This window comes from Paenibacillus sp. J22TS3 (genome assembly GCF_018403205.1).
Classification (GTDB): domain Bacteria; phylum Bacillota; class Bacilli; order Paenibacillales; family Paenibacillaceae; genus Fontibacillus; species Fontibacillus tuaregi.
Genome location: NZ_BOSF01000003.1, coordinates 57,672 through 115,342, shown reverse-complemented (window position 1 = coordinate 115,342; position 57,671 = coordinate 57,672). Strand labels below are relative to the sequence as shown.

The window sequence follows — 57,671 nt, the reverse complement described above, 5'->3', positions numbered from 1 at the left end:
TCCGCTGACGGCAGGCACATCAGCTGATATCTCCGTAACAGCCCAACTGAAGAGCGGAGGCTCAGTCAAGGTACCAGCAAGTGCGCTGAAATGGGAGTTTGTCGGTTTTAGCGGCAGTGTGAAGGACGGTACGCTGACAGTACAATCCGTAAAGTCTGGCGCACAAGTAGGTTATGCGATAGCCAGATATGACGGCTTCAGCACGGTGATTGTGCTCAGCCAGGGCGGTCAGACAACCTGGGAGAGCTTCGAAAATGTATCGTATCCGATAAGCTTCACCAGACTCCCGGCAGAGGCCAAAGGCAAGGCTCAAGTGGTGCAGGGATCAAGTGACCATGCTGGCTCCAAGGTGCTTCAGCTCGACTACGATCTCACAGGAGGCACAGGCAACAAATATGCGTATGCACAGCTCAATGGAACAACCGGTAAGAGTGTTCCGGCCAATCCAACCTCGATGTCTATCGATGTCATGGGGGATTCCAGTCTGAACTGGGCGCGCGCCGAGTTTGATGTGAACGGCAAATCGGTTTATGTGGATCTGGCCCGCCAGGTGGACTGGACAGGCTGGAAGACACTGAACATTGATTTGGCATCACAAGGTCTCGGTTCCTCGGCAAAGCTGAAACGGCTGTATGTGGTGAATTTGGCCGAGGGGCAGGATGAGCGCTCGCTGACAGGCAGCGTGGCATTTGACAATATCCGGTTCTCCGTACCAAATCTTGCGGGCTCCGCCAATGTGAAGAGCAATACCGTGCTGATGACGGTTGGACAGAAGACCCTTACGGCAGGTGGCACGAAGAAGACGGTAGATGTGGCTCCAATTATTAAAGGGGACACCACTTATGTGCCGATTCGTTATGTGATGGATTATTTTGGCGGACAGGCAAATTGGGATGGGGCCAATCAGCGGATTACCGTGCTGCGCGGGGGAACTTTGATTGATTTAACCGTAGGAAGCAAAGACATCGTGCTAAATGGTAAAAGAAAACAGGTTGCCGTTTCGCCAATCATAGTTAATAATAGGACCTTAGTACCACTACGTTTGGTGTCTGAACAGCTTGGAATATCGGTAAAATGGGAACAGAAAACGAAGTCGATTACCCTCCAGTCGTGATATGATAGTTCTGATATATACACGGTAGAAAGAAATGGAGAATTGCCCAAGTGGATTTTCAAGCCGACGCGATCGACCGCGTGATAAAGAACGCTATCAACGTAATGGAAGACAGCAAGCATCAGATGTTTGAAATTCTTGACTCAGCCCGTCAGGAGCTGAAGACCCTTAATAATGAAGTGCAGTTGATTATGAAAGAGACTGCCGAGACTGTGGAGAAGGTCGATCAGCTCGAACTGAATTATCGCCGCTCACGAATCCGGCTGACTGAAGTCAGCCGGGATTTTGTGCGGTACAAGGAAGAGGATATCAAGCAGGCGTACGAGGTGGCTACTCAGCTCCAACTGGATTTAATGATTTACCGCGAGAAAGAGATGTATTTAAAGGCCCGCCGTGATGAACTCCAGAAAAGGGCAAGGAATGTGGAGAAGTCAGTAGAGCGAGCTGAGACCATCGGCAGTCAAATGGGCGTGGTACTGGAATATCTGTCCGGAGAGCTCGGACAGGTGACCCGGATTCTTGAATCCGCGAAGAACCGCCAAATCATCGGCTTGAAGATCATTTTGGCACAGGAAGAAGAACGAAAACGGATTTCCAGGGAGATTCACGATGGTCCTGCCCAGCTTCTGGCCAATCTAGTTCTTAGGACGGAAATTGTGGAAAGGATGCTTGTGAAGCAGGAATTCAAGATGGTCCAGGACGAAATAGTAGACTTGAAAGGTCAGGTCAGGGCAAGTCTGGAAGAGATGCGAAAAGTGATTTTCAATCTTCGTCCCATGGCACTGGATGATCTCGGACTGATTCCAACTCTCCGTAAATATGTTCATGATTATGAGGAAAAATCGAAAATACGTGCAACTTTCGATACAAGAGGGAAAGAGCAGCGACTGTCCTCTGCCATGGAGGCAGCTATTTTCCGCTTGGTGCAGGAAGCCCTCACCAATGCGGCAAAGCATGCTTACCCTACGTTTGTTGGGGTTGAAATCACCTACCAGGCTCAGATGATCAAAATTGTGGTGCAAGATAATGGTCTTGGATTCAGGGTGGAGTCACTGGAGCAGAAGACCAAGGAGCATTCCCACTTCGGGCTGATCGGGATGCGCGAGCGTGTCGAGCTGCTGGAAGGAAGAATGGAGATTGAATCCGCCGAGAATCAGGGTACCAAAATCATTATTCATATCCCGACTAACGTAGAGAAGAGAAAGGAGCAATAGGATGGAAAACCTTATTTATACCAACAAACGACCAATTAAAGTTCTCTTGGCTGATGACCACCAACTGTTTCGGGAGGGTCTCAAGCGGATTTTAAATATGGAGGAAGACATTGAAGTTGTAGCTGAATGCAGTGACGGTACCCAGGTGCTGGACTGCTGTCAGCGTTTTAATCCGGAAATCGTGCTTATGGATATTAATATGCCTCAGCTTAACGGAGTGGACGCTACGGAGAAGCTCCGCAGTTCGCTTCCGGATATCAAGGTTATTATTCTATCCATTCATGACGATGAGAGCTATGTGTTCGAGACACTCCGTAAAGGGGCGACCGGTTATCTGCTTAAGGACATGGAGGCGGAATCGCTGATCAATGCAATCCGTTCCGTAGCGGAAGGCCATGCCTTCATTCATCCGAAGGTGACAGGAAAGCTGATTCATCAGCTGCGCCGCATGGAGTATTTGAACGAAACAGGAGCTATTGCTGAGGACGGCGCAATTCGTGAAGCCGGTGTGAAGTTTGTGGCCGGAGATGATAATCCGCTGACCCGCCGTGAGGCTGAGGTGCTTAGACTGATGGCTGAGGGCCGCAGCAACAAGATGATTGGTGAGCATCTGTTCATTAGTGAGAAGACGGTGAAGAACCACGTCAGCAGTATTTTGCAGAAGATGGAAGTAGATGACCGGACGCAGGCTGTAATTAACGCCATTAAATTTGGATGGGTCACGCTCTAATACATAGAGACACCTTAGAATGGCAGAAGATTGTAATGATGTTGAATAAATATACGTCATCTTGAGTCCCATCATTGGTGGTTTTAAGAGGGCGGGGGTAGAAGCCGGATTGTCCGAGCTTTGGGCATCTGCAACGCTTCTCTTGGAACCGACTGCCTTATAGCGGCATATATTGTCGCTATAAGGAGGTGAGTGAGGATGGTTCATGTATGGATCCTGTTATGTTATGGTCTTGCTGCGATGCTAGTCCATCTCATGCACAGACTGTATATCCGCAGACAAGCCGATAAGCCGCGGCGGGAGCATTATATTCTGGTTACCCGCAATCATGGCCAGCAGATGGAATGGTACCTGCGTGCACTTTCCTGGTATACCCGCATACGGGGAAAAGATTGCCGAATTACCGTGTTCGATGAAGATTCTGAAGACGATACCCTGGCAATTACGCACCGCATTCACAAATCCGGGGAACTGGAGCTTTCCGTGATTAAGCTATCCGGTGCAGTCCAAGAAGATGAACTATGGCGGCAGGCGGGGAAGGCAGAGGGAGAAACAGCGCTGATCATTGACCTCCGCTTGCCTATGGAGGCGGCCAAAATTCCATATGTGCATGTTTAAACGTTTACAAATGGGCAGGATGAGAAGCATCCGTTCTGCTGCTGGTTTAGAAGTTCTCAATAGTCACTCAGACAATCGAATAGAGGGTATAACCATGTGAAGCACACTCATTAGGCCGCGGCCGGGAGTGTGCTTTTTGCTGTTTTTGGCGGGGTAGCGGGAGGACAAAGTAAACGCAAGAAGGGGAGTGATCTTATGAACCCTTATGGGCGGGCGATCGGGGCTAATGGGATTATAAAAAGATCAGTAGGTGTACAGGCGAACTATATCTTAATGAAATCCACCTACTGTTCTGTGAGCTAATTGGATGGTTAACAGGAATTAAGGAACCAGATATCAGTATCTTGAGTGTCTTAGTTATGGCGGTAGGGGGCGGGTTTACCTGGGAGAAGCAGAAGTTAGAAGGCCAATGAGATTTTAGAGGGGGAAGAGATATGAAGGCAGATCTATATGCTGTGCGGAGAAAAGAACAATGGGCGAGTGTGGTGACCGTTGATCTTGGCACTGACCTGGTTTGGTGGGCCCAGCAGACCGGAGCGGAGGCGGACAGGCTTGTGCTGCTTGGAGCAGACATTCCGCTTGGTCGGGCGATTCATGTGCGTGATGAAGCCCAGTTGAATTCACGGATGGATAGCTTTGAGCTGACAGATTGGTTTGCTTGGCTTGATAGGTTGTGCGCACGTTTGTGGGGGCGGAAGTCAAATGAAGGAGATCAGAAGAGGGCAGGAGGGAAGAAGCAGGAGATAGAGCAAAGACAACAGCTGAAGCGGGGGCAGATGGGGGAGTTAAGGGGACGGCAGGGGGAGGGGCGAGCGCTATTTCGTCCACAATGGCTCTGGATACGGGAACAAGGGTACAGTCCGTATGTGGCTGAGCTCTTGGCTTCCCGTGGCCAGGAAGGAGCTGAGCTGCGTGTGCTCGTGGAAGCTGCCGCGGAATTGACGCGGCTGCTTCAGGGCCGCTCGCTGCTTCTGCCTGAGCTGAAGCAGCTGCTCGAGAGCCGCCTGCCGGAGCTTGCAGGCGGCTGGGCCTCTGCCGCCCAGCTCGCACAGCTGCTGGGCGGCGTGGTGTTCACGGCCGGCGTTGCCCCGGCCGTACTGGGGCGCCCGCTGCGCCGTGCGTTGCCTCCGCGCTGCCGCCGCTGCGGAAGCGCTGTGCTGGCGAAGGCGCCATGCGCCTCGTGCGGCAGGCAGGACTGCGCTTATTGCGAGGCCTGCCTAACACTCGGGCGCAGCCGCGAATGCGCGCTGCTGGTGCGCGGCGCGCCGGTGCTGGCCGCGGCGAAGCACGAGGCCGAAGCGGCAGCCCCCACCGGGGACCGGCTGGACCGGTGGGGGCTGAGCCCGGCGCAGCGCGGGGCGGCTGAAGCCGCGCTGCAGTTCCTCGCCAGCCAGCCAAGCGGTGGCGGCGGGAAGAAATGGCGATGGCCCAATATAAGGCCATCGCAGCCCTTCGGCGCCGCGCCAGCAGATGGCGCCAGGCAGGCGGGGAAGCGGCGGCCGGATGAAGGGCCGCCTCATCTTGCGGCAGACGGCTTTGCAGGTGCCGATGGTCGGACAGGAAAGCAGCCGGCAGGCGAAGCGCTGTCTCATCTTCCCGCTTCCGGCTTTGCAGGTGCTAGCGGCCGGACGAGGGAGTGGCAGCCAGCCGGGGCACCGTCTCAACCTCCGCTTGCTGATCTTCCAGGTGCTGCCCAGCGGATGGGAAAGCGGGGCCCAACTGGCGGGCCGCCGCGGTTCCTGCTTTGGGCGGTGACCGGTGCAGGCAAAACGGAGATGATTTTCCCGCTGCTTGAGCATGTGCTGCAGCGCGGAGGCCGTGCTCTGGTGGCTACGCCAAGACGTGACGTTGTTCTTGAGCTTGCGCCGCGGATTGCGAAAGTCTTTCCGGATAACCCGCCAGTCGTGCTCTATGGTGGAAGCAGCCAACGGTGGGAAAATGCTAGGCTGGTGCTTGCCACTACGCATCAACTGCTTAGATATCATCAAGCCTTTGACCTGGTCATTATTGATGAACTGGATGCATTTCCGTACCACAATGATCCAATGCTAGCCTATGCGGCAGAGAACTGCTGCCGGCTGGATGGGCGGTTCATCCTGCTCTCGGCTACGCCACCGAAGCAGCTTCAGCGGGCGGCCACTTCAGGCAGAATGCCTCATGCGAAGGTACCTGCACGGTTTCATGGACATCCACTCCCTGTGCCTAAGAGAATTGTTATGGAGCCAGTGGAACGCTGCTTGGCTAGACGACGCCTGCCGCTTTCGCTGCTGAAGGAGCTGAAAGGTTCAGTTGAACGAGGGGCTCAAATCTTCGTCTTTGTCTCACGAATAAGACACATTGAGCCGCTGGTCCGTCTGGTTCGCTCTCTGCTCGGCAGCAAAGTCCCGGTTCAAGGAACGTCCTCACAGGATGAGGGAAGATCGGAGAAAGTGCTGAGTTTCCGATCCGGTGAGATCCGGGTGTTGATTACCACCACGATTCTCGAACGCGGGGTAACCGTACCGCGGAGTGATGTGTACATATTAGATGCGGACAGCGGACTCTTCGATGAAGCTTCCCTTGTCCAGATGGCGGGCAGGGCCGGAAGATCCAAGGATGATCCGGCCGGGAAGGTGCTCTTCGCCTCCAGGGAGTGGACGGCCTCCCAGCGGGGAGCCATCCGCCAGATTCGCGGGATGAACCGTCTTGCCAGCCGGAGCGGATATCTTTGTTCTCAAGGAAAGGTGGGGGAGAGATGAGCTGGAATCGTCTGCAATCGGCAATCCTTGGCCTTCTCACTCCATCGGCAGCAGGCTGTCTTGCCTGCGGGAAAATGATGCGCAGCAGAGACCGGCATAACCCTGAGTTATGCCAGGACTGTGCTTTGGCAATTCCCTGGATTTTGCAGCCACGCTGCCTCTTGTGCGGACGGTCCATCGGATGCCCTGACTGCACCCGTCCGGGTGCATCGCGGCACTCTTTCGTTCTGAACCGCAGTGCGGTAGTTTACGATGCGAGGATGAGGGAGTGGCTCGCGATGTATAAATATCGCGGCCATGAGGGCTACGCCCCTCTGCTGGCCCGGATGATGGGCCGGGCCTACCTGACGATGGCGTCGGAATTATCGGCTCCAGGCCCAATTCCAGCTTCTGGCGCCTTAGTTCACGCAGCGCAGCTGCCTTGGCCGCCAGAAGCTGCGCGAGGCCGGGTGCCTTGGCAGGCCGACGCCGTAACCTATGTGCCGCTCAGCAGCCAAAGGCTCGCCGAACGCGGCTTCAACCAGGCGGAGCTGCTCGCAGCCGGAGCAGCCCGGGCGGCGGGGGTTCCGCTCATCGAACTGCTCGAGCGGTCCCGGAATACCGAGAAGCAGAGCTTGAAAGGTCGTGAACAGAGGCTGCTCAGCATGCGGGGAGTGTTCCGGGCCGTGCCGGGAGCGGAGGAGATGGTTCGGGAGATTTTTGACCGGAGCAGAAATGGGAAGAAACGGAGGGACAGGTTAGGCAGGGTAGATGGGATGCATGGGCATGGGTTGCATGGGATATATAGTGAGCAGAGGAAGGATGAATTGGACAATGTGAGGGGCACAGGGAATGAAGGTATGAAGGGCATAGGTTTTTCGAATAACACGAATGCCTTGATAAACATGAACGATGGGAGCAATGATCACAACGTCACTAACAAGGTTAACATGTACAGCCCAATCAGTAGGACTAACGCGAACAACATAAACTTCACCAGCAGCAACACCAGCAATACCAATAGCACCACCACCAACAGCAACAGCAACAGCAACAGCAACAGCAACAGCAACAGCAACACCAACACCAACACCAACACCAACAACACCAACATTGTTAGTACCAGCAATACAGATGGGAATAGACTAGAGCCAACCCAGCCCTTCCGCCTCCTGCTCGTGGACGACATATACACAACCGGCAGCACTGCCGAGCACTGTACACAGGAACTGCTGCGGATATGTGCGGCGGCTGGAGTTCCGGCAGAGGTATACAGCTTGACTTGGGCGAGATCTTAAGTAGATTAGGAGAGATGGACAGGATACCTATCAGCAGGCTCCTTAAATATTGACTGTCTGGAAGAAAAAACTCTATCTTTTTATAACATTTATTGTTAAATCATTACGCTTTTCCACCGATATATTAACAAGAAGATCAGTCTGGATCACACAGAGCAGATAACGAGTTTGCTTAATTGAATAGGGATAGACGCCAGTGGTATTATAAGGTAATCTTAGAATAGCTAAGTGACTTAGCTTCCTTGCATATTCCGTGGTTTTATTTGGAATTTGTTCCTGATCCACAATTTAAGTACAATGAAATGAAAGAGGAGATTCCCTATGAATCTTGATAACTGTCCTCGCTGTGGCAAGCTGTATGCCAAAAATTTTAAAAATATGTGCTCCGCCTGTATAAAAGATATTGAGCTGGAATACGACCGCTGCTTTAAATATCTCCGTGAGAATAAAGGGGCTACGATCCATGAGCTTTCCGAGGCTACAGAGGTATCCGTAAAGCAGATTACCAAGTTTATTAAAGAAGGCCGAATTTCGGTGGCAAATAACCCTAACATGATGTACCCATGCGAGGTTTGTGGAATTTTGATCCGTGATGGTAATATGTGTGATGGCTGTCGGACCCGATTAACTCGTGATCTTACAGCGGCTTCCCGGGAAGAACGGCAGGCCGGAGGTCCAGAGTCGGGTGGGAATAATGCCGCCTATCACACCCTCGACCGTCTTCGCAAGGACTAAATTCACATGTTTTTGTACGTCTGGAACTATAACGTTGTTCTAACTGGTCATTTGGGAGATTGTGGATTTTGTTAAAGTTCATCCCGTGGAACTATAAATAATGTTTCAAATGGTGCCGATAAACTTAGTAGAGATTATCGGCATTTTATTATTTTTGAGAAAGAAGGTGTAGGTTATGAAGATAAATGATACCGGAAGAATCGGGTCAATAAATTCGTATCAACGCCAACTAGAGAATCAGCGTCAGCTGACTGACAAGAAGATGAAACGTAAAGATGAAGTATCTATATCGAACGCCGCACAGGAGCTATTGCAGGCCCAGGCGAACGAGAAGGCCGCCGATCCGGCGCGTGTTCAGCGCCTTAAGGAATTGAAGGAACAGGTATCCTCAGGAACATATCAGGTGGATGCGGGCAAGCTTGCCGATAAACTCGCACCTTACTTCAAGTCCTTTGGCGATAACGGATTATAATGTGCGGACGACCAGGTCCATTTACGTATAGGGGGATAACATGGCAGTACAAGCACTAATTGAATCACTGGAGCGGCTTGATGAAGCCCATGTGGATATGCTGGATTGGGCCGGGAAGAAACGGACCGCCATTATGAAGAACAATGTGGACGAACTGATCGGGATTTTGAATCAGGAGTCCCGGATTATGAAACGGATCGAGCAGCTAGAGCAGGAGCGGGTGACCGCATGTTACGAATTTTTGCATGAACGGGGTGTAAAGTCTCAGCTAAATTTGACCATGACGGAGCTGTCTCGGCTTGTCTTTGATCCGGAAGAGAAGCAGTCGCTGCTTCATATGCAGAAGAAACTTTCCAATACGCTGCACCAGCTTAAGGAACTGAATGATTTGAATCAAAAGTTAATAGAGCAGTCGCTTACTTTTCTCGATTATTCACTTGACCTTCTGGTGGGTGAACCTGAGCAGGCAGCGACATACCAGCATCCTGCTGATAAAAACGGCGGCCGAGGCCGTCCAGGACTTTTCGATACACGCGCCTAAGGCTCATTTGAGGAGGAAGTAAGTTATGACATCAACATTCCATTCGATAGAAACGGCCAAACGAAGCTTATTTACGCAGACTGCGGCTTTAAATACGACAGGGCATAACATTTCCAATGCGAATACGGAAGGTTATTCGCGTCAGACGGTGAAGATGAAGCCTTCGCTTTCTATAGAAGCTTATGGACTTAACCGGTCCAATGCTCCAGGGCAGTTGGGAACCGGGGTAGAGTATCAGGCAATTGAACGGATTCGCCAGGGTTTCTTGGATAGCCAATACCGTGGCGAGAATAATGCTTATGGAACTTGGAATATCAAGGCGGATACGCTTGATAAGCTTGAAGGGATTTTTAATGAACCTTCGGATACTGGAATCAGTAAGGTGCTTAACAACTTCTGGAGCTCATGGTCCAATCTAAGTAAAGATCCGGAAAGTGCTTCGGCCCGTAAAGTTGTTAAAGAAAATGCGGCTGCTTTAACGGACGCTATGAATTATATGAGTGGGCAGCTCTCTAAATTAAGTCAGGATTTAACCACCAATGTTGGGGTTAAGGCAAGTGAGGTTCAGAACTACCTGACCTCGATTGCGAACCTAAATGAATCTATTACTCGTATTGAAGGCCTTGGAGATCAAGCCAATGATTTGCGGGACCAACGGGATCTCCTGACGGACAAATTGTCCAAGATCATCAATATTAACGTTCAGGAAACGGATCAAGGTTACACAGTCTCCATGGGTGGGCAGATCCTTGTAGAGGGTAACCAGGTTCAAGTGGACGTGGATGGCTCCGGTCCTGATGACAAGGGCGCCTTCCTGGAAGCAGCCTATGCATCAGGGAATCTTTCGGGCGGCGAAGTATTCGGGATGATTGCTTCGCGTGAGAATTATGTTAAGGACTATCAGCGGCAGCTGGATAACTTGGCTAACACTCTGGCCAATGGAGATATTCAGATTACGCTTCCAAAGGGAACCATTCTTCCTGATGGCGTTACTGTAGCTGGAGTGACTGGCCGTAACGTAACCCAGGATACCGTAGTGACAGTAAAAGGTCTGAATGGTCTGCACCAACTTGGTTATACAATGGATGGCACAACTAATGGAGGCCTGCCTTTCTTCGAGGCAAAAGGCGGCGGCAATATCACAGCAGCAAATATCAGCCTTAATGCCAAGATCGCTGCTGATGAGAACTTGCTTGCAACTTCTATGCGGACAGAGGGCACGGGAACAAGTGAAGCAGTTATTAAAGGGAACAACACCTTGGCACTGCTAATGGCTAATCTTAAAATGACAAATTTCACCTCCGTAGATGGTTCCCGCACAACAACGATTGATGGTTTCTATAACGCTGCTGTTGGTCAGCTTGGGGTTCAGTCCCAGGAAGCACAGCGCCAGACTCAGAACTCGGACATTCTGGTTCAGCAGGTAGAGAGCCAGCGGCAATCGGTAAGTGGAGTTTCCCTCGATGAGGAAATGTCCAATTTGATTAAATTCCAGCATGCCTACAGTGCAGCATCCCGGTTTATGACCACGTTTGACCAATTGCTTGATAAACTCATTAACTCTACCGGTGTGGTTGGCCGATAATTTTAAGATGTAAAGGAGGTTAAGTCCAGTGTTAAGAATCACTTCGAATATGATGAACTCCCAGTTAATGCTCAACTTAAACCGTAATGCTCAGGCTATGAACAACACGCAGAACCAGCTTGCAACAGGCCGGAAGTTGAACAAACCCTCAGATGACCCGGTTGGCATTACGTACTCTCTGCGCTATAGAGGGGAGCTTGCATCCAATGAGCAGTACACGAAGAATGTGGACAGTGCCTTGTCTTGGCTGGATTACAATGACACCGTTTTGGGCCAGACTGGGGATGTTATTCAGAAGCTGCGTGAGTTAACGGTTCAGGCAGCTACTGGAACGAACCCGCAATCTGCTTTAGACAGTATTAATAAAGAGGTCGGCCAGTTAAAAGAGCAGCTGATTGATATAGCAAATAGTACGCTGAACGGGAAATATATTTTTAATGGTGAGGCCTACAACCGCAAGCCATATGATTTTCCTAAAAATCCTGATGGCACATCGGACACTTCCAGTTTGGGCACATTAACTACGGATACTGGATTAATAAATTATTCCGTAGGAGACAGTGTGCAGCTGCCTATTAACATCACAGGTACAGCTGTATTTGGCACAGGGACGGATTCCAGTAATATTTTCAATATTATGGACAACTTGTCTGCGGCTTTGGCTTCAGGGAATATCTCGGGTATATCTGCACAGCTTGGGAAGATTGACAGCCGGATGGAGACGGTTCTAACCGCCCGAGCAGAACTCGGTGCAAAGACCAACCGGATTGAATTAATGCAGGATAGATTAAGTGATCTAAATACAAATTTGACGGATCTTCAATCTAAGACTGAGGATGCCGATTATGCTGAATTGATTATGAAATCGAAAATTCAGGAGAACATTTATAATGCTTCTCTGTCTGCAGGCTCGAAGATTATTCAGCCAACGTTAGTGGACTTTCTAAGATAGGATTGGAGGTTTGATTGATGCAGATCCTGCAGATTCGTCAGACCCCCGGACTAATTGGCATAGACGCGGATCCAGGCACTTACTCCATCAGCCAGCCGAAGGCTGATCTTAGAATCCAGACACGGCAGGGAGAATGGGAGATACACCAGTATCAACCTAAGCTTTTTGTAGACCAATCGAGAGCCCAGGCGGCCTATAATGGCGGTAACTTTTTGGAAATGAATCAGCGTATTTATTCGGGTATTCAGCAGCTTTACCTGCAGGGGATAGCTAACCGTGTGGAGCAGGGGAACCGTATGGCTGAGTTCTTCAAGCCAGGCAATACGATAGCCGATGTATACGGACAGGATTGGAAGCCGGCTAGTTTCCCCGAATTCCGGGGGCCAGCTTCTATGGATAATGTGGATGTAAGGATCGAAACAACACCGCCTTCGATTGAGTATCACAAGGGTGGAGTGGACATCCAGGTTGAGGTTCACAAGCCAGAGATTGAATATACGCGAGGGAAGCTGGACATCTATATGCAGCAGTATCCGTCTGTGCAGTATATTCCCCCGGAAATTGATAGGGCAGTATAAAATAAGTTAAGGTTATGGATGAGTTGGTTTTACGTCTATAACCTTTTTTTTATAGATAGTCGGTTGAATTAGCTTTAAGGAGGAGTAATGGTGATTATTCAAACAGCCACATGGGGCGAAACTGAAGTTAATGAGAATGAAATCTATCGATTCGAGAAGGGGATTCCAGGATTTGAGGATAATAGGTCCTTTGTTCTGTTGGATCAAGGGGATCATCCATTCTATTATATGCAGTCTACAGAGGATCAGGAGCTGGCATTTGTTGTTGTTGATCCTTTCTTGTTCTACTCTGATTATGAGTTTGAGCTATCTGAGAGTGAGAAGGAAGAGTTGGGTATCGAATCCTTAGTTGAAGTGTGGTGTGTCCTAACGCTAAATAAGCAGGCTGAGCTATCTACGATTAACCTGTTAGCTCCAATTGTGCTTAATCCGGAACAACATACAGGTAAGCAGGTAGTACTGCACCAAACCAGTTATCAGACCAAGCACCCTTTACGCCCTGCTGGAATAAGTAAATCCAATGCTCAAAAGGAAGGTGAGTGACATGCTGGTCCTTTCCCGCAAAAAGGGTGAGTCGATTGTGATCCAGGATAACATTGAGATCACTGTGCTGGGTGTTGAAGGAGATACCGTTCGGATAGGAATCTCTGCACCTAAGCAAGTAGATGTATTTAGAAAGGAAGTTTACTTGTCGATTAAGGAAGCGAATAGAGAGTCGGCGGGGAATATTCGACAAGATCTTAGCGTATTGAAAAGCCTCATCAAAGATACTCAAAACTAGTTAAAAATAATCATTAAAATTTTTAAAAAATAGCAGATTAGCTATTAAAAGATTTGTCATTGTGACGATATATATAGTACAAGCTATTTTGAAGGGCGGCCGACCTTTGACAATAGCCTAATAAAAAATAACCACATGGACGTGGGACATTTAATTTCAGGGAGGAAATAAAATCATGATTATCAATCACAATATTGCGGCAATGAATACTCACCGTCAACTGGCTGTGAACACAGGAAATACTAACAAATCCATCGAGAAGCTGTCTTCTGGTCTTCGCATCAACCGTGCTGGTGATGACGCAGCTGGTCTGGCAATCTCCGAGAAAATGCGTGGTCAAATCCGCGGTTTGGATATGGCTTCCAAAAACGCTCAAGATGGTATTTCTTTGATTCAAACAGCTGAGGGTGCATTGAACGAAACGCACAGCATTCTGCAACGTATGCGTGAGTTGGCTGTTCAATCCGCGAATGATACTAACACAACTACTGACCGCGGAGCTCTTCAAAAAGAAGTGGATGAACTCGCTAAAGAAATCACTAGAATTTCTACTGACACTGAGTTCAACACTAAGAAATTGCTTAATGGTACGGCTTCTGGCGTGACTTTCCAAATTGGTGCAAACATGGGACAAAACATTTCCTTGTCTATTGGATCTATGGACGCTACTACTTTGGCGGTTAATGGTACTACTTCAAGTGGTATTGATATCTCCAGCCAAACAGCTGCTGACGCGGCAATTTCTGTAATTAACGCTGCGATTGAGACGGTATCCGGTGAACGTGCTAAATTGGGTGCTAACCAAAACCGTCTTGAACACACAATCAACAACCTGAACACTTCTTCCGAGAACCTGTCTGCAGCTGAATCCCGCATTCGTGACGTAGATATGGCGAAAGAAATGATGAACCAAACTAAGAACAACATCCTTGCTCAAGCTGCTCAAGCTATGTTGGCTCAAGCGAACCAACAACCACAAGGCGTTCTTCAATTGCTTCGTTAATTTTAACCTAGTAAAAAAAGGAATCCTCATTTTAGAGGATTCCTTTTTTTACTAGGTAGAGAATGTTGTTTTAACCCTATATCTTCTAATACCAAGGTAGAGAAATGCCGATATTAATATTAGCTATTAATTAATTTAGTTGAACTTTTTAAAAGGAAGAGGGCTCATGATGAGAAAAACAATTTCTTTGTGCATGATTGTTAAAAATGAAGAAAAGGTTTTAGATAGATGCCTGACTAGTGTTAAGAACAAAGTAGATGAGATTATTGTTGTTGATACTGGGTCAACTGACTCGACTGTAGAAATTGCTAAAAGGTATACCTCAAAAGTTTTTTCATTTAAATGGATCGATGATTTTGCGGCCGCACGTAACTACTCGTTAGAGCAGGCCACCTCTGATTATATCCTGGTATTAGATGCAGATGAGTATTTAGATTCTGAGGCCGATGTACATTCAGCTTTTGAGACAAGTGAAGATTACTATTTGGTGAAAATCAGAAATCAACTTTCTTATGGATGGGCCCATACACATACAGCAATTCGTTTATTTGCGAACAGAACAGACTTACGCTACAAGAACAAGCTTCATGAACACTTAAGTATTGCTAATGACACTGAGATTTCTTTTGGAAAGACAAATTTTACTATACTTCATACAGGTTATACAAATGAAATTGTTCAAGAAAAAGATAAACTTGCCAGAAATTTGGATATTATGTTACGGGAAGTTGAAGAGAACCCGGATGGTTACAACCTATTTAATACAGGAAATGTGTATTATTCGTTAAATGATTATAACAAGGCTATTCAGTATTATCAAAGATCATATCCTTTAAGCAAGGAACGGTCTTATTCTCCAGAATTACTTGCGAAGATGGCTACTTCTCTAGGATATTTGGGAAGATATGAAGATGGACTGAGAATATTGATTGATGCGGTACAATTATTCCCTAGCACAGTGGATTTACGTTTTGCTCAAGGGAAGATTTATTTAGAAGCGGGATATTTGAAGGACGCAGAACTATCCTTTAAGAAGTGCCTAGACATAGGAGATCAAGGGATTGCAGTCACTGAGGGAGCTGGCGGCTACGGTTCACATTATTATCTGGCAGAGCTATATCTGCAACAGGGTGAACTTGCAAGGAGCTATGAAAAAATAGTTGAGGTTATAAGTGCAAATAAAACTTTTTCTGCAGGTATAAATAAGTATTTTGAGATAACTATAAAGGGGAATATTCCATTTGAAGATGTTTTTCAAAACATTGAGCTGATTTACAACATTACCAATGTTGAGGAGCTTAAGTTGCTATTGGATTCAATGTACTCACAGAGGCATCCCTTACTGAATCGATACTTACTTAAGTATAACTTGCTGGTAGAAGACAATGTTAAAGCTGTTGCATTACAGTACGACAAAAAATATGAGGACGCTAAAGAAATATGGTGCGTAATTGGAGTTGGAAATGGCCATGCCACAGACGTTCTTCTCCTTTCCGTAATATTAAACGATATGGGACTATTTGAGTTAGCGACATCAGGACTTAACTTAAGTAACAGAGAACTAAAATTTTTACGTGGTCTTTTATTCGATAAATCTACAGGTAGATTTGACCTGACAACACAGTTAGAATTCATACTTCTTGAGGTTGTAACAAGGTTAATTACTCTTCAGGAATTTGAGTTATTTGAAAGAATATTGGTAGTGCTGGTCTCAGGAAAAGATATGATGTTTACATGTAAAGTAATAAAAGTAATGACTTCTTTTGGATTCTACGAAATTGCAATAGATTTATTAGCAAAGTGCTATGAACAACACCCTAACAATATAGATGTAATTGGTTTACTGGGAGATGCTTGTTTAAAGGCAGGCTATCAGCAAGATGTAGAAATTCTTTATTCAAGACTCCTAGAACTTAACTTAGAATATTCAACTTATGAAAGAAACTACAATTTATACTCTGAGCTTGAAGATATCCAAGGTATGAGGACAATAAAGAACGAGATTAAAAGACGGTTTCCTCTTTCAGAGTGGGCGAGTAATTAATCAACAAAATAAGGGCTTCATGGGGGAAAAGTTAAGATGAATAAGCTGGAATTGTTAAAAAAAGATTTTAAAGAGAAGTTGGGTATTTTGATCGAGAAAAAGTGCTTTCATGAAGCAACTGACTTGGTGGAAGAATACAGGAAGTTTGTTACGACAGATGATACTGAAGTTTATTCTATGCAGGCCGTTATTTCTCTAATGCAAAATAATTTATATGAGGCTTATAAGTATATACAAGATGGTCTTCGAATTAATCCCGGAAGCGGGGATCTCTTATATAATCTCGCTCAGGTTTATGAGCTTAGAGGAGATTATAAAAAAGCTAGTTATTATTACAATGAGGCTAAGGGAAATGTAGAGGATGAGGATATTAGTACCCATATTGATTTTATGATTAGTAATTTGGACAATCTAAAAACTTTAGATTCTTGTAGCAAGACAAATGATCAGCCGTTAATAAGTGTATTAATACCTACCTACAACATGAAGAATTATCTTAAAGAAGCTGTTGATAGTTTATTATTTCAGACCTATGAAAATATAGAGATAATTGTATCTGATGATTGCTCAACTGATGGTACTGACAAAATGATGTTAGATTACGCTAGCAATCCAAAAGTTAAGTACTATCGTAACGTTAAGAACATCGGTGCAAAAAGAAATGGCCGGAAATTGTTGTATGAGTATGCAACAGGGAAATATGTTTTAGGAGTCAATCACGATGATTATCTAATAAAAGCAAACTATATAAGTAAGGCTATAGAGTTCTTAGAGAAACACCCAAGTGTATCGTTAGTTTTTGCTAATTTGAAAGTTCTTAAGATGACTGATGGAACATTTACCTATACAAATTTAAACTTACCAGAGATTACTTCGGGGAAAGACTATTTTTTAGGATATGAAACCAGCGAACAATATCCTCATATTACTAGTGTGCTCACTTCAATATATAGGAGGGAGGATGCAATTAATTCTAAAATACTGCTGGAGGAGACGGAGTCTCAGGATCTATTCTTATATACTAAACTTATGCTTGTAGGAGACATTGGTTTTATATCAGATTGTGTTGGTGTTTATCGGTATCACGATCAAAGCTTAAGTTTCAATATGCCTTCAACAGATGATGGATCGACAATAAAGGAATTAGAGATATTGTCTGAGAGAGCAGTTGAAGAAGGTTTCGATCAATCCCAGATGAGTAATTGGCTGCATTTAAGAATTAGTAATTATGTTCTATGGAGGTTTTCAAGTTTATGGAACTCGAATAGAACAGAAGCTCTTAAAGTTCTTTTAAGAATTTCGGAAACTTATCCGGATGTCTTCTTACAAATTACTAATAGATTGGGGTGGATACGTTAATGAGTACATTGAAAGAAGAGGAATATATTAGTCCTATCTATGTAACAAAGCCTTACCTTCCAAATGAAGAAAAATATAAAGATTATATTTCAAAAATTTTCCGCTCCGGTCATCTGACTAATCATGGCCCCTTGGTCAGGGAATTAGAGGAGAGATTGGCTGAGTTTTTAGGGGTCAATAGACTGCTCCTTGTATCTAACGGCACTTTAGCTTTACAAGTGGCCTATAAGTTGTTGGGCTTAAGAGATGAAGTGATTACAACGCCGTTTTCCTTTATAGCAACGAGCAGTAGTTTAGCTTGGCAAGGGTTAACCCCTGTATTTGCAGACATTGATGAGCGCTCTTTTAATATTAATGCTAATGAAATAGAGGATAAGATCACTGAGCGTACTACTGGAATAGTCCCTGTTCATGTGTTTGGAAATGCATGTGAGATTGCGAAAATAGAAGAAATAGCCAAACGTTATAAACTTAAAGTAGTATACGATGCTGCACATGCCTTCGACGTAAAATATAAGGGTCAGAATATTTTAAACTATGGAGATATTTCTACATTAAGTTTCCATGCTACAAAAATTTTCCATTCAATAGAGGGTGGGGCCCTAATAATTAATGATGAAGAAACATATCGTAGGGCTAGAAGTACTATAGATTTTGGCATACAAGGACCAGATGTAATTCAGGGGATTGGAATAAATGCTAAAATGAACGAGTTTCAAGCCGCCATGGGACTGTGCGTTCTTGACGACATAAAAAAAATTATGAAAAATCGGAAAGACATTTATAAAAGGTATCATGAGGCTTTTGCTGGACAAGAGGAAATTCAAGTCCAGAGGATAAACCAGGATTGTTCGCAGAATTATAGTTATTTTCCAATTGTCCTAAGAAGTGAAGAGTGCTTAATTCGGGTAAAACAATCACTCGAGCAGAACAAGATATTTCCAAGAAGATACTTTCATCCCTCTCTAAATACTATAGATTATTTAAAAAGCCCATCTATGGATAAATCAGAGTCTCTATCTAAAAGGATTCTTTGCCTGCCAATGTATGATAGCTTCAATATCTTTGACCAGTTACGCGTAATACGTATAGTAAAAGAGGCGATATGATGAGATTAGGTATTATGCAACCCTATTTTTTTCCCTATATCGGTTATTTTCAATTAATAAATTATGTCGACCAGTGGGTTGTTTTTGATGATGCTCAATATATACGTCATGGATGGGTTAACCGAAATCGCATTTTGCATCCTTTGAAGGAATGGCAATATATCATTGTACCGTTATCCAAGCATAAACATACAGACCCAATAAAAGATATTAGTTTAAATCCAAATGTTAATTGGAAGCAAAAAATATTGGGTCAATTGACTGTATATAGGAAAGCTACGCAGTATAACGCCATAATAAAATTGATAAAAGAGATTTTTGAAATTGATGTTACTAGCTTAAGCTTATTAAATGTTCTAATTATGGAACGGATATGTCAGTATCTTGAAATACCATTCTCTTATATTATTTCTTCTCAAACTAATTTGAATTATACGGATATCAGTGATTCGGGTGACTGGGCATTAGAAATAAGTAAACAATTAGGGGCTACGGAATATGTTAATCCAATGCAAGGTGAGTTCTTGTTTGACAAGAATAAATTTGACCGGAATGACATAAAGCTATCTTTTTTAAAACCGAAATTTGAGTTGCTTCAGTATGACCAGGGAATAAACAATAGAGAACATGAGCCATCGTTATCTATCTTAGATGTGCTTATGTTCAATGACAGAGAAATAGTACGACAGATGTTAAAGTATTGTGAGGTTATTTAACAATGAAGGAGATTGGTGGTTTTTTTGGTTTGGAATTATCCCATTTTAATAAGGAGTATCACACAGGGGCACTTAGACTTAATAAGGCGAGAAGTGCTCTTAACTATCTTATCTTGCAAAAAAATGTAAAAAAAATCTATATTCCTTATTATATGTGTAGTTGTATACTTGAACCTATTTTAGATTTAGGGATAGAACATGAGTATTATAGACTTGATGAGGATATGCTTCCGAACTTTTCTAAAGAGGTTTATGATAACGAATTATTCTTATATATAAATTATTTTGGGCTTTGTGATCAAAATGTAACAACAGTTGTTAACAAGTTAAATAACGTTGTAGTTGATAATACTCAGTCATTTTATTCGAGGCCTTTAAATGGATGTGACACTATCTACTCGCCACGTAAATTTTTTGGTGTACCTGATGGTGGCTACCTGTATTCGACAGATAGTTATATGATTGAACTCGAACCAAGCTCATCGTATCAGCAATTTGAATTTTTATTAAAGCGAATTGATTATTCAGCTCAGGAGGCATATTCACAATTTCAGGAACAAGAAAGATGGCTTACTGGCCAAGGGATGAAGCAGATGTCCCGTTTAACAGAAACCATGTTAAAAAGCATAGATTATGATGGTGTTAGAGATATAAGACTCAGGAATTTTGATTTTTTACATGAGAATTTAAGCAAAATTAATGAATTAAAGATTGAGCGAAGTAGGGATTCAGTGCCGATGGTGTATCCACTTCTTATTGAAAATAATAGTATCAAAGAACAATTGATTAGTGAAAAAGTTTATATTCCAACATATTGGAAAGAAGTAATCGAGATCTCTGAGTACGATTGGTTTGAGAGAAGGCTTGTTGATAACTTGGTGTGTCTTCCCATAGATCAACGATGGGGTCTTGCCGATATGGAACAAATTTTAAGTGTATTAAAAAGAATTTTAGCTTAGGAAGGTAACTATGAAGAAAAAGGTATTAGTATTTCCGTGTGGTTCCCAAGCTGCAATAGAACTTAATTTTGCCTTGAGGTATGCGGTTCGTATTGAACTTTATGGGGCTTCGAGTGTGGAAGATCATGGAGCATACGTATATAAAAATTATATAGGTGGCCTCCCAAATATAAAAAGTAATGATTTTATTGATAATTTTAATGCAGTCCTTAAAAAATACGAAATCGATTTCATAATACCAACTCATGATACGGTGGCTCTTTTCTTAGTTGAAAATGAGTCCCAACTAGTATCGAAGGTAGTATCCTCATCGCTCGAGACAGTTAAAGTATGTCGTTTTAAATCCTTAACCTATCAAAGATTTTCTTCTGAAATTTTTGTTCCAAATATATATAAAACTGTCGAGAGCGTAGATCGATACCCGGTATTCTTAAAACCAGATGATGGACAGGGTGGGAAGGGAACACATGTTGCGAGTAGTGAAACTGAAGTTGAATTTTACTTGAAACGTTCTCCTAATCTTCTTATTTGTGAGTACCTTCCTGGTGAGGAAATAAGCATAGATTGCTTTACTAGTTTGAAAGGTGAATTGAAATTTGTTAATGCCCGTACCCGCGACAGAACGCTTGGAGGAATAAGTACTGAGTCGAGGATCATACCCCTAACGAGGGAGATAGAGTATGCAGCAGAAGTGATAAATGCACAATTAGAGTTTCGGGGATACTGGTTTTTTCAAATGAAGAAGGATTATCGTGGCAAATACAAATTACTGGAGATTTCAAGTCGTTTTGCAGGAACTTCCGTTCTTTCGTATGCCAGAGATGTAAATCTTCCTTTGGCCACTCTCCTTGAGTTTATGGGAATAGAAGTTGAAATTAATTCTAATAAATACAATGTTACTTTAGATAGATCTTTAATTAATCGTTATAGACTCGATATTGAATACATGAGAGTGTATGTTGACCTTGACGATACCTTAATAGTAAATGGAAAAGTCAACAAGATTATCCTAATGTATTTATATCAATGCATAAATGAAAATAAGGAAATCATATTAATAACCCGACATGAAAAAAATTTAGGAGAAACACTTTATAAATATAAAATTAGCGATAAGCTTTTTACTGAAATTGTGCATATTAATGCTTCTGATTTGAAATCAAGTTATATAAGAGAAGATATGCCAGCTATTTTTATAGATAACTCTTTTGCAGAGAGAATGGAAGTTAGGAAGAAACGAAATATTCCTTGTTTTGACGTGAACAATGTCGAGTGTCTAATAGATTGGAGGGATTGAATTTGTTAACAATAATAGATAAAAAAGATGAAATTAAAAGCTTGAAAAAAGAACTTATTGAAAGTTTACAGAATCCCGGTACTTCTATATATATTATGGGAAGAAATAATTACTCAACAATAGTTATAAAACAACTTATTGAAGAGGGAATTCAGATTAACGGTGTAATAGATGATACAAATAAGAGTGTCAGCAGCTTTATGGGTATTGATGTATGTCGAACTGACCAGGTCCCCAGGAATAGCACAGTAATATGTTGTGTAATAGAAGGGAGATTACACTCAGCTCTTAAACGATTGAAGTTAAGTGATATATCCGGGATATTAACTTATTTTGATCTGTATTTATTTGACGAGGAAAAATATCCTGCCCCCATTTTTTTTGGAGGAAATGTTATTGATATTGAGAATAACCAAGAAGAATATCATTGGTTAGCTAGTATTTTAGATGACCAGGTTTCATTGGATACTCTAGAAAGGCTAATAGATTTTCGCTTTAATTGTAATGTTGAAGCCATGAGTGGATTTACATACCGTGTGGATCAACAGTATTTTGATCAGATAGTCCTCAAAGATGAAGACGAGGTATTTGTTGATTGTGGGGGGTATGATGGTCAAACAACTCTTAAATTTATAAACGAGCATCCCGGATATAAGTCAGCCTATGTGCTCGAGCCTTCTCCAGAGCTTTATGAGAATATTAAGACTATCATGGCGCCTTATCCCCGGGTGAAAGTTCTTCCATACGCAGCATACCGTGAAGATTGTGAGTTGTTATTTGATTCAACTATGGACTCAGCTAGTTCTATATCTGTACAGGGGAATGTTAATGTAAGTGGGGCTAAATTAGATACTTTAATTGATGGCCCCATAACTTTTTTGAAGTTTGATGTAGAAGGGGCTGAACTTGACGCGTTAATTGGGAGTGAAAATATTATAAGAAGCTATAAACCCAAAATAGCAGTTTGTGTCTATCATGACCAGTCTCATTTCTGGAAAATTCCAAGGTTGATACTTAAATATTGTTCTGAGTATAAGGTTTCTCTTAGGCATTACACAGAGGGGACTTTTGAAACAGTAATGTATTTTTACTAATAATAACAAAAAGATATAACCGACAAAAATGATCAAATATCAATGTAAACAAACCTTAAACTATTATTCCTTTGAGTATTCAAACTTTGGGAATATTAACCGATAAACATAGTAAATATGCCATCGGAGGTTGTCAAATGAACTTACAGTTCTCTATTTCGACAAATACGGTGAGCGGCAATACTACAACTAACAATGTCAGTCAGCTAAGCGATAATGCTGCCACTAACCAGAGTCATCAACTGGTACAGGCTGTAAAGAACGGAAGCGACTTAAGTAAACTTGAGAAACAAGGCGTACCCATATCCGTAGGGGATGAGCAGCTCATCCGTGCTATAGACAAAGCGGTCAAAGCTCTCCAAGGGCCGTCGACAACTTTGGAAATGAGTGTTCATGAGAAGACCCATCAAGTTATGGTAAAGGTTCTGAACAAGGATACCGGTGAGTTAATCCGGGAGATCCCCCCGGAGAAGACTTTGGATTTGGTTGCAAAAATGATGGAGATCGCAGGTATTTTGGTAGATCAAAAGGTATAAGTAGGGAGGAAATTACATGGCAACAACACCAATGCGTATTAATGGATTTTCAGGTATGGATATAGATAGCTTGGTAAAAAACCTGATGACCGCCCGGCGTGCTCCACTGGATAAGCTAAATCAGCAGAAAACAATTCTGCAGTGGACAAGGGATAGCTATCGTGATCTTAACATCAAAATTGTCGATGCCAATAAGAAGCTTAGCGACTTCAATAGAGATTCTGCAATGAATACTAAAGCTTCAACAGTAACCGGAAATACAGCGGCAGTGAAAGCGCTAGCCACAGCAGATGCATCAAGTTCTTCGATGTCTGTAGAAGTAACCAAGTTGGCGACGAAATCGACATTGCAAACCGCTAATGGTGCCGGACTGACTACAACTGGTGCAACTCCGGCAACCGCAACACTAAATACAACCTTGGAGCAGCTTGCTACCGGGACTGCAGCAGATACCTATGAACTTAATATTAATGATAAGACAATTACCTTTTTGAAAAGTGATACAATCAAAACAGTTCAAGCAAGAATTAATTCTTCTGGTGCGAATGTAACAGCTTTATTTGACGAAGTTAGCGGGAAATTCTCAATCACAGCCAAAGACTATGGGGCAAGCAATGAGCTTAAATTTACTGGCGATGACAAGACGGTTAAATCAAGTACATTTTTAGATTTAATACACATTAACACAGGTGATACTGCTAATAACTTTCTAAAAGCTTCTAACGCAGAGGTTAAAGTAACCTCAGATGGAGCCACGAAGACTTTTACACCTAGTGAGAATAAGCTTACTGTTAATGGGGTAGCCCTAACCTTCATAGGTACTACTACCGCAGGTGGTCCCGCGGCTATAACAACTAAGGCAGATTCTACAACGGCTTTTAATACTATCAAATCCTTTGTGGATAATTACAATGATCTCATTAGTACATTTAGCACTAAACTGGATGAAGCGAAGTACCGAGATTTCCCTCCTTTAACAGACGAACAGCGCAGCAATATGAAAGAAAGCGAAATTACGGAATGGGAGAAGAAGGCCAAGAGCGGACTTCTTAAAAACGACACGATTCTCCAAGCCACAATTGCTTCTATGCGTGAAGTAATAACTAAGCACTTGGGCGATCTCAGCTCAGTAGGCATTACCACTGGATCGTATTCTGAGAATGGTAAACTGGTTATTAATGAGGATAAGCTAAAAGCGGCATTAGAGAATACACCAGATAAAGTGCTTAGTATTTTCCGGGGACCAAGTGGCTCCTTGGATTCGGGGATCTATAGTGAGCTGAGCAAGCAATACGATGACACATTAAATTTGTTTGTAGCTAAAGCAGGTACATCTAAATATAGTACGGATGCGAATGCAGTTTACAAACCTCAAAGCATTATGGGTGACCAGTTGAAGGATTACAATAACCGGATTAAAACGCTCCAAAATCGTTTGCAGGATATTGAGAGTCGGTACTACAAACAGTTTAGCGCGATGGAGACTGCCATGAGTAATCTTCAATCCCAATCGTCCAGTCTATTTGGAACTCAGTCTAAGTAATTGTAAAGGGTGAAGGCAAATGATCACATCTCCTTATGAAAAATACCGTCAGTCATCCGTCCAAACATCTACACCAGGCCAGCTGCTTCTAATGTTATTTGACGGGGCCATCCGGTTCGTTCGCTCTGGAATGGATGGATTGCAGAATCAGGATATTTCTAAGGCCAACCTTAACCTGGGAAAAGCTCAAACCATTATAAGCGAGTTAATCGTAACACTGGATCATTCCTATGAAGTATCTCAAGGGCTAGCTTCTCTTTACGAATACACGAATTACCTGCTGATTCAAGCCAATGTAAAGAAAAGCACTGAGCCCGCAGAAGAGGCACTTGGATATTTAACCGAGCTTAGAGAGACATTTGCTCAAGCCGTTAAAATGACTGTGGGCAGTCAAGAGCTGCAGCATGGATAATTTGATCACAGAGCTCAGAGGCTTGACGGAATCGATTGTGGCCCGGCTTCAGTTCACATCTTATGAGGAATTGGAAGACTTTGTTGCAGAGCGCCAGCGTATCATTGATGAACTGAACAGGTTAAAAGAGACAACCCCGTTTAATGTACTCGAGCGTGAGCAGCTGGAGGAAATTTTGCGGGCTGACGCCGTCATACTGATGCGAATGGAGACCCTGAGGAATGAGGCTTCAGATTGGCTTCAGCAGCGTGGGCAGGCTAAAGTGCAGCGGAATGCATATGAAGCAGCTTATACGCCAGATAGCATATTAATGGATCGCAGGGAATAAGCTAGAGCGTTTATTATATGAGTTGAACTAATGATTGTATTGCTTTCTTTGGTTCAACTTCAATAGCAAGTAGTCTAATCTAATTGTCCCACTCACGAGCCCCGCCCAGCGGTGCTCGTTTTTTGTCGAATCTTATGTGTGAAAATTTGATGAAATCAGACAAAATAATACATTTTATTTACAGAAAAACCTTTTCATTTCCAATTGACAACTCCAAAGCTTGGATGGTATATTCACAAATGTGAGCTGGTCTCACTTTCATTTGACGAAGAAGGGAATGTTAGTGCATGCAAGGTAAAGTTAAATGGTTTAACGCAGAGAAGGGTTACGGTTTCATCGAAACTGAAGACGGAGGCGACGTGTTCGTTCACTTCTCCGCTATCCAATCCGAAGGCTTCAAGACTCTTGAAGAAGGACAATCCGTTGAATTCGATATCGTCGAAGGCGCACGCGGACCTCAAGCCGCTAACGTAGTCAAGCTATAATCATCCCGGCTCAAGCCGACCTATATATCTGGTACGATGGTTAACAATTGAATTCGCTAGCAACAGACTCTGGAAATTTCCAGGGTCTTTTTTTGGCCTTCCCGAATGTTCCAAAGAATGTCACAAAGCCAGCATTTTTTGCCCAGTTAACATTTTAACTTGGGCTTTACATATGGTATAATGTAGAGGCAAAGGAGGAGTGCCCTATGAATTATAGTATTCGAGGACAACAGATTGAAGTGACTGACGCTTTGAATGATTATGTTGACAAGAAGCTCAGCCGGCTAGAGAAGTACTTTGATGCACCTCCCACCTCAGAAGGACATGTTACCTTAAATGTCATACGAGGATTGCACACGGTGGAAGTTACGATTCCACTAACCGGTGTTGTGCTCCGGGCCGAAGATAAGAGTGATGACATGTACGCATCGATTGATGCGGTGGTGGATAAGCTCGAACGCCAGATTCGCAAGCACAAGACCAAGATCAACCGCAAGTTTCGTCAGGAAGGCAGCTTGAAGACGCTGTTTGTTGAAGAGCCTGTCGACGGACCGCTGCTGGCTGATGAGGAAGAGAACGAGTTGTCTGATGACGATCTCGAAGTCGTCCGTACGAAGCGGTTTACGTTTAAGCCGATGGACGTCGAGGAGGCCATCCTCCAGATGAATATGGTTGGGCATGATTTCTTCGTATTCTCCAATGTGGATACCCGTGAAGTTAACGTCGTCTACAAGCGTAATGACGGCAAGTACGGGCTTATTGAACAGACTTGAATTTATTTTTCTACACCGATACTTAAGAGACCGAGCCTCATCCGCCTCGCGGGTAAGGCTCTTTATTCATATTATGGAGGATTTTGCCGCGGTGGGAAGGCAATCCCTTTAGTTGCGGCATCCCTTACAAACTGTTACAATTTAGGCAAATCATCTGTTTTTGCGTGAAAGGGGAAAACCATGCTAGGACTAGTGAAAAAGATCTTTGGCGACACGAATGAACGTGATGTCAAACGTCTTATGAAGACGGTCGACTTAATTAATACATTGGAACCTAAATTTGTGGAGCTCTCGGATGAGCAGCTTCAACATAAAACGGTGGAATTCAGAGAGAGATTAGAGAAGGGTGAAGATATTGACGATCTTCTGCCAGAAGCCTTCGCTACCGTACGTGAAGCCTCCAAGCGCGTCCTTGGCAAACGCCATTATGACGTGCAGTTAGTCGGGGGTATGGCTCTGCATGAAGGCCGTATTGCGGAAATGAAAACCGGAGAAGGGAAAACATTGGTCGGAACCCTGCCGGTTTATTTAAATGCGCTGCTTGGCAAAGGCGTGCACGTAGTAACTGTCAATGATTATCTCGCTCAGCGCGACAGTGCGGAAATGGGCCAAATCTATAACTTCCTGGGCATGACGGTAGGGGTTAACCTGAACGGCATGGAGCATGAAGAGAAACAGGCCGCTTACGCCTGTGACATTACGTACGGAACGAACAATGAATTCGGTTTCGACTATTTGCGTGACAATATGGTCTTGTACAAAGAGCAGATGGTTCAGCGTCCGCTCTATTTCTGCATTATTGACGAGGTTGACTCCATCCTGATCGACGAAGCCCGTACACCGCTCATCATTTCTGGACAAGCCCAGAAATCGACAGAGCTGTATTATGCGGCTGACCGCTTTGTGAAGCGCCTTGAGGCAGAAGAGGATTACAACGTCGACATCAAGGTGAAGGCGGTATCTCTGACCGAGAAAGGTGTAGCCAAAGCCGAGAAAGCTTTTGGTATCGACAACCTGTATGATCATGCTCATGTTACTCTTAACCACCATATCGTGCAGGCGCTTAAAGCCAATACGATCATGCGCCGTGATGTGGACTATGTAGTGACTGAAGATGAAGTTGTCATCGTTGACGAATTCACGGGCCGTCTGATGGCTGGACGCCGTTACAGCGACGGGCTTCATCAGGCAATTGAAGCGAAGGAAGGCATCGAGGTTCAGAACGAGAGCATGACTCTGGCTACGATTACCTTCCAGAACTATTTCCGGATGTACCGCAAGCTTGGCGGGATGACGGGTACGGCGAAGACCGAGGAAGAGGAGTTCAAGAAGATTTATGGTCTTGAGGTTCTTCAGGTTCCGACAAACCGTCCGAACCGCCGGGTGGACCAGCCGGATGTAGTGTATAAGAGTGAAGCCGGCAAGTTCAAGGCGGTTGTCGAAGAGATCGTGAAGCGCCATCAGACCAAACAGCCGGTCCTTGTAGGTACGGTGTCGATCGAGAACTCCGAGCTCCTGCATGAAATGCTGAAGCGCAAAGGCGTGCCGCATAAAGTGCTTAACGCCAAATTCCATGCCGAGGAAGCCGAGATTATCTCCCGTGCGGGCGAGCCGGGCTCGGTAACGATTGCAACAAACATGGCTGGACGCGGTACCGATATTATTCTTGGTGAGGGCGTATCTGAAATCGGAGGCCTGCACATTATCGGGACCGAGCGCCATGAATCCCGCCGGATTGATAACCAGCTTCGCGGTCGTGCCGGACGTCAGGGTGACCCGGGCTCAACCCAGTTCTATCTGTCTCTGGGTGATGAGCTGATGAAGCGGTTTGGTGCGGACAACGTGCTGGCCATGATGGACCGTCTTGGCTTTGATGAGGATTCACCGATCGAGAGCAAGATGATTACGCGTGCGATTGAGTCCGCTCAGAAGCGGGTAGAGGGCAACAACTTTGACGTGCGTAAAGTCGTACTCCAATATGATGACGTGATGAACCAGCAGCGGGAGATTATTTACAAGCAGCGCCGGGAAATTCTCGAATCCGAGAATATCAAGGACATTGTGCTTGAGATGATCAAACCTGTAATTGAACGTATCGTAATGGCACACTGCAGCGACGATATCCCAGAGAACTGGGAGCTGGAGGAAGTGGCCGAGTACATCAACAGCAAGCTGCTGGATGAAGGCCAACTGACGAAGGATGAGCTGTGGGGCAAGGAAGCGGAAGAAATTATCGAATACATTTTCGACAAAGTGGTTGAGAAGTACAACACCCGTGAAGAGCATATCGGTACGGAAATGATCCGTGAGTTCGAGAAGGTTATCGTGCTTCGTGCGGTAGACAGCAAGTGGATGGACCACATCGATGCGATGGATCAGCTTCGCCAAGGTATTCACCTGCGTGCTTACGGCGGTACAGATCCGCTTCGTGAGTACCAGTTCGAAGGCTTTGAAATGTTTAATGAGATGACCGCGAGTATCCAAGAGGAAGTCGCGACATATATTATGAAGGCACAAATCGAAACGAACCAGGAGCGTACGACTGTTGTGGACGAGAATCAAATCTCCACCAACGGCGAACCGGCTGAGAAGCGTCCCGTACATCGCGGAGAGCAAATCGGACGCAATGACGACTGCCCATGCGGCAGCGGCAAGAAGTATAAACACTGCCACGGACAGAACGACTAAGTTGCGGCGGTTTGTATATAGGCTGAACGAAGGGTAGAACGGGCGAGGAAGCAGCAGGTTTGTACGTTTCATGGACACAATGCGTGGTCGGGTAAGCCTGGATGGCTGTCGATCCTATAGCTCTGGAGAAGCGAACGGGGTCGCCTTTATGATGGGACCTCTTCCTTCGCTTCTGAGGTATTCTTGAAGTTCCAGAGCAGCAGCGATCGCAGGAACTCTTTAGGCCTTGCCCTCCTTATCCATTTCATAAGTTCAGTCTGTATAACAAGTAGAAGAGGTGACGAATTAGCATGATCGATCCAAATGTGAAGCAGGATCTGCGTGAAATTGCAAAGAAATTAACCAACCTTAGGGGGTCTCTTTGACTTAGATCTGAAGCAGGAGATGATTGCGAACTTTGAGGAGAAAATGGCCGCACCCGACTTCTGGGATGATAACGAGGCTGCTCAAAAAGTTATCGCAGACCTGAATGCGATCAAATCTTCGGTTGACCAATACGAGAAGCTTCAGTCAGAGCACGATGATATCGTACTCATGATCGAACTGGCAGAAGAGGAGAATGACGAGTCCCTTCTTGCCGAAGCGGCTGGCTCTGTGGAATCGCTATTGAAGCGGCTTGAGGAGTTCGAGCTGCAGCTTCTGCTGAGTGAGCCTTATGACAAGCTTAACGCTATTCTGGAGCTTCATCCAGGTGCGGGCGGCACCGAGTCTCAGGATTGGGGGCAAATGCTGCTGCGGATGTACACCCGCTGGGCCGAGAAGCGCGGCTTCAAGGTGGAGGTCATGGATTACCTTCCAGGCGATGAGGCCGGGATCAAGAGTGTGACGCTGCTGATCAAGGGATACAACGCCTATGGATATCTCAAGGCCGAGAAGGGGGTTCACCGGCTGGTCCGGATTTCCCCGTTCGACTCGTCAGGCCGGCGGCACACCTCTTTTGTATCCTGTGACGTTGTACCGGAGATTACGGATGATGTTGATGTGGAGATCCGCACTGAGGATCTGAAGATTGACACCTATCGTGCCAGCGGTGCGGGGGGACAGCACATTAATACCACCGACTCTGCTGTCCGGATTACGCACATCCCGACGGGCGTGGTAGTCACGTGCCAGAATGAGCGCTCCCAGATCAAGAACCGGGAGAAGGCCATGACCATGCTTCGTTCCAAGCTGTATGAGCGCAAGCTGGAGGAACAGCAGAAGCAGCTCGATGAAATCCGCGGTGAGCAGTCTGATATTGCCTGGGGCAGCCAGATCCGCTCTTACGTATTCCATCCGTACAGCATGGTGAAGGATCATCGGACCTCCGTGGAGACCGGGAATACCGGAGCGGTTATGGATGGTGATCTGGACCCGTTCATTGACGGGTACCTGCGCAGTCAGATCAAGACGGAGGCTGAATAATTGTTCATATCGAATAGGAACACAATTCAATTGATAAAATTCATTTTTCCTGCACAAGCCTACTTGTGCGGGAATTTTTTTGCCTATTAATGCTTTGATGTAATGAAGGAGAGTGGAAAAATGCCCCCTAAAGGCCGCAAACGCAGAAGTTATGATTTAATTCCCACCGGTGGTCCTGTCCGCCATTTAATTGATACCGCAATGATTGTGGTGGGATCGCTGATCACCGCATTAGCTTTTAATATGTTCCTGCTTCCCAGTCATATCGCTTCAGGAGGCGTCTCTGGTCTTTCTGTTGTGGTCAACTCCTTGTTTGGGATTGAGCCTGCTTATGTGCAGTGGGCCTTGAACATCCCCTTGTTCTTTGCCGGATGGTTCCTGCTTGGCCGGAATTACGCTGCTCGTTCACTGCTTGGAACCATTCTCATGCCTTTATTCGTGTATTTGACGGATGGGTTAGCCGCACCTACTCATGATCCGCTTCTTTCCTCCCTATATGGGGGAATCGGAGTTGGTCTTGGGCTGGGTATTGTGTTCCGGGGCCGGGGCTCAACGGGTGGATTCTCCACCCTGGCTCAGATCATCCAGAAGTTCAGCGGTCTAAGTTTAGCTACGTGTGTTGTCATGCTGGATGGAACGGTGATTACTGTTGCTGGCTTTGTCCTTTCTCCGGAAAAGGCTCTGTATGCGCTGATCGGTCTCTATATCACCGGGAAGATCATCGATGCGGTGGAGCTCGGCTTCAACTATACCAAGGTCGCTTATATCATCGCGGAGAAAACTGAGGAAATATCCGAGGCGGTGCTGAATCATTTGGACCGCGGACTGACCAAGCTGAATGCGAGAGGCGGTTACACCGGAGATGACCGGACTGTGCTCATGGTGGTCGTTGGACAGAGCGAAGTGACCCGGCTGAAGACTCTCGTTCAGCAGCTGGAGCCGACGGCATTTGTGATTATTTCGAATGCTCATGAGGTTCTGGGGGAAGGGTTTAAACGACAAGAGGAATGAGTTTATCAAAAAAACAAGAAAAATGTCGAAATTAGGCGAAATAGGCATCCCCAATTTGTCGAACACCAATTATAATGAGGGTATGGTAAGAGTAACCAACCAAGCCATATGAGAGGTGGTCTTCAGATGACAACAAGAACATCAACGAAACAAATTGCGGCCGTGCTTATGTCGCTCTCGCTTTCCCTTGGAGGCGGGCTGCTCGCTGCTGAACAAGCATGGGCAGCGGACAGCAGCACTCCTGCAGCCGAGACTCAGACTCAAACCCAGACTCAAACCCAGACACAAACCCAGACACAAACCCAGACACAGGATTCTGCTAAGCTGCAGACGAATCCGCTGACTGGCTTGGCCAGTATCGAGAAGCGGCTTCTGTCGTATTTGAAACTGGACGCAGCCGCACTCCAAGAGAAGCTGAACACCCAGACGCTGGCTGAAATTGCAGCGGATCAGGGCATCTCCAAAGAAGATCTGAAGGCCAAGATCATTAGCTGGATCACGGCGGACCAGAATGCGGCCGCTGCCAAAGAGAAGGCAAAGCAGAAGCAATTGGAGAAGCAGAAGCAGCTCGAAACTGCGAAAAAAATGAAAAACCTGAACAAGAAAGAGCAGCAAAAGCTGGAGCAAAAGCTGAAGCAAGAGCAGGCTAAAAAGGCCAAGGCTGAGCAGCAGAAGGAAAAAGCGCTGAAGCTGGCTGCTGCTGCAACAGCAGATAAGCTGCTTAATGCGGAGCCAACGGCACAGCCTGCGGCAGGTAAGACTTCACCACTGTCGTCCCTCTCCAATCCGGACGCGATGGCTAAGCTGCTGGGGCTAACAACAGCTCAGCTGGAAGAGCAGCTTAAAGCAGGCAAGACGCTTGCCGAGATTGCCGCTGCCCAGAAGGTTGAAGTGCAGGCAGTGATCGATCTTCAACTCACAGATTCACTTAAGGCGCTGGATGCCAAGCTGGCTGCAGGTGAGATCACGCAGGAGCAGTATGATGCTCAGAAAGTGCAGCTCACTGAGCAGGCAGCAGATTTGGTGAACGCCAAGCTGCCTTCGGCAGAAGATATGGTTCAAGAAGAGAAGGACGAAGCCGGAAAGTTCACGGCTTTGGCGAAATTGTTTGGGATGACAGAGAATGAGCTTCGCACGGAATTGAAATCGGGCAAGAGCCTGAAGGACATTGCCGCTGCTCACAATGTCGACATTCAAAAGGTCATTGATTTGCAGAGCAAGGATCTGATTTCCCTGCTGGACAAGCGTCTAGCCTCGGGTAAACTTACTCAAGATGAATATAACAAGTTGAAGGCAGCTGTCATCGAACTGATCACTAAACAGGTGACTACAGCTCCCGAGCTTAATAAGAATGCGGACAAGCATGGGACAGAAGCCGGAGAGAAAGCTGAGAATAAGGAAAAGGAACAGGATAAGGAAAAGGAGAAGGATAAGGAGAAGGATAAGGATAATCAAGGCAACAGCCATAACTGGAATTATAATAAGTCAAAAGCGGTAATCGCTAATCCGAAGAAGAAATAAGAACCATAAAGGCGCCTGAGAGGCGTCTTTTTTGTCGGTTTTTTACTATAAATTAATGCTGGTTTATTTCATTTAACCCGGTTGGTTAAACCAAATTTAACCTGTATAATATAACTGTTAAATAATTGACCAAAGGGTGATTAAAGATGAAGTTCAACGAGTACCCGTATTCAAGACCGGATATCAAGGACATTGAGCAGCAGTTCAAGGGGCTGCTTCAGCAGTTCTCGGCGGCCCAAAGCTTCGAGGAGCAGGACCGTGCTTTTGAAGAGATTAACAAGCTGCGCAGTGAGACTGAAACCTTAGTCACTATTGTAAGCGTACGTCATTCTATCGATACGAACGATGAATTTTACAAGGCTGAGCAGGACTATATGGATGAAGCCGGTCCTCTCATTCAGGAATTTGTAACCGACTTCTACAAGGCCGTGGTGAATTCTCCCTTCCGTCAGCAGCTTGAGGATAAATGGGGTGCCCAGCTGTTCCGGATTATGGATGTGACTCTCAAGACCTTCAAACCGGAGATTATCCAGGATCTTCAAGCTGAAAATAAACTGGTTACCCAGTACGGCCAGCTGATCGCCTCCGCGAAGATTCCTTTTGAAGGGGAAGAGAGAACTCTATCACAGCTTCGTCCGTTCGAGCTGTCTACAGACCGTAGTCTGAGAAAACGTGCCGCTGAAGCCCGTTATACGTTCTTGGCGGAGCATGAAGAGGAATTGGACCGCATCTATGATGAGCTCGTTAGGATTCGCACGGGCATCGCGAAGAAGCTCGGTTATGAGAACTTCATCCAATTGGCGTATGACCGCCTCACCCGTACGGACTACAACGCGGAGATGGTGGCTAATTTCAGAGACCAGGTGAAGGAGTATATTGTTCCTGTGGTTCAGAAGCTGAAGGAGCGGCAGCGCGCAAGAATTGGCGTGGATAAGCTTACATATTATGATGAGGACTTCAGCTTTGCGTCTGGAAATGCCGTTCCGAAGGGAGATCCGGACTGGATTGTCCAGAATGGGGCCAAGATGTACGAGGAGCTGTCTCCGGAGACCCACGAATTCTTCAAGTTCATGCAGGACAACAACCTTATGGATTTGGTCAGCAAAAAAGGAAAACAAAGCGGCGGCTACTGCACCTACTTCAGCAAGTACGAGGCTCCGTTTATTTTCTCAAATTTCAATGGCACGTCCGATGATATTGATGTATTAACCCATGAAGTTGGCCACGCCTTCCAGGTGTTCGAGAGCCGGCATTACAAGGTTCCAGAGTACAGCTTCCCGACACTGGAGGCATGTGAGATTCACTCCATGAGTATGGAGTTCCTGACCTGGCCTTGGATGGAGTTGTTCTTCCAGGAGGATACGGAGAAATATAAATTTAATCACTTGGCCTCTGGATTAATTTTTATCCCTTATGGAGTGGCCGTGGATGAATTCCAGCACTATGTATATGGCAACCCGGATGCTACTCCGGCTGAGCGGAAGCAGGCTTGGCGCGAGATTGAGAAGAAGTACCTGCCGCACAAAAATTATGAAGGCAATGCTTATCTGGAGCAGGGCGGCTTCTGGCAGAAGCAGGGGCATATCTATAATTCGCCATTCTATTACATCGATTACACACTCGCTCAGCTCTGTGCCTTCCAGTTCTGGAAGAGATCAAACGAAAATCGTGAGGCCGCTTGGACCGATTACCTGAAGCTCTGCCGTGAGGGTGGAAGCAAATCGTTCACCGAGCTTGTTAAGGTAGCGGGCCTGATCTCACCATTTGAGACCGGCAGCGTGGCTTCGGTCATTAATGATATCGAGAATTGGCTGAACCAGGTTGAGGATTCCAAACTGTAGGATCAGAGGTTAGGCACACCACACTTAACCCTGAGGTAATCAGGCGGCTATTTTAAATTTTAACATGGATATCATTTTGTTTTCTTAATAAAAGGGCCCGCTTGTACTGGTTCATCCGGTACAGGCGGGCTTTTGTCGTCCGTAACTCCAGATTCAGCTTTTGCTAAGGCAGCATTCAGCGAGGTTTCAGATAAGGTGTGTAGGATAAGCAGGGTAAGGAAATTTAAGCCTAAGAAGCGAAAGGTGGTACTTCAGTGAAAACAAAAAAATCGACAAAAACAATGGCAGCCGGTATTCTCGCACTATCCCTGACTTTAGGAGGAGGGGTTATTGCCGTTCAGCATACCAATGCGGCTTCGGCAGCGAGTACAACCACCCAGCAGAACCATAAGGCAAGATCTGAGCTTAATGACCGTCGTGGAGGCTTTGGCCAAATCGAGTCACAGCTGCTAACATATCTGAAGTTGGATGAGACCACGTTTAAGGAAAAAGCCAAAACACAGACCCTTGCTGAAATTGCAAGTAGCCAAGGAATCAGCCGTGAGAACCTCAAGGCGAAGCTCGTAGAACTGCTTCAAGCCGAGAAGGCTGGGCACCAGTCATCCCAAGCGGCGGACAAAAGCGGCAAGACATTTGATGCATCCGCTGTGGCGGACAAGCTGCTTGATTCGAAGCTGGGCGAGGGTTTTGGAGGCAAGGGTTTTGGGCATGGGCCTTTCAAGCAGAGCAAGGATGAGCTTGCCAAGCTGTTCGGTATGACGACCGATGAACTCAGCACTCAATTGGAGTCAGGTAAGACGCTTGCGGCTATTGCGGAAGAACATAACGTAACGGTTCAAGCCGTCATTGATCTTGAGACCGCGAGCATGGTTAAGGAGCTGGATTCAAGGCTCGATGCAGGTCAAATCACTCAGGCACAGTACGATACTCAGAAAGCCAAAATAACTGAGCGTGTCACCGAACTGGTGAATAACCAGTTCCCGAATAAGGGTGACCATGGTGACCGCGGTGGCCACTTCAAGGATATCGCCGCTTTGCTGAGCGTTACCGAGGATCAGCTGCGCACTGAGCTGCAGTCCGGCACGGGTACTACCCTGGCTTCCGTTGCTGCCGCTCACAACGTGACAGCCCAGCAGGTTATCGATCTGCTGGTAAAAGACCGCACAGCCAAGCTGGATGAGCAGCTGGCTGCAGGCAAGATCACTCAGACGGAATACGACAAGCTTAAGACAAGCCTGAGCGACAAAGTGACTAAGGAAGTGAACAGCTCGCCTGCCGCATGGGGCAAGGGAGATGGAAAGGGCGAGAATGGCGGAGACTGGAGAGCCAAGAAGGCTCCGGCAGCATCTTCCCAGAAGACAAAGAAATAGGCGGTGTTCAGGTGAACCACATCGGGTGAACCAACCAAAGCCTACAGATAAAGAAAGTAACATCTCCGACATATGCTGTTTGATGATTAGACGCCGTTAGGCGTCTTTTTGCATATACATATAAAATGAACTTTAGAATTAACCGATTTCAGCGGAGAGGACGTGTGATTCTTCTGAAGAAGCGGAGCGTCCGCCTTTGTCTCCGAAATGCCTCTACTTTGATATCTAGTTCAAGCATTTCGGAGACAACAGGGGTCGTAAGAGAACACTCGGCATCGCAGCGCCCGAAAAGGTAAACTTCACAAGTTTATTCTATATAGATAATCTGACCGCTTCTGTAAGTAACGGTTGTATTTATATGAATACGACTGTATAATAATACACATCTTCTAATCGGATATGCATAAACAATATAAACTGGGAATCAGGGGAAAGCGGGGATATAGGTGAGTGGAGAACTAGTAAGAGCAGCCATTGTCGGTTCCACCGGATATGGAGGGGTGGAGCTGATTCGTTTTTTATTGGACCATCCCAAGGTGAAAATTACGTCGGTTATCTCGGCTTCCAGCGCAGGGGTGCCAATCACGGACGGGTTCCCGCATTTGACGGATATTCTAGTGCAGGACCTGGACGGTGTGGATGTACAGGAGATCGCCTCCAAGGCGGATGTCGTGTTCACAGCGACACCATCGGGGGTCAGCGCCAAGCTGGTTCCGCAGTTTGTCGAGGCCGGACTCAAGGTCATTGACTTATCCGGAGATTTCAGGCTGAAGGACGGCCAGTCGTATGAACAATGGTATAAGCACGACGCACCGGCAAGCGAGCTGCTCGATCTTGCAGCATACGGTCTGAGCGAGATTTACGGAGACAAGGTGAAAGGGCAGCAGCTGATTTCCAATCCCGGCTGTTATCCAACAGCTACCCTGCTCGGACTGATTCCTGCCGTGAAGGCAGGCTGGATTGATCCATCCACCATCATCATTGACGCGAAGTCAGGGGTATCGGGAGCAGGCAGAGGCATGAGTCTGATGACGCACTACTCGGAGATTAACGAGAATCTTAAAGCTTATAAAGTCAACAAGCACCAGCATATTCCGGAGATTGAGCAGGTACTTGCCGATGTGGCAGGAGAAAAGGTTACGGTTACCTTCACTACCCATCAGGTACCCATGACACGTGGCATTATGAGCACGATGTACGCATCGCTGAACGGATCTCATACCAATGAAGAGCTGGTTGAACTATACAAGCAGTATTATGAAGGAAGGAAATTTATCCGCATTCGTCCGGAAGGCCAGTATCCGGCTACCAAGGAAGTATACGGATCGAACTATTGTGACATTGGGTTTGTGGTGGACAGCCGCACGAATCGGGTGACGATCATTTCTGTCATCGACAATGTGGTGAAGGGGGCTGCCGGGCAGGCGGTCCAGAATTTGAACTTAATGATGGGCTGGGATGAGACGCTTGGGCTGAACTTCACCCCAATATACCCATAGAACGGAGGACATCATGGGAGTTGCAAGCTTGTTTAAGGTGGTAGAGGGCGGTTCGGTCACCGCACCTAAGGGGTTCAAGGCCGGAGGGCTGCATTGTGGCTTGAAAAAAACAACCCGCAATGATCTCGCGGCCATCGTCTGCGAGGTCCCAGCAGTATCAGCTGCGGTGTATACAACTAATGTGTTCCAGGCGGCGCCCATCCGGGTGACCCAGGACAGCCTGGCCCAGAGCTGCATGCTGCGAGCCGCCATCGTGAACAGCGGCAATGCGAATGCCTGCACAGGCAAGCAGGGGGAAGCGGATGCCTACACGATGCGGGCAGATGCGGCCAAGGCGCTTGGCGTGGATGAACAGGATGTGGCTGTTGCCTCGACCGGCGTGATTGGTGAACTGCTGAAGATGGACTGTGTGAGCCGCGGCATTGCGCAGCTTCCGGCTGTATTGTCCGCAGAGGAGAATGGGGCGGAGCAGTTCTCGCAAGCGATTCTTACAACGGATCTAGTTAAAAAGGAAGTCTGTGTATCTCTAATCATTGATGACCGCGAGGTGACCATTGCAGGTTCTGCGAAGGGGTCGGGCATGATTCATCCGAACATGGCCACCATGCTTGGATTTGTTACCACAGATGCCAAGATTCACCCGGATGCGCTTCAATCGTTAATCAGGGAGACCACCAATGTGACCTTCAACATGATTACTGTGGACGGGGATACCAGTACGAACGACATGCTGCTGGCTATGGCAAGTGGGCTGGCCGGCAATCAGGAGCTGACAAAGAAGCACCCGGATTGGGACAGCTTTGCGGCGGCGTTCCGGCATGTATGCCAGGCTCTGGCCCAGGCGATTGCCCGTGATGGGGAAGGGGCCACCCGGCTGGTTGAGGTTGAAGTGACCGGAGCAGTGAGCGATCTGTCCGCCCGGGTGATTGCGAAGACGATCGTTGGCTCAAGCCTCGTGAAGTCCGCCGTTTTCGGGGCGGATGCGAACTGGGGACGGATCATTGCCGCGCTGGGACGTGCGGGTGAGCCGGTGAATCCCGAGACGGTGGACATCAAGCTTGGAGACATTGCGGTACTTACCGGCTCGAAGCCTGTGGCTTTTGACGAGGATGAGGCGCTGGCTTATCTCAAGGGGGATACGGTCCGCATTACGGTGGACCTTAAGAACGGCGAAGGCACAGCAACCGCATGGGGCTGCGACCTGACCTACGATTATGTTCGCATTAATGCGGCTTACCGGACGTAAGACTGCGGTAGATCGGTGGTAAACTTAAAAATTACCAATAGGCAAGCGTGTGAAATGATTCTGGAGAAGCGAAGCGTTCGCCTTTGTGACCGGACTTCTTGTACCTTATAAATTTAATTCAAGAAGTCTGGGAGCAACAGAAATCGGAAGAACATTTCATACGGCTGCCTGCCTTGTGGATTATGTTACGCACTCGCCCTTACATCCATTTTTAATAGTTCAACTTATATTAGTTCACGGCTGTAGATATAGGAATTTCTAGAACGAACCTGAGGAAGGGAGACCGGAGTCATGAAATCGGTATTACAAGGGGAACCGCAAGGGATTTCCGGCGTTTCACAGACCCGATCTTTTGTGATGAAATGCGGGGGCAGCACACTTAATGAGCTGCCGGATTCTTTTTTTGATGATCTGATTGAACTGCAGACAAGAGGTATACAACCGGTCATTGTTCACGGGGGCGGCCCTGCGATTTCGGATAATCTGGCGAAGCTTGGAATTGAGACCAAGTTTGTCGGCGGGCTTAGATATACTTCGGAAGAAGTGCTTGATGTCGTTGAAATGGTGCTGTCCGGGACCATTAACAAGCAGATTGTCCGCCGTATTCAGACGTCAGGCGGTCAGGCTATCGGATTATCCGGTGTGGATGGCTTTCTGATTCAGGCGAAACCGGTCGCCGCCAGCAGTGAGGTTGGCTTGGTCGGTGATGTCACGGACGTCAAGGCTTCAATCATCGAAGGAGTGGCGAAGCTAGGCTATATGCCAGTTATCGCTCCGGTCGGCGTCAGTGCAGACGGACAGCGTTATAATATTAATGCGGATACAGCAGCCGGGGCCGTTGCTTCCAAGCTGGGTGTACAGCAGATGATCGTGGTCACGGATGTTCCGGGAATTATGAGTGGTGCAGGCGGCGAGAAAAAGGTTCTTCCTACAGTCACGGTGCAGCAGATCGAGGACATGATTCTGACCGGTGAAATTTACGGAGGAATGATCCCTAAGGTACGCGCGGCAGTAGCCTGCATTCATGGACAGGTGAAGGAAGTCGTGATTGTCAATGGCAGTGAGCCGAAGGTGCTTAGCCGGGTACTGGCCGGTGAGCAGATCGGAACCAAAATCGTACGGATGCAAAGGAGTGAACGGTAATCATGGCGAATTCAAATGTGCAGGCACAAGGCCAATTGCAAAAAGAGGGCAAGGAGCAGGGGGGCAGTGTTTCCAGCGGCACAGCAAGTGCGCTGTTCCCTACATATGGACGTTTTCCTATATCCCTTGTAAAAGGTGAAGGAAGCTGGGCATGGGATGACCAAGGCAACCGCTATCTGGATTTCTATAGCGGGATTGCGGTGAATAACCTCGGTCACGCTCCTGAGAAAGTGAAGAACAGAATCAAGGAGCAGTTGGATCAGATCTGGCATGTGTCCAATCTGTTTGAAATTCCGCAGCAGGAGCAGGCGGCGCAGCTGCTTGCCAGTCTAGGATGCGGGGATGCCGTATTCTTCGGAAACAGCGGTGCTGAGGCAAATGAGGCCGCGATCAAGCTGGCCCGCCGCTACCATCAGAAGATCAAGGGTGAACAGCGCTATGAGATCATCACGTTCAAGCAGTCCTTCCACGGCCGGACTCTTGCTACATTGACGGCAACGGGCCAGGACAAAGTGAAGGAAGGCTTCCTCCCGCTGCCGGAAGGCTTCGTGACGGTGGAAATGCATGACATCGAGGCGCTCAAGGCCGCCATCGGACCTAAGACAGCCGCAATTATGCTGGAGATGGTGCGCGCCGAGGGCGGCATTCATCTCGTCGCTCCTGCTTTTTTACAGGAAGTTGAAGCCCTTCGCAAGGAGCATGGAATTCTGCTTATCGTGGATGAGGTTCAGACGGGCATGGGCCGTACGGGAAAATGGTTCGCGCATCAGCATTACGGCATTGAGCCGGATATTTTCACCCTGGCCAAGGGGATTGGCAGCGGAATTCCGGCGGGAGCGATGCTGGCCAAGGAGTACCTCCGCGAGGCGTTCTCCGCAGGCAGCCACGCCTCCACCTTCGGCGGCAACCCGATCGCTTCCACGGCGATTATTGCGACGATCGAAGCGATGCAGGAGGATCAGCTGCCGGAGCGGGCCGCCGAGATGGGGGATTACCTGATCAACCGTCTGCAGGAGAAGCTGGGCGGGCATCCTTTTGTGCGTGAGGTTCGCGGCAAAGGCTTGATCGTTGGCATTGAGTGTGACGGTCCAGTTGCCGATCTGGTGACAGAAGGACAGAAGAATCGTCTGCTGTTCATTACAGCCGGACCGAATGTAATCCGTCTTTTGCCAAATCTGTATGTGACCCAAGATGAGATAGATCAGGCCGTGGATATTTTAAGCCAGATTATAGCACGCCATGAGCAGGCTAAGGAGGAATAGGCGAAGATGAGTCTTACGGAAGCAAATACCGCAGCAGGCCTGAAAGGCCGCGACTGTGTTGAACTAACCGATTTCTCCACCGAGGAGATTCAATATTTGCTTGACCTCGCTATCGAGATCAAGCGCAAGATGAAGAACGGGGAAGAATTTCAGCCGCTAAAGGGCAAGACCATGGGGCTGATCTTCGAGAAATCTTCAACCCGGACCCGCGTCTCCTTCGAGGTGGGTACATATCAGCTTGGGGGCCACGCGCTCTTCCTGAGCAAGAATGATATCCAGCTGGGACGCGGGGAGACTATCAGTGATACCGCCAAGGTTATGTCGCGTTACCTGGACGGTATTATGATTCGCACGTTTGGCCATAACAATGTGGTGGAGCTAGCTGAGCATGCTTCAATTCCTGTCATTAACGGTCTTAGCGATATGGCCCATCCGTGCCAGGTGCTGGCGGACTTCCAGACGGTTCTGGAGCACAAAGGCACCCTGAAGGGGCTGAAGCTGGCTTATATCGGAGACGGTAACAATATGGCGCATTCCTTGATGATCGGCGGTGCCAAGCTTGGCGTTCATGTCTCGGTTGCGAGTCCGGAAGGTTATGAGCCGGATGCCGGAGTGCTGGCTGAAAGCAGGAAGATTGCCGAAACTACCGGAGCGAAGATCGAAGTGGTCAGAAGTCCGGAGGAAGCAGTCAAGAATGCCGATGTCATTTATACCGATGTATGGGCAAGCATGGGATTTGAAGAAGAGCAGCAGGCCCGTGAGAAAGCCTTTGAGAACTACCAGGTGAACACTGAACTTGTGAAACATGCCAAGCCGGACTATTTGTTCCTGCACTGTCTGCCTGCCCACCGCGGGGAGGAAGTCAGCGCGGAAGTTATCGACGGTCCAAATTCGATAATATTTGATCAGGCGGAGAACCGGCTCCATGCGCAGAAGGCGCTGATGGCGGCCTTAATCGGTTAAGATATTGATTATATAAGGGTAACCTTCATAAGTTCATTTTATATAAAAAGTGCAGAGCATGACCGGCTGCGGGACGTCTTGTCCCGCTTAAGCCGGGTAATTAAGGGGAGGACAAGGAATCATGGCAAAAGATAAAATTGTGCTGGCCTATTCAGGCGGCTTGGATACGTCCGTTATTTTGAAATGGCTGAAGGAGACTTATGACGCGGAGATCATCGCGTTCACGGCGGATATTGGGCAGAAGGAGGAACTCGACGGACTCGAAGCCAAAGCGCTGGCCACCGGGGCCTCCAAGGTCTACATCGATGACCTGCAGGATGAATTCGCCAAGGATTTCATCTATCCGATGTTTCAGGCCGGTGCCCAATATGAAGGGCAGTATCTGCTCGGCACCAGCATTGCCCGCCCGCTGATTGCCAAGCGGATGGTGGAGATTGCGCGGGCGGAAGGAGCTATCGCGATTGCCCACGGCGCTACAGGCAAGGGGAATGACCAGGTGCGTTTTGAGCTGGCTGCGGCGGCTTTGGCGCCGGAGATCGGCGTAATTGCGCCTTGGCGCCTGACCGAGTTCCGCGAGCGCTTCCCGGGCCGGGCTGAAATGATCGCTTATGCCGAGGAACACGGCATTCCGGTAACCGCATCGGCGGCCAAGCCCTATTCCACAGACCGCAACCTGCTGCATATCAGCTATGAGAGCGGTGTGCTGGAAGACCCTTGGTTCGACGCAAGCGCGGAAGACAGCAAGGACATGTATCTGCTGAGTGTGTCCCCGGAGGATGCGCCGGATGAGGCGGAATACGTGGAGCTTGAGTTCGCTGCCGGGAACGTGGTGGCAGTGAACGGGGAGACGCTGAGTCCGCTCGGCGTAATGGAGAAGCTCAACGAGCTCGGCGGCAAGCACGGCATTGGCCGTGTGGATATGGTGGAGAACCGCTTCGTGGGCATGAAGAGCCGCGGGGTGTATGAGACACCAGGCGGTACCATCTTGTTCACGGCCCATCGCAAGATGGAATCCCTGACCATGGACCGTGAGGTTATGAGCCTGCGCGACAGCCTCATTACACGTTACAGCACGCTAGTGTATAATGGTTTCTGGTTCGCACCGGAGCGTCTGGCACTGCAGGCGCTGGTTACGGAGAGCCAGAAGAACGTGTCTGGCACTGTGCGCCTGAAGCTGTACAAGGGCAACATCATAGCCGCTGGAGTGAAGAGTCCGGTGAGCCTGTACAATCCGGATATCGCCACTATGGAGGCGGACCCAACCCAGGCTTACGATCAGGGCGATGCGGCAGGCTTCATCCGCCTGAACGCGCTGCGTCTGAAAGTGGGCTCCGGTGTGGAGCAGAGCAAGTAAGCAGCGCATGGCAACTGAGCTGTGGCCTTAGCCACCTTCGTGGTTACCGTCGGCAGGTAGGATGGATATTGTAACGAGGCAGGCGATTTGCCCGGCCAGCACAGTTGCAGACAGGGCCGTATGGGCTTACGATAAGATGAATGAAGGCCGGCGGAAGTTCCGGTAATGATATAACGCAGATTTGCAGGGCCGTTCTCTTAATACCGGGAGCGGCCTGCGGTCTGCATTCAGAAGAAGGAGTGGATCAGGTGAGCAAGCTGTGGGGAGGACGTTTTACGAAGCAGACAAACCGGTTGGTTGAGGAATATACCGCCTCCATCGGTTTTGACAAGGCATTGGCGGAAGAGGATATTCAAGGAAGTCTGGCGCATGTGAGCATGCTTGGCAAGTGCGGCATCCTGCCGGCCGAAGATGTGGAGCGCATCAAAGATGGGCTTCATCTGGTGCTCAACAAGATTCGCCGTGGGGAGATTGAGTTCTCAGTCGGGGATGAGGATATCCATATGAATATCGAGAAGAACCTGATTGAGGAGATCGGCCCGGTTGGCGGGAAGCTGCACACCGGGCGCAGCCGCAATGATCAGGTGGCTACCGATATGCATTTGTATCTGCGCAAGCGGGTCGTAGAGATCACCGGGCTGCTGTATACGGTCCAGGAAGCCCTCATCGGGCAGGCCGAGGCGAACCTGGATACCATTGTGCCAGGATACACCCACCTGCAGCGGGCACAACCCATTCTATTCGCCCATCACCTGATGGCGTATGTCTCGATGTTCCAGCGTGATATTGAACGGTTCCAGGACAGCTACAAGCGGGTTAATGTGCTGCCGCTGGGCGCAGGAGCATTAGCGGGTACCACATTCCCCATTGACCGGCATTATGTGGCCGAGCAGCTGCATTTCGACGGGGTATATGAGAATAGTCTGGATGCCGTGAGTGACCGGGATTTTATCCTGGAATTCCTGTCGAACTCCTCGATTCTCATGGTTCACCTCTCCCGTCTGTGCGAAGAGCTGGTCCTCTGGAGCAGCACAGAATTCCGCTTTGTTGAGCTGGATGATGCGTATTGTACGGGCAGCAGCATCATGCCTCAGAAGAAGAATCCGGACGTGGCCGAGCTTGTCCGCGGGAAGACCGGCCGTGTGTACGGCAATCTGATGGGGCTGCTTACGGTGCTGAAGTCCCTGCCTCTGGCCTACAACAAGGATATGCAGGAGGATAAGGAAGGCATGTTCGATACCGTAGCGACGCTGGAAGGCGCACTTCAGCTGTTCGCCGGCATGATCGCAACGATGAAGGTCAACAAGCAGCGGATGCGTGAAGCCGTCAATCAGGATTTCTCCAACGCCACAGACATTGCTGACTTCCTTGTGGGCAAAGGCCTGCCTTTCCGCCAAGCACATGAGGTGATTGGCAAGACAGTGCTCTATTGCATCCAGAACAACAAGTACTTGCTGGACCTGACGCTGGACGAGTTCAAGACCTTCTCCCCGCTGTTCGATGACCGGATTTATGCGGTTCTTCAGCCGGAAGCGGTAGTTGATGCCCGCAATGTGTATGGAGGGACGGCTACCAAGCAGGTGGCTGAGGCCATCTCAAGGGCTCAGGAGAAGCTGAAGACAACTGAACAGTGGGTAAGCGAGTATGCGGAGAAGAGCAGATAAACAGGCATTCTGATCATTTAAAAATATAGATCAAACCGAAAGTTCCCTTGGCAATAAACCGCCGAGGGGACTTTTTAATTTGGCTATGTTAAACTACATTGTTGATATTTGATAGTTACGAACAAATGTTCTATAATAAGAATATTATCATAGTTCGGAGATGATTTGCCCATGGCTATAAACGTATTGAAGAAGCTTGCTGATTCTTTGGCCGATAGCAGTAAACAAGAACGAGGCAATTGGCGGTTGTTTATCTAACTCAAATGTGTTTTGCACCGATTCGTGGAGAGCATTCAACCGATCACAGCGGAGAGGCCGAGTGATTCTGAAGAAGCGGAGCGTCCGCCTTTGTCCCCGAAATGCCCATTGGATAGTTATTTCAAGGATTTCGGAGACAACAGTGGTTGTAAGAACACTCGGAATCGCTAGCACCCTAGAAGGGTGACCTTCATTAGTTCATTTTATATAACAAGGGGCGAATACGTTGATAAAGCTATTTAATTATAACTGGATGGTAAGAGATGAATGGTTTGAACTATGCAAGCAAGTCCCGAATGAAGAATTGGTTCGTAATCGAATTGGTGGAGCAGGCTGCATTCTTTATACACTTTTTCATGTTTCAGATGTAGAATATAGCTGGATTCGTGGAATACAAGGTAAACCAGATATCCAAGTCCAATATGAGAACTATAAGACACTGGAACAAGTAAAAGAACTTTCCGATTCTTGGATGCTAGAGACAAAGGAGTTCCTTGATACTTGGTCAAATGATTTCGAAAACGAAATTGTGACTGTTCCATGGACTGAAGAGCGTTATACCAAAGGTGAAATATTACGCCATGTAATTGCTCACGAAATTCATCATATGGGACAGCTATCCATATGGGCAAGGGAGATTGGGATTCAACCAATATCAGCAAATGTAATTGGTAGAGGGTTGTTTACAAGGTGAGTCAACGGCAAACAGTTAGTTCAATTAACCGCTTTTTTAGTGAGCGGTTTTATTTTTGGGCAAAAGAAAACAGGGCGTGCTGTTCCGGAATATGGGGTTCCGGGGGAGCGCCTTTTTTAACGTAAACTTTATTTAGTATTGCATAACGTAACAATGTTATGTTACACTTGGTTTCGCAAGGAGGAGGAATTCCACATGAATGATGATCTGATCTCTAAGAAGGAACTGTTGGATATTACGGGAATCTCCTATGGACAGCTGTATCGGTGGAAACGTAAGAATTTGATCCCCGAGGACTGGTTTATCCGAAAGTCTTCTTATACGGGGCAGGAGACGTTTTTTCCGCGGGAGAAGGTTCTGGCCCGTATTGATAAAATCGTGAATATGAAGGAAGGCCTGTCTTTAGATGAGCTGGCGGATGTGTTTTCGCCAAGCTTAAAGGAAATCTCTCTTACAGGAGATATTTTGCTGCAACGTAACATTGTTACTAACATTGCGCTGGAAATCTATTTGAAAGCCGTGCCTCATACGGGGCCGTTCGAATTTGAGCAGATTCTGGCTTTGTATGTGCTGGAGAAACTTCTGCAAAGCGGGAATATTTCACTGGATGAAGGCCGGCTCCTGATTGAGACGCTGGCGGAGCATTATCCGGCTTTTGCTGGAAAGGACTGCGAATTGATGCTTACCCGAAAGATGGGGGTGGCCGCATTTATTCTGCTGTCCATGAACAGTGAGATTTATTTTGACCGCGGGGTTAAAGAGGTTGTTCGCATGTCATTGGCTCAGGCAACCGAAGAATTGAAATTGAAGATCGGGGAAGGCGGGGAATGAGGATGAATCAGCCAAACAGGAATTTGAGAATAAATGGGGTCGGCAAAGCCACAGGCGGAAGCTATGATAATGTATTCATTGACGGAATGGGCACGATTAACGGAGATGTTACCTGTGGGGATATGAGTTGCAACGGAACTATAAAGGTCCACGGCCAGATTAAGGCACAGAGCTTAACGATCAATGGAACAGGCTCGCTAAACGGAGCGCTGGAGTGCGATACGCTTCGGGCCGACGGTATGCTGAGCGTCACTGGAGAGATCCGGCTTGACAGTCTGACTATGAACGGAATCGCCAAGACGGATGCAAGTCTTAACGGGGAGACGGTGGAAATCAATGGCTCGCTGAAGACCAAAGGAGATCTTCAATGCGAGAGTCTGGATGTGCGTGGCAATCTCCAGGTCGGAGGGCTGCTGAATGCAGGCACAATTTTTATCGAGCTGTTTGGGGGCTGTCGTGCACGCGAGATTGGGGGAGAGCGGATTATTGTTCGCCGTCGGACTGAAGGGAAAAGTCTGCTTCAGCTCTTCTCGATTGTCCCAGCCACCAAACTGACGGTGGATGTGGTTGAGGGGGACGATATTGAGCTGGAGAATACGAAGGCGAAGATTGTGCGGGGAAGTAGAGTGCGTATTGGGCCAGGGTGTGAGATCGATAGGGTCGAATATACCGAAACCTATGATGCCGATCTCAAGTCGGATATTTCTTACGCGGTGAAGATGTAAGCCTGAGTCTCAAACGGAACATACCAATAGGAAGGGGATGCGAGTATGCAAGAGAACGGAACGCCTCAGCGCCACGACATCAAGATTATGGGGAACGGTGGATCGGCTGGCGGCCTCGTAGGACGGTTGAGGATAACAGGGGATGGGGAGATCCACGGTGATGTGGATGCAATCAGCTTTAAATGCACAGGCAATGCAGCTGTGAACGGCAGCCTAAAGGCAGAGACACTTAAGCTGACGGGTGATCTGATTCTACGTGGCTCGCTGGAGGGCAAAGTGTTCTCCACAATGGGCAAGCTGCAGATTCAGGAGCATGTAACCGCACGCAAAATCAAGTTTAGCGGAGACACCCATGTTGGCGGTCAAATAACAAGTGAACAGATCGAGTTGTCCGGTTATAATACGGTTGAAGGTGGATGCCAGGCCGAGGAATTCAAGGCGAGGGGTGCAGTCCGGATAGACGGCATGCTCAACTCGGAGAATGTGGAGATCAAGCTGCTGGGGGAGAGCCGGATTAAGGAAATCGGCGGCGGACTCATTCGGGTCATGCCCTCGCGAGGGCTGTGGGCATTGGTCGACATGTTTAATCCTGAAGGACCTCCGAGACTGGTTGCGACCTCTATTGAGGGGGATACGATCAATCTGGAGAATACCGAGGCAGAATATGTCCGCGGGAACAAAGTAACAATCGGTCCGGGCTGCAGGATTGGCCTGGTTGAATATATAGAAGCTTTTCACCAGGACAGAAGTTCATCGGTGGAACAGCTCAGCCAGGTCAGTCATTTGAACTGAACTGGAGATATAAATATACGAACATAAAAGGAGAAGAAGAAACCTGTGCAAAAGAAAAAGAATAATTTAGGGATTGTCCTAGCGGGTCTGCTGCTCGGCATCCTTATGGCTTCGATGGATAATACGATCGTGGCCACGGCGATGGGCGACATCGTCGGCAAGCTGGGCGGACTGGATAAGTTCGTCTGGGTTACCTCAGCTTATATGGTAGCGGAGATGGCGGGTATGCCGATCTTCGGAAAGCTGTCGGATATGTATGGAAGGAAGAGATTCTTCATCTTCGGTATCCTCGTATTCATGCTGGGCTCCATTCTGTGTGGTACCGCCACCTCCATTGTTGAGCTGAGCATTTACCGCGCGATTCAGGGTATCGGGGGCGGGGCCCTGGTTCCGATCGCTTTTACGATCATGTTTGATGCGGTGCCTGTGGAATCGAGAGGCAAGCTCGGCGGCCTGTTCGGTGCTGTGTTCGGCATGTCGAGTATTTTTGGACCGCTGCTCGGGGCATATCTGACCGAGTATGCAAGATGGGAATGGATTTTCTATATCAATCTTCCGCTTGGACTGATTGCCTTCGTATTCATCGCGTTCTTCTACCATGAATCCCGTGAGCATTCCAAACAGCAGATTGACTGGGCAGGTGCAATTACGCTCATTGGGGGAGTTGTCTGCCTGATGTTCGCCCTTGAGCTGGGCGGTAAGAAGTATGCCTGGGATTCCTGGCAGATTCTCGGCCTGTTTGCCGGATTCGCAGTTCTTGCAATAGTGTTCCTGATTGCGGAGAGCAAGGCGAAGGAGCCGATTATCTCATTCAAAATGTTCAAAAGCCGGATTTACTGGTCCAGCAATGTCATCGGGATTCTGAGCAGTGCGGCCTTCATTACGGCTTCTGTGTATATTCCCATCTTCATTCAGGGAGTGCTTGGCGGCAAGCCAACCAACTCCGGTCTGGTTCTGCTGCCAATGATGCTGGGCTCCGTTGTTACCGCGACCATGGGCGGTTTCCTGATGAACAAGCTGAAGTACCGTACGATTATGATTCCTACGCTGGCCTTGCTGATCGTGGGCATGGGCCTGCTTACCACCCTTAATGAGAATAGCACCTTGTGGACGCTGCGTTTCTTTATGATTCTGGTAGGCCTAGGGATTGGCGCCTCATTCTCCGTGCTTAGCAACGCGGCGATCCATTCAGTTAAACCGCAAGATCGCGGTTCCGCCAGCTCTACGCTGAATTTCCTGCGCTCCCTTGGAATGACACTGGGAATTACCGTCTTCGGGATTATCCAGAGCCATCTGTTCACGAATAAAATGGCGGCTTCCCTGGGCGGCGCCCAGCTGCCGAAGGAGTTGGATCTGAAGGACCCGCATGCGCTGCTGTCTCCTGAGCTGAGGCAGCACATTCCGCAGCAAATCCTGGAGACCATTTCCTCAGCGATGTCCTCCTCGATTGTGCAGACCTTTATCTGGGCGATCCTCCCTGCGGCATTGGCGCTGGTTGCAGCCTTCTTCATGGGCCGTGACAAGCTGGACCCGCATGCGCATATGGAAGGCGAGTATCAAGCTGGACACTAGAAAGTAAAAAGTTTACAGAGGCCGTCCCAAAAGGGCAGCCTCTGTATTTTGTTTAGGAGTTCGGGTCACTTTCGCTTGCACATAATCTTCTGAAGAAGAATGTAGTAGACCAGAATGCAAAGCGCTAGCTCAAGGATAATCCCCTTGGACTGGCGCTTGTTTACTTTTTTGCAAAAAGCCGCTAAATCTGCTGTAAGTTTACTTGCTCTTGGACGGCCTCTTTTTCGGCATAAGATTTGCCTATCTAAACTCGGATTCGTCGGCTGAAGACATACGCGTTAGCAATCCCAGCTCGTAGCCTTTGGCCACAGCCCCGATTCTCGATCTCACACCCAGCTTTTGTGTGATGGAGGTCAGATGGTACTCGACCGTCCTCTGGCTTATGGCAAGCACCTGGGCGATCTCCTTGTTTGTCCTCTCCTGGGCGACCTGCTTAAGCACTTCCCGCTCCATCGGGGTCAGCTGCTCCTGCTTCGCAGCGGTTAGCGCATGTTCAGGGATCAGCACATGTCCCAGCATACTCTGCTTAACCGCATTAATAATCTGCGAATACGTCGATTGCTTGGATAAGTAGGCGTGTACACCCAAATCAAAAGCCTTATGCACGAACTCGTCGTACATATAACCTGACAGCATAATGATTTTGATGGACTGCCCGAACTGCTTCTTGAGACGGCCAGCCACCTCAAACCCGTCCATCTGGGGCAGGGAAATGTCTAAGATGATCACATCAGCTCGCAGCTTCCCGATCTCATCCAACAGAGACTGCGGATGTGCGTAAGTTCGGAGCACGTGAATCCCGGGCTCCTGCTCCAGCCGGTTCTTCAGGCCTTCCATCACCAGGGGGTGGTCATCCAGCAGAACAACGTGAATACTGGTGCTCTGCTCCTGAATTGTCGAAGGGTCTGTCCGGTTGTCCCGGCCATCACCACGGTGACCAGCATTGATGCCCTCGTCCCTCATAAAGTTGCCCTCCTTCTACTGTTACATATCTGTAGACTGTTACATGCCTGTAGCGGCTGCTGTCCCGGAAGCCTGTGGAGAAGCCCAGGCTTCTCCCTCGTTCGCAAGCGGGATTCGCAATTGAATCGTTGTCCCCAGAGCCACAGCCGAGTCGATCTCCATGCTACCTCCAAGCCGGCGGACTTGACTGTCAACGGAGATGAGGCCGAATCCGCTGCGTTCTTCCCGGGATTCGGCAGAGTAGATGGAGTCTGCCTGGAAGCCTATGCCATCATCCTTCACGGTAATGTGAATAGCCCTTTCGGCTGCCCAAAGGTGAAGATGCAGAGAGGAGGCCTCCGCATGTTTGACCACATTATTCGTAAGCTCACGGATAATACGGAAGATATTTGATTTGATCAGCGGCGGAAGCGGCCCTGCCGGTTCAAGCTCATATTGCAGCGTAATATCCAAGCCGCTGAAGTCCTTGCGGGTACGAATCAGCCACTGAACTGCTTCCTTAAGCCCTGCCTTGTCCACGACATGCGGATACAGGTCGTCACAGAGCATGCGAATCTGCTGCTGGGTATCGTAAACACACTTCAACCAGGATGAGACCTGGCTGCTGCTGCCGCCACCCTGGTCATACAGCTCCTCCAGATCGCGGGACAGGAAGATCAGGTTCTGGAGTACTGTATCATGCAGGAAGTAGGAGGTGCGAATCCGCTCAGCTTCTTGGGCTTCCAGCAGCGCGTGATTGAACTGGTCGATATTCTGCACCCTCCGCTCATTTGTTTTGCTCTCCAGGAGGGTACGCTGCTGCTCCTGCTGCAGCTCGGCCAGCAGTCTGGCATTGATGAACAGCTGCGCTGCTTCTGTATGAATCCGTTCAATGATCTGCTTCTCATCAGAAGAATACAGCGTTTTATTGATCTTGTGGCCCAGAATGATATAACCGAAGGGCTGATCTTCCCCGGTCCCCTGAATAGGGAGCACATGTGCGGCATCAAGCCGCTGCGTCAGCTGGGCTTCATCAAGATGATCCGCAGCCAGATGAACCAGCTGTGTCCCTTGGATGTCCGCATACTGACCGGTGCCGTGAACTATCCGTTCCTCCCCTTGCTGCCACAGGATGCATACGCCGCTCACTTCCAGCATCCGGTGGGTTAACTCCACCAGCATTCGTACAATGTCCCGGATGTTCTTCTTCTCAGCCAGCTGGAGGGAGAGCTGCAGCTTCTGCCGCTCCAGGACCCTTCCGCGCTCCTCGGCATGTCTTCGCGTCCGGGTCAGAGCAAGCTGATGCAGCGCCGTGAGCCCGGCAAACAAAACAAACAGACCCGCGATGGACGGTGGCCTGTTCCATTTTGCTGCGAGCAGGAACAACACGAATGCAGCGGTGAGATACAAGCTGTGGATCACGAGTTTTGGCATATACAGGAGCATGTCAATCATACGGCGTTTAACCAGGATATACATAATCGTAGCAGATAGCGGCACGAGTCCAACCATGGCGTATTCCGGTGCGATGATATAGTCCTTCCAGAGCAGATCAGGCAACGCGTATAGAAACAGATAGGGCAGCAGGCTGAAAATAATACCGGTCACCAGAATGAGCAGCTGGTTCTTCTCCATCTGCTCCAGTGTCCTGCCATAGAGCCAGGCTAAAACTAGAATGAAGAGCAGCGCGCCGATGAAGACCAGGTTCACCATTTCGCGTATCCAGCCGGGGATGCTGTCCAGCCACACTGTATACAGCGTGTAAGCGGAGAAGACAAAGAGAAGTACCCGTAAGGCCGCAAATGCTCTCGCCAGCCAAGGGCGGGTGACCTGGAACACAAGCAGGATGAAGAAGGAGAGCAGCGCATATGGAAGCCAAATGGCACTGATGGATAGAATCGCATTGGATACAGCCAGTTCTGTCGAGTACAGGGTCAGGATGATCAGGGCCATTAGCAGATTTAATCCATAAAAGCGCCGGATCAGGTGGGATTCGGGCCGTTTTCGGTAGGAGAACCAGCCGATACCCAGAAGCATGCCTTCCATAACGATGGAAAAACCATAAGCGAATAGGTCTTTCCCGGTAATCTGCACCTGTACCTGGCTCCTGCTGCCGTCGGGATGCTGGGTCTCAATCGTTTTCGCATGCTTAAGTGACCGTTCTCCCGAATGGAAGAAATTCTGTGCCAGTTTTCCGTCAACGGACAGAATCCGGTCGCCTTGGCGGATTTTGAGGGCATACGCTTTGCCTGCTGGATCGACCTGTTCCACCCTCCACTCCGCACCCTCCGCACGTACAGTCATCCCGATATAGGGCTGTCCGAACGACAGAATATGCACGTAGAGAGCGATGCAGAGAAATACAGGAAGGGACAGGGTGATCAACCAGTGCCGATAAGATAGGATTGCGGACATACAAGCTCCTCCTGGAGTGTACCGGGGATATGGGAATAGACCTCGGAGCACGGCCCTCACGGCCCGGCTCAGCTTACACACCGACCAGTGCCCGCGTGATTTCTCCCCAGAACACATTGACAAAAATATGGAACACGATGGCCCCGTAAATGCTCTTTCGCAGTCTTACTATAATCTCGCACGGGATAACCACCGCCAGCAGCAGGAACGACCAGTTAACCGGCGCTTGCCACATATGGTAGAGCTGGAAACAGACGCTTACAATCAGCCAGTCGTATTTCAACTTGCCCAGCTTGCGCAGGAGGTAGCCCCGAAAGTAGATTTCCTCACCGACAAAATTGCCGAAGATACCAATCAGCAGCAGGAACCAGGGAAAGTCATAATAACCCTGATTATAAATGTGCCAGCCCTCCATGCGCAGCATAGGAATCCCGTTCAGAAAATCATGCAGCGGTGGATAGATGTATTTCATATAAGGCAGGGAGACCGCCGTAAACAGCAGCGTGATGATAGGAACAATGAGGATGAGCCCTCTGAGATCAAGCCGGGTGAAGCCAAGATAGTGCAAGGATTGTTTGAACGTCAGCTTATCTTTCCATCTTAGCATGAAGAAAGGGAAGAAGGTATGCCAGCCGCTTGCCATCAAGGCCAGAATGACAAACTGGGTGTAATGGTCCGACCATCCGGTCAGACGGGAGATCGGCTCACGCATAGGAAACACCAGGAAATAGGCAATGAATCCGGGAACTACTGCCAGCATCAGGTAAAAAGCAATTTGCTTTACATCAGCAGCCTCATGTTTCTTCAAAAATGCGGTGTACTTCGGGTCACGCAAGTTAAAGAAACGTTCCAATCTCCGGTATATTCCGGCTCCGCTTTGGGCTCTGCTTAATTCTTGCTGCATTTCAATTCACTCCTTTCTGGATAGGTGGTTAGTCCGAGCGTAACATAACCGGATGGAAGTGAAATCCGTAGTCTGATGCGGTTTCCCGTAGCTGCCGCGCATACTTTTTGCGCGATCACGCAGGTGGTGGCGGCAGGCAGATTCTTGCCGGAAATAATAATACGCGTGCCGGTCAGGGCACGCGTGGGAGTCGCTTCATCCATTAGTTACTGGCTGAGCTTTCAGGTAAGCCTGAATTGAGCATTACCAAATTCGGAGGCTTTGGTTAGCAGTTCACTGGGGAGAATAGCGCAGATGCTCCCTTAACGGCAATCTTCATCTTCAACCAAAGCACCTCCGGCTACAGCTGCATATGAGTAGCCTGCTCAAGCAGCGCGGCGGCTTCCTGGCGGGTCATGATACGCTTGGCTCCGTAATCGGCGGCACCGTCAGCGGACCGCTTGACCTCCGGTCCGTACAGCCGGTAAGCGACCACCGCTTCAACCGCCGGCTTCGCCCAGACCGCCGGCTCCTCGCTCACCTTGGCAGGTTTCGGCGGGATTCCCATGGCGGTCAGCATCCGCCAGACTATAGACGCCGCCTCCTGCCGGGTGATAGGCTGATCCGGCTTGAACAGGCCGCCTCCCGCGCCTTGGACAAAGCCCATGTCCAGGGCGCTCTGGATCAGCTCGGCTCCAGGCTTGCCAGCCAGGTCCGTGAATACAACGGGCTTGCGGGAGGCTGGCACACCGAGCCACTGATTAGCCGCGGTAATGAACTCATACCGCGTCATCGGCTCCTGCGGGCCAAAGGTTCCATCCGGCTTGCCCGCGGTAAGGCCGAGCTGCTTCATTCCATGAATGTAGGCCGCATAGGGATGGTCCTTGGCGATGTCACGGAATGGCTCCGCATCAGGAAGCTTAGCCGCGTAAGCCGCGGAGTTCAGCTTGGAGAACATATAACCGATGGTCCCGTCCTCATTCTCCTGGAAGGCCACCTCCTGACCCATCTTATCCAGGAACAGAAGCGGCCCTAGAGGTGTCAGCTCTTGCGTTCCTGTCAAATCCTTCAGAATGAGCTGTCCCTTGTCATTCAATTGAATCCGTGTCAGCACATAATTTACACCTGCGCTCCGGTAGATGCCTTCCAGCCGGTGCAGCTGCTGAGGGGTCAGGGACACTTTACCGGTTTCACCGTCAGGCTTCCCGGTCCCGGTGTTCGCTGGTTTCGGATAATAGTGATTCATGAATTCCCGGAACAGCATCTCCCGAAGCGGGCCGCTCTTGTTCGTCACAATGAATCCGCCAACACGCTGCTTAGGCATCAGCCACAGCCAGGAGCTGAATCCGGGGGCGACTCCCCCTTTGCCAACAACGTCTTGACCATTGTAGGCATCCCGATAAGAATATTCAAAGCCATAGGTCATGTTGGGCACCTTAGGATGAATGGCAAGCTGCGGGGTGTGCATGGCAGCTATAGACTCCTTCGTTAGAATCGGTGCCTGCCCTGGCCTGTCTCCCTCCAGATGGGCGATCATAAAGCGGGTCATATCGCTTCCTGTGGTTAGCAGACCGCCCTGCGGCAAGTCGGTTGGCACCAGGTTGTATGGAGCCATAGCTGCATTCAGATCATCATAGCCTGTAGCAAGCTTGTCTTGAATCTCCGGAGAAATGTGGGAATATGTGCGGTTCATGTCCAGCGGTCTGAGAATATGCTCCTGAATATACTTGGAGTATGGCACTCCTGAAACCTCTTGCACGATATATCCCTGCAGCATGGAGGCAAAGTTATCGTACCGGTATACCTTGCCGGGAGGAGATACTACTGTAGGCATGTGCTCCTTGATGTAGTCCCGCAGACTGACGACCTTGGTCAAGTCGGTAGTCATGGATTCTGTAATGGGAATGTCCACGACATCAAACCCGGTGGAGTGGGTAAGAAGGTGTTTGACTTTCAGCGGCAGCCCGGTGTTGTTTTGGATTTTCAGCCCGCCAAGATACTTCTCCACATTGTCCTCCAGATTGATCTTTCCCTGTTCGACCAGCTGCATCAAAGCGGTGGCGGTCACGACCTTGGTAACGGAGGCGATTCTGAACACGGTGGTCTCCGGGGAGACCGGGGTTTTCTTCTCCCGGTCGGCATAACCGTAGCCTTTCTGGAACAGAATGCGGCCGTCTTTAACGACAACGAACACGGCCCCCGGCACCTGCAGTTTCTTCACATCTTCCCGTGCGAAGAACTTGTCTGCGAACGCCTCCAGCTCCTTCGGATCGATTGGTCCGGCAGGCTGCCCTGATACCTGTAAGACAGCCCCCGTATTCTGGCCAGCGGGAGCAGCCGATGTTCCGGCTGCTGGTGCCGCCATCCCAGGCGCGGCCAACGATGCACTTAACGTCAGAGCGGTGATGGCAGGCAGCCATAATCGGGCCGCCTTTTTAATTGAAGGTCTTGATCTTTTCAATACAGTTCACTCCTCAAAATATATTAGTATAGTCTGGTTTATTTAAGCCTCAGGCCGATATCATTCATCAAGATCGTACCTTTCTTGGACTGGTCGAATTTGAAGCGGATTTCCTTCAGCCCGGTTGGATCAAAGTCAC

The 57,671-nt window shown here is 48.1% G+C and carries 51 protein-coding genes (2 of these 51 cut by a window edge); 46 read left to right on the top strand and 5 right to left on the bottom strand.

Annotated features, from left to right (window positions below; translation table 11 throughout):
- The 46 genes from KJS63_RS10275 to KJS63_RS10050 all read left to right on the top strand — a co-directional run.
- On the top strand, window positions 1–1,114 hold the 3' end of the coding sequence (locus KJS63_RS10275; RefSeq protein WP_213619042.1) for a stalk domain-containing protein. The gene continues 1,589 nt to the left of window position 1, outside the view; only the last 1,114 of its 2,703 coding nucleotides appear in the window; the start codon falls outside the window, past its left edge; it ends in the stop codon at window positions 1,112–1,114.
- 50 nt (window positions 1,115–1,164) lie between these two features.
- Complete coding sequence (locus KJS63_RS10270) at window positions 1,165–2,328, top strand: sensor histidine kinase (protein ID WP_068620612.1); 1,164 nt, start codon at window positions 1,165–1,167, stop codon at window positions 2,326–2,328.
- Window position 2,329: 1 nt separating this feature from the next.
- Window positions 2,330–3,058: a response regulator gene (locus KJS63_RS10265; protein WP_068620610.1), complete on the top strand. Its 729-nt coding sequence runs from the start codon at window positions 2,330–2,332 to the stop codon at window positions 3,056–3,058.
- Between the two features lie 198 nt (window positions 3,059–3,256).
- Window positions 3,257–3,676 carry a hypothetical protein gene (locus KJS63_RS10260; RefSeq protein WP_213619041.1) on the top strand — a complete coding sequence of 140 codons (420 nt, stop codon included), beginning with the start codon at window positions 3,257–3,259 and terminating at the stop codon, window positions 3,674–3,676.
- A gap of 434 nt (window positions 3,677–4,110) precedes the next feature.
- Window positions 4,111–6,414, top strand: coding sequence for an ATP-dependent helicase ComFA (locus KJS63_RS10255; RefSeq protein ID WP_213619039.1), 2,304 nt, complete (start codon window positions 4,111–4,113; stop codon window positions 6,412–6,414).
- On the top strand, window positions 6,411–7,691 hold the full coding sequence (locus KJS63_RS10250; protein WP_213619038.1) for a ComFC family protein: 1,281 nt from the start codon (window positions 6,411–6,413) through the stop codon (window positions 7,689–7,691). The genes KJS63_RS10255 and KJS63_RS10250 overlap by 4 nt, the downstream gene beginning before the upstream one ends.
- 321 nt (window positions 7,692–8,012) lie before the next feature.
- Entirely contained in the window at window positions 8,013–8,426 is a 414-nt protein-coding gene (locus tag KJS63_RS10245; RefSeq protein ID WP_213619037.1) for a TIGR03826 family flagellar region protein, read from the top strand.
- A 175-nt stretch (window positions 8,427–8,601) separates the two neighbouring features.
- Complete coding sequence (gene flgM, locus KJS63_RS10240) at window positions 8,602–8,898, top strand: flagellar biosynthesis anti-sigma factor FlgM (protein ID WP_213619036.1); 297 nt, start codon at window positions 8,602–8,604, stop codon at window positions 8,896–8,898.
- A 40-nt stretch (window positions 8,899–8,938) separates the two neighbouring features.
- Window positions 8,939–9,439, top strand: a complete 501-nt coding sequence (locus tag KJS63_RS10235; protein WP_068620599.1) for a flagellar protein FlgN — start codon at window positions 8,939–8,941, stop codon at window positions 9,437–9,439.
- A gap of 25 nt (window positions 9,440–9,464) precedes the next feature.
- On the top strand, window positions 9,465–11,024 hold the full coding sequence (gene flgK, locus KJS63_RS10230) for a flagellar hook-associated protein FlgK (protein WP_213619034.1): 1,560 nt from the start codon (window positions 9,465–9,467) through the stop codon (window positions 11,022–11,024).
- 28 nt (window positions 11,025–11,052) lie between these two features.
- Window positions 11,053–11,976: a flagellar hook-associated protein FlgL gene (flgL, locus tag KJS63_RS10225; protein WP_213619033.1), complete on the top strand. Its 924-nt coding sequence runs from the start codon at window positions 11,053–11,055 to the stop codon at window positions 11,974–11,976.
- 17 nt (window positions 11,977–11,993) lie between these two features.
- Complete coding sequence (locus KJS63_RS10220; protein ID WP_213619032.1) at window positions 11,994–12,554, top strand: DUF6470 family protein; 561 nt, start codon at window positions 11,994–11,996, stop codon at window positions 12,552–12,554.
- Between the two features lie 87 nt (window positions 12,555–12,641).
- The gene (fliW, locus tag KJS63_RS10215) at window positions 12,642–13,097 is read left to right on the top strand and encodes a flagellar assembly protein FliW (RefSeq protein WP_244862563.1); all 456 of its coding nucleotides are present in this window, start codon (window positions 12,642–12,644) and stop codon (window positions 13,095–13,097) included.
- Between the two features lies 1 nt (window position 13,098).
- Window positions 13,099–13,335 carry a carbon storage regulator CsrA gene (csrA, locus tag KJS63_RS10210; protein WP_213619031.1) on the top strand — a complete coding sequence of 79 codons (237 nt, stop codon included), beginning with the start codon at window positions 13,099–13,101 and terminating at the stop codon, window positions 13,333–13,335.
- A gap of 175 nt (window positions 13,336–13,510) precedes the next feature.
- Window positions 13,511–14,338: a flagellin Hag gene (gene hag, locus KJS63_RS10205; protein WP_213619030.1), complete on the top strand. Its 828-nt coding sequence runs from the start codon at window positions 13,511–13,513 to the stop codon at window positions 14,336–14,338.
- Window positions 14,339–14,504: 166 nt separating this feature from the next.
- Window positions 14,505–16,382, top strand: coding sequence for a glycosyltransferase (locus tag KJS63_RS10200; protein WP_244862562.1), 1,878 nt, complete (start codon window positions 14,505–14,507; stop codon window positions 16,380–16,382).
- A 36-nt stretch (window positions 16,383–16,418) separates the two neighbouring features.
- Complete coding sequence (locus KJS63_RS10195; RefSeq protein WP_213619026.1) at window positions 16,419–17,741, top strand: glycosyltransferase family A protein; 1,323 nt, start codon at window positions 16,419–16,421, stop codon at window positions 17,739–17,741.
- Window positions 17,741–18,850, top strand: coding sequence for a DegT/DnrJ/EryC1/StrS family aminotransferase (locus KJS63_RS10190; protein ID WP_213619025.1), 1,110 nt, complete (start codon window positions 17,741–17,743; stop codon window positions 18,848–18,850). The genes KJS63_RS10195 and KJS63_RS10190 overlap by 1 nt, the downstream gene beginning before the upstream one ends.
- Window positions 18,847–19,566 (top strand): WbqC family protein, encoded by a 720-nt coding sequence (locus KJS63_RS10185; protein WP_213619024.1) that lies wholly within the window; start codon window positions 18,847–18,849, stop codon window positions 19,564–19,566. Before KJS63_RS10190 ends, KJS63_RS10185 begins: the two co-directional genes overlap by 4 nt.
- 2 nt (window positions 19,567–19,568) lie before the next feature.
- A complete protein-coding gene (locus tag KJS63_RS10180; RefSeq protein WP_213619023.1) occupies window positions 19,569–20,525 on the top strand; it encodes a hypothetical protein in 957 nt (318 codons plus the stop codon).
- A gap of 10 nt (window positions 20,526–20,535) precedes the next feature.
- Complete coding sequence (locus KJS63_RS10175; protein WP_213619022.1) at window positions 20,536–21,822, top strand: ATP-grasp domain-containing protein; 1,287 nt, start codon at window positions 20,536–20,538, stop codon at window positions 21,820–21,822.
- Window positions 21,823–21,824: 2 nt separating this feature from the next.
- Complete coding sequence (locus KJS63_RS10170) at window positions 21,825–22,916, top strand: FkbM family methyltransferase (RefSeq protein WP_213619021.1); 1,092 nt, start codon at window positions 21,825–21,827, stop codon at window positions 22,914–22,916.
- Window positions 22,917–23,053: 137 nt separating this feature from the next.
- Window positions 23,054–23,452, top strand: a complete 399-nt coding sequence (locus KJS63_RS10165) for a flagellar protein FlaG (RefSeq protein WP_213619020.1) — start codon at window positions 23,054–23,056, stop codon at window positions 23,450–23,452.
- 16 nt (window positions 23,453–23,468) lie between these two features.
- Window positions 23,469–24,995: a flagellar filament capping protein FliD gene (fliD, locus tag KJS63_RS10160; protein ID WP_244862561.1), complete on the top strand. Its 1,527-nt coding sequence runs from the start codon at window positions 23,469–23,471 to the stop codon at window positions 24,993–24,995.
- A 19-nt stretch (window positions 24,996–25,014) separates the two neighbouring features.
- Window positions 25,015–25,407: a flagellar export chaperone FliS gene (gene fliS, locus KJS63_RS10155; RefSeq protein ID WP_213619019.1), complete on the top strand. Its 393-nt coding sequence runs from the start codon at window positions 25,015–25,017 to the stop codon at window positions 25,405–25,407.
- A complete protein-coding gene (locus tag KJS63_RS10150; protein ID WP_213619018.1) occupies window positions 25,400–25,735 on the top strand; it encodes a flagellar protein FliT in 336 nt (111 codons plus the stop codon). Before fliS ends, KJS63_RS10150 begins: the two co-directional genes overlap by 8 nt.
- A gap of 287 nt (window positions 25,736–26,022) precedes the next feature.
- Entirely contained in the window at window positions 26,023–26,220 is a 198-nt protein-coding gene (locus tag KJS63_RS10145; RefSeq protein ID WP_068620574.1) for a cold shock domain-containing protein, read from the top strand.
- Between the two features lie 206 nt (window positions 26,221–26,426).
- The gene (gene hpf, locus KJS63_RS10140) at window positions 26,427–26,993 is read left to right on the top strand and encodes a ribosome hibernation-promoting factor, HPF/YfiA family (RefSeq protein ID WP_213619016.1); all 567 of its coding nucleotides are present in this window, start codon (window positions 26,427–26,429) and stop codon (window positions 26,991–26,993) included.
- Between the two features lie 180 nt (window positions 26,994–27,173).
- Window positions 27,174–29,681 carry a preprotein translocase subunit SecA gene (gene secA, locus KJS63_RS10135; protein ID WP_068620570.1) on the top strand — a complete coding sequence of 836 codons (2,508 nt, stop codon included), beginning with the start codon at window positions 27,174–27,176 and terminating at the stop codon, window positions 29,679–29,681.
- Window positions 29,682–29,971: 290 nt separating this feature from the next.
- A protein-coding gene (gene prfB, locus KJS63_RS10130; RefSeq protein ID WP_213619015.1) for a peptide chain release factor 2 occupies window positions 29,972–31,085 on the top strand; the annotation gives its coding sequence in 2 pieces (ribosomal slippage) (window positions 29,972–30,043 and window positions 30,045–31,085; 1,113 coding nt in all).
- 120 nt (window positions 31,086–31,205) lie between these two features.
- A complete protein-coding gene (locus tag KJS63_RS10125; RefSeq protein ID WP_089153572.1) occupies window positions 31,206–32,096 on the top strand; it encodes a YitT family protein in 891 nt (296 codons plus the stop codon).
- A gap of 126 nt (window positions 32,097–32,222) precedes the next feature.
- Window positions 32,223–33,617, top strand: coding sequence for an SHOCT domain-containing protein (locus tag KJS63_RS10120; RefSeq protein ID WP_213619014.1), 1,395 nt, complete (start codon window positions 32,223–32,225; stop codon window positions 33,615–33,617).
- Between the two features lie 146 nt (window positions 33,618–33,763).
- Complete coding sequence (locus KJS63_RS10115; RefSeq protein ID WP_213619013.1) at window positions 33,764–35,458, top strand: M3 family oligoendopeptidase; 1,695 nt, start codon at window positions 33,764–33,766, stop codon at window positions 35,456–35,458.
- Window positions 35,459–35,712: 254 nt separating this feature from the next.
- Window positions 35,713–36,828, top strand: a complete 1,116-nt coding sequence (locus KJS63_RS10110) for an SHOCT domain-containing protein (RefSeq protein WP_213619011.1) — start codon at window positions 35,713–35,715, stop codon at window positions 36,826–36,828.
- Between the two features lie 446 nt (window positions 36,829–37,274).
- Window positions 37,275–38,327, top strand: a complete 1,053-nt coding sequence (gene argC, locus KJS63_RS10105) for an N-acetyl-gamma-glutamyl-phosphate reductase (protein WP_213619010.1) — start codon at window positions 37,275–37,277, stop codon at window positions 38,325–38,327.
- 13 nt (window positions 38,328–38,340) lie between these two features.
- Window positions 38,341–39,573, top strand: a complete 1,233-nt coding sequence (gene argJ / locus KJS63_RS10100; RefSeq protein ID WP_280520802.1) for a bifunctional glutamate N-acetyltransferase/amino-acid acetyltransferase ArgJ — start codon at window positions 38,341–38,343, stop codon at window positions 39,571–39,573.
- A 291-nt stretch (window positions 39,574–39,864) separates the two neighbouring features.
- On the top strand, window positions 39,865–40,716 hold the full coding sequence (gene argB / locus KJS63_RS10095) for an acetylglutamate kinase (RefSeq protein ID WP_213619009.1): 852 nt from the start codon (window positions 39,865–39,867) through the stop codon (window positions 40,714–40,716).
- Window positions 40,717–40,718: 2 nt separating this feature from the next.
- The gene (locus KJS63_RS10090; protein WP_213619008.1) at window positions 40,719–41,978 is read left to right on the top strand and encodes an acetylornithine transaminase; all 1,260 of its coding nucleotides are present in this window, start codon (window positions 40,719–40,721) and stop codon (window positions 41,976–41,978) included.
- Window positions 41,979–41,984: 6 nt separating this feature from the next.
- Entirely contained in the window at window positions 41,985–42,941 is a 957-nt protein-coding gene (gene argF, locus KJS63_RS10085; RefSeq protein ID WP_213619007.1) for an ornithine carbamoyltransferase, read from the top strand.
- Between the two features lie 121 nt (window positions 42,942–43,062).
- Entirely contained in the window at window positions 43,063–44,295 is a 1,233-nt protein-coding gene (locus tag KJS63_RS10080) for an argininosuccinate synthase (protein ID WP_068620544.1), read from the top strand.
- Between the two features lie 248 nt (window positions 44,296–44,543).
- Window positions 44,544–45,959: an argininosuccinate lyase gene (gene argH / locus KJS63_RS10075; protein WP_213619006.1), complete on the top strand. Its 1,416-nt coding sequence runs from the start codon at window positions 44,544–44,546 to the stop codon at window positions 45,957–45,959.
- Window positions 45,960–46,443: 484 nt separating this feature from the next.
- On the top strand, window positions 46,444–46,911 hold the full coding sequence (locus KJS63_RS10070; RefSeq protein ID WP_213619005.1) for a DinB family protein: 468 nt from the start codon (window positions 46,444–46,446) through the stop codon (window positions 46,909–46,911).
- 195 nt (window positions 46,912–47,106) lie between these two features.
- Complete coding sequence (locus tag KJS63_RS10065) at window positions 47,107–47,742, top strand: YhbD family protein (RefSeq protein ID WP_213619004.1); 636 nt, start codon at window positions 47,107–47,109, stop codon at window positions 47,740–47,742.
- A 2-nt stretch (window positions 47,743–47,744) separates the two neighbouring features.
- Window positions 47,745–48,467 carry a polymer-forming cytoskeletal protein gene (locus KJS63_RS10060; RefSeq protein WP_213619003.1) on the top strand — a complete coding sequence of 241 codons (723 nt, stop codon included), beginning with the start codon at window positions 47,745–47,747 and terminating at the stop codon, window positions 48,465–48,467.
- A gap of 45 nt (window positions 48,468–48,512) precedes the next feature.
- Entirely contained in the window at window positions 48,513–49,259 is a 747-nt protein-coding gene (locus tag KJS63_RS10055; protein WP_213619002.1) for a cytoplasmic protein, read from the top strand.
- Window positions 49,260–49,304: 45 nt separating this feature from the next.
- Window positions 49,305–50,831 carry an MDR family MFS transporter gene (locus KJS63_RS10050; RefSeq protein WP_082927012.1) on the top strand — a complete coding sequence of 509 codons (1,527 nt, stop codon included), beginning with the start codon at window positions 49,305–49,307 and terminating at the stop codon, window positions 50,829–50,831.
- A 240-nt stretch (window positions 50,832–51,071) separates the two neighbouring features.
- Here the strand turns inward: KJS63_RS10050 and KJS63_RS10045 are convergent, their stop codons facing one another.
- The 5 genes from KJS63_RS10045 to KJS63_RS10025 form a co-directional block, all read right to left on the bottom strand.
- Window positions 51,072–51,794, bottom strand: coding sequence for a response regulator transcription factor (locus KJS63_RS10045; RefSeq protein ID WP_213619001.1), 723 nt, complete (start codon window positions 51,792–51,794; stop codon window positions 51,072–51,074).
- A 39-nt stretch (window positions 51,795–51,833) separates the two neighbouring features.
- A complete protein-coding gene (locus KJS63_RS10040; RefSeq protein WP_213619000.1) occupies window positions 51,834–54,188 on the bottom strand; it encodes an ATP-binding protein in 2,355 nt (784 codons plus the stop codon).
- A 73-nt stretch (window positions 54,189–54,261) separates the two neighbouring features.
- Window positions 54,262–55,092, bottom strand: coding sequence for a CPBP family intramembrane glutamic endopeptidase (locus KJS63_RS10035; protein ID WP_213618999.1), 831 nt, complete (start codon window positions 55,090–55,092; stop codon window positions 54,262–54,264).
- Between the two features lie 340 nt (window positions 55,093–55,432).
- On the bottom strand, window positions 55,433–57,532 hold the full coding sequence (locus KJS63_RS10030; RefSeq protein ID WP_244862560.1) for a serine hydrolase domain-containing protein: 2,100 nt from the start codon (window positions 57,530–57,532) through the stop codon (window positions 55,433–55,435).
- Between the two features lie 38 nt (window positions 57,533–57,570).
- Window positions 57,571–57,671: the 3' portion of a poly(ethylene terephthalate) hydrolase family protein gene (locus KJS63_RS10025; RefSeq protein WP_213618998.1), read on the bottom strand. The gene runs 2,125 nt beyond the window's last position; the window shows 101 of its 2,226 coding nt (coding positions 2,126–2,226); the start codon falls outside the window, past its right edge; its stop codon occupies window positions 57,571–57,573.

What these genes read in the sequence shown, in the direction of transcription:
- KJS63_RS10265 (WP_068620610.1), top strand. Translation starts at nt 2,330, where the DNA reads ATGGAAAACCTTATTTATACCAACAAACGACCAATTAAAGTTCTCTTG.
- KJS63_RS10260 (WP_213619041.1), top strand. Translation starts at nt 3,257, where the DNA reads ATGGTTCATGTATGGATCCTGTTATGTTATGGTCTTGCTGCGATGCTA.
- KJS63_RS10255 (WP_213619039.1), top strand. Translation starts at nt 4,111, where the DNA reads ATGAAGGCAGATCTATATGCTGTGCGGAGAAAAGAACAATGGGCGAGT.
- KJS63_RS10250 (WP_213619038.1), top strand. Translation starts at nt 6,411, where the DNA reads ATGAGCTGGAATCGTCTGCAATCGGCAATCCTTGGCCTTCTCACTCCA.
- KJS63_RS10245 (WP_213619037.1), top strand. Translation starts at nt 8,013, where the DNA reads ATGAATCTTGATAACTGTCCTCGCTGTGGCAAGCTGTATGCCAAAAAT.
- flgM (WP_213619036.1), top strand. Translation starts at nt 8,602, where the DNA reads ATGAAGATAAATGATACCGGAAGAATCGGGTCAATAAATTCGTATCAA.
- KJS63_RS10235 (WP_068620599.1), top strand. Translation starts at nt 8,939, where the DNA reads ATGGCAGTACAAGCACTAATTGAATCACTGGAGCGGCTTGATGAAGCC.
- flgK (WP_213619034.1), top strand. Translation starts at nt 9,465, where the DNA reads ATGACATCAACATTCCATTCGATAGAAACGGCCAAACGAAGCTTATTT.
- KJS63_RS10220 (WP_213619032.1), top strand. Translation starts at nt 11,994, where the DNA reads ATGCAGATCCTGCAGATTCGTCAGACCCCCGGACTAATTGGCATAGAC.
- fliW (WP_244862563.1), top strand. Translation starts at nt 12,642, where the DNA reads ATGGTGATTATTCAAACAGCCACATGGGGCGAAACTGAAGTTAATGAG.
- csrA (WP_213619031.1), top strand. Translation starts at nt 13,099, where the DNA reads ATGCTGGTCCTTTCCCGCAAAAAGGGTGAGTCGATTGTGATCCAGGAT.
- hag (WP_213619030.1), top strand. Translation starts at nt 13,511, where the DNA reads ATGATTATCAATCACAATATTGCGGCAATGAATACTCACCGTCAACTG.
- KJS63_RS10200 (WP_244862562.1), top strand. Translation starts at nt 14,505, where the DNA reads ATGATGAGAAAAACAATTTCTTTGTGCATGATTGTTAAAAATGAAGAA.
- KJS63_RS10195 (WP_213619026.1), top strand. Translation starts at nt 16,419, where the DNA reads ATGAATAAGCTGGAATTGTTAAAAAAAGATTTTAAAGAGAAGTTGGGT.
- KJS63_RS10190 (WP_213619025.1), top strand. Translation starts at nt 17,741, where the DNA reads ATGAGTACATTGAAAGAAGAGGAATATATTAGTCCTATCTATGTAACA.
- KJS63_RS10185 (WP_213619024.1), top strand. Translation starts at nt 18,847, where the DNA reads ATGATGAGATTAGGTATTATGCAACCCTATTTTTTTCCCTATATCGGT.
- KJS63_RS10180 (WP_213619023.1), top strand. Translation starts at nt 19,569, where the DNA reads ATGAAGGAGATTGGTGGTTTTTTTGGTTTGGAATTATCCCATTTTAAT.
- KJS63_RS10175 (WP_213619022.1), top strand. Translation starts at nt 20,536, where the DNA reads ATGAAGAAAAAGGTATTAGTATTTCCGTGTGGTTCCCAAGCTGCAATA.
- KJS63_RS10165 (WP_213619020.1), top strand. Translation starts at nt 23,054, where the DNA reads ATGAACTTACAGTTCTCTATTTCGACAAATACGGTGAGCGGCAATACT.
- fliD (WP_244862561.1), top strand. Translation starts at nt 23,469, where the DNA reads ATGGCAACAACACCAATGCGTATTAATGGATTTTCAGGTATGGATATA.
- fliS (WP_213619019.1), top strand. Translation starts at nt 25,015, where the DNA reads ATGATCACATCTCCTTATGAAAAATACCGTCAGTCATCCGTCCAAACA.
- KJS63_RS10150 (WP_213619018.1), top strand. Translation starts at nt 25,400, where the DNA reads ATGGATAATTTGATCACAGAGCTCAGAGGCTTGACGGAATCGATTGTG.
- KJS63_RS10145 (WP_068620574.1), top strand. Translation starts at nt 26,023, where the DNA reads ATGCAAGGTAAAGTTAAATGGTTTAACGCAGAGAAGGGTTACGGTTTC.
- hpf (WP_213619016.1), top strand. Translation starts at nt 26,427, where the DNA reads ATGAATTATAGTATTCGAGGACAACAGATTGAAGTGACTGACGCTTTG.
- secA (WP_068620570.1), top strand. Translation starts at nt 27,174, where the DNA reads ATGCTAGGACTAGTGAAAAAGATCTTTGGCGACACGAATGAACGTGAT.
- KJS63_RS10125 (WP_089153572.1), top strand. Translation starts at nt 31,206, where the DNA reads ATGCCCCCTAAAGGCCGCAAACGCAGAAGTTATGATTTAATTCCCACC.
- KJS63_RS10120 (WP_213619014.1), top strand. Translation starts at nt 32,223, where the DNA reads ATGACAACAAGAACATCAACGAAACAAATTGCGGCCGTGCTTATGTCG.
- KJS63_RS10115 (WP_213619013.1), top strand. Translation starts at nt 33,764, where the DNA reads ATGAAGTTCAACGAGTACCCGTATTCAAGACCGGATATCAAGGACATT.
- argJ (WP_280520802.1), top strand. Translation starts at nt 38,341, where the DNA reads ATGGGAGTTGCAAGCTTGTTTAAGGTGGTAGAGGGCGGTTCGGTCACC.
- argB (WP_213619009.1), top strand. Translation starts at nt 39,865, where the DNA reads ATGAAATCGGTATTACAAGGGGAACCGCAAGGGATTTCCGGCGTTTCA.
- KJS63_RS10090 (WP_213619008.1), top strand. Translation starts at nt 40,719, where the DNA reads ATGGCGAATTCAAATGTGCAGGCACAAGGCCAATTGCAAAAAGAGGGC.
- argF (WP_213619007.1), top strand. Translation starts at nt 41,985, where the DNA reads ATGAGTCTTACGGAAGCAAATACCGCAGCAGGCCTGAAAGGCCGCGAC.
- KJS63_RS10080 (WP_068620544.1), top strand. Translation starts at nt 43,063, where the DNA reads ATGGCAAAAGATAAAATTGTGCTGGCCTATTCAGGCGGCTTGGATACG.
- KJS63_RS10065 (WP_213619004.1), top strand. Translation starts at nt 47,107, where the DNA reads ATGAATGATGATCTGATCTCTAAGAAGGAACTGTTGGATATTACGGGA.
- KJS63_RS10060 (WP_213619003.1), top strand. Translation starts at nt 47,745, where the DNA reads ATGAATCAGCCAAACAGGAATTTGAGAATAAATGGGGTCGGCAAAGCC.
- KJS63_RS10055 (WP_213619002.1), top strand. Translation starts at nt 48,513, where the DNA reads ATGCAAGAGAACGGAACGCCTCAGCGCCACGACATCAAGATTATGGGG.
- KJS63_RS10045 (WP_213619001.1), bottom strand. Translation starts at nt 51,794, where the DNA reads ATGAGGGACGAGGGCATCAATGCTGGTCACCGTGGTGATGGCCGGGAC.
- KJS63_RS10040 (WP_213619000.1), bottom strand. Translation starts at nt 54,188, where the DNA reads ATGTCCGCAATCCTATCTTATCGGCACTGGTTGATCACCCTGTCCCTT.
- KJS63_RS10035 (WP_213618999.1), bottom strand. Translation starts at nt 55,092, where the DNA reads ATGCAGCAAGAATTAAGCAGAGCCCAAAGCGGAGCCGGAATATACCGG.